Below are 40,775 nucleotides of genomic sequence, written 5' to 3' on the forward strand. Positions count from 1 at the left end.
CGGCGGGCGTCGTGACCCCTGCCTCCGGGCCCGCGCCCTCCCCGGTACGGGAGCCGGCACCCCGGCCGCCGGAACCCTCGCCGGGTGCCGGTCCGGCGGGCGTCGTGACCCCTGCCTCCGGGCCCGCGCCCTCCCCGGTACGGGAGCCGGCACCCCGGCCGCCGGAACCCTCGCCGGGTGCCGGTCCGGTGGGTGCCGGGGGCCGTGCGGCCGGGCCCGCGCCGCCCTCGGTGTGGGTGCCGGTGACGCGGCCGGCCCTCACCGGACCGCTCCGGTGGCGAGTGCGGTGGCCACCTCGTCGGCGGTCGGCATCGCGGAGGAGCACTCCAGGCGGGAGGCGACGATGGCGCCGGCCGCGTTGGCGTGCCGCATGACCGTCTCCAGGTCGTGGCCGGCCAGCAGGCCGTGGCACAGGGAGCCGCCGAAGGCGTCGCCGGCGCCGAGGCCGTTCAGCACGGTGACCGGCAGCGGCGGGATCTCTGCCGTCTCGCCCGCGCGGCCGAGGGCGAGGACGCCCTTGGGTCCCTGCTTGACGACGGCCAGCTCGGCCCCGGCGTCCAGCAGGGCGCGGGCGGCGGCGTGCGGGTCGCGCGTGCCGGTGGCGATCTCCACCTCGTCCAGGTTGCCGACGGCGACGGTGGCGTGGCGCAGGGCCTCGGCGTAGAAGGGGCGGGCGGTGTCGGGATCCGCCCAGAACACGGGGCGCCAGTCCAGGTCGAAGACGGTGATCCCGGCCCTGGCCCGGTGGGCGAGGGCCGCGAGGGTCGCCGTACGGCTCGGCTCCTCGCTCAGTCCGGTGCCGGTGACCCAGAGGATCCGGGCCGCGCGGAGGGCGTCCAGGTCCAGTTCGCGGGTGTGGATCTCCAGGTCGGGGGCCTTGGGGCGGCGGTAGAAGTACAGCGGGAAGTGGTCCGGCGGGAAGATCTCGCAGAAGGTGACCGGGGTGGGCAGGCCGGGCACGGGGGTGACCCAGCGGTCGTCGACGCCGAAGCCGCGCAGCGCCTCGTGGAGGTAGGCGCCGAACGGGTCGTCTCCGGTACGGGTGACCACGGCGGTGCGCCGGCCGAGCCGGGCGGCGGCGACGGCGACGTTGGCCGCGGAGCCGCCGAGGAACTTGCCGAAGGACGACACCCGGGCGAGCGGGACGCCGGCCTGGAGCGGGTAGAGGTCCACCCCGATCCGGCCCATGGTGATCAGGTCGTAGGCCATCGGCTTCCCTTCGTCACGGCTCCCCCCGGCTTTCTAGTCCCGTACCCGGAACCGTGTCAACGTTTTGTCCGGACATATGGACCATCGGCCTCCGGTTCGCCGGTCGCACTCCTCCGCATGCCTGCCCTTTGTGGCGGATTCGTCACAGACTTCTCCCTCCCGTCACACATGTCACGCCCGTGTCGGTTCTCCGTCACGCTCCGGCGACAGGGCCCTCCGATCGGTCACTGACCGTCGCCGACCGGGCACAGGCTGGTGGCCGACGCAGCGCCCGGCCCCCGGGCGGCCGTACCGGTCGCCGCCGTGGCGCGCACAAGGAGGTGCGGCTCATGACCGACCGGCGGCTCTGGTCCTACAAGGAGATCGCGGCGCACATCCGGGTGCAGCCGGAGACCGTACGGTCCTACCGCAAGCACGGACTGCTGCCCCCGCCCGACCGCGTGGAGGGCGGCAGGCCCTACTGGTGCGCCGACACCGTCCGCGCCTGGGTGGCCGCGCGCCCCGGCAACCGCGGGCGCGGCACGGACTGACGGGCCGGGGCGTCAGCTCCAGGGCTCGATGACCGTGACCCCGGCCCCCGGCGCCGCGCCCATCGCCGCGAGCGCCGCCGGGGCCGCGTCGAGCGGGATGGTGCGGGTCACCAGGAGGTCGGGGCGCAGCACGCCGGCGCGGACCAGGCGGAGCATGCCGGGGTAGGCGTGGGCGGCCATGCCGTGGCTGCCGAGCAGTTCCAGCTCCAGGGCGATCGCCCGGGCCAGCGGGACCGCAGTGGTGCCGTCGGCCGAGGGCAGCAGGCCGACCTGGACGTGCCGGCCGCGGCGGCGCAGCCCCTCGACCGAGGCGGCGCAGGTGGCGGGCGAGCCGAGGGCGTCGAGCGAGAGATGGGCGCCGCCGCCGGTCAGCTCCCGTACGGCGGCGGCCGGGTCGGGCACGCCGGTCGCGTCCACGCACGCGGTGGCGCCGAAGCGCCGGGCCAGCTCCAGGGCCCCGGGGGCCACGTCGACCGCCACCACCCGCGCGCCCGAGGCCGCCGCGATCATCACCGCCGACAGGCCGACCCCGCCGCAGCCGTGCACCGCGACCCACTCCCCGGCCGCGACCCGGCCCTGCTGGACCACGGCCCGGAAGGCGGTGGCGAAGCGGCAGCCGAGGGCGGCGGCGGTGGCGTACGCCATGTCGTCGGGGAGCGCGACGAGGTTGACGTCGGCGTGGTCGAGGGCGACGTACTCGGCGAAGGAGCCCCAGTGGTCGAAGCCGGGCTGGGTCTGCCGTTCGCACACCTGCTGGTCGCCCGCCGCGCAGGCGGGGCAGGTGCCGCAGGCGCAGACGAAGGGCACGGTGACCCGGTCGCCGGGCCGCCACCGGGTCACCCGGGCGCCGGCCGCCTCCACCACGCCGGCGAGTTCGTGTCCCGGCACGTGCGGCAGCGTGATGTCCGGGTCGTGCCCCGCCCAGCCGTGCCAGTCGCTGCGGCACAGGCCGGTGGCCTCCACCCGGACGACGACGCCGTGCGCGGCGGGCTCCGGGTCGGGCACCTCCCGGATCCCGGCCGGCTTTCCGTACTCCTCGAAGACCACGGCTCGCATGCACGCTCCTTTCGGGAACCCGGAAGAAGGCTAGACGCTCCGGGGAGTCGCTTGGCGTCATACCCCCTAGGGGTATACAGTGAAGAACGTCGGGGTTCCTCCGGGCGCCCCGCACGCCCCACACACGCCTCGAAGAGGAGTAACGACATGACCGCGCAGACCGGCACCCCGGGCACCGTCACCACCGTCTACAAGGTCACCGGCATGAGCTGTGGCCACTGCGAGGGCTCCGTCTCCGAGGAGATCTCCCGGATCCCGGGCGTCGGCTCGGTGAAGGCCGTCGCGTCGTCCGGCGAGGTGACCGTCGTGTCCGAGGCCCCGCTCGACGAGGAGGCCGTGCGCGCCGCCGTCGACGAGGCCGGCTACGAGCTGGCCGGCCAGGCCTGAGCACCACCCGTCCCTTCCCCGACCGGGCCGTGCCGACCAGCTGATACTGGATCCGTACGGCCCGGTCCGATGTCTGGAGTCCGGACATGACCAGCACCACCGCCAAGCCCGCGGCGACGGCGCCCGGCACCGACGAGGTCGAGCTGCTCATCGGCGGCATGACCTGCGCCTCCTGTGCCGCCCGGGTGGAGAAGAAGCTCAACCGGATGGACGGCGTCAGCGCCACCGTCAACTTCGCCACCGAGAAGGCCAAGGTCACCTTCGCCGACGGCGTCGAGGTCGCCGACCTGATCGCCACCGTCGAGAAGACCGGCTACACCGCCGAGGAACCCCGGCCGCCCGAGCCCGCGCCCGAGGACGCGGCGAGGACCCCGGAACGCGACGCCGAACTCGGCGAGCTGCGGCACCGCCTGCTCGTCTCCGCGCTGCTCGCCGCGCCCGTGGTCCTGCTCGCGATGGTCCCCGCGCTCCAGTTCGCCAACTGGCAGTGGCTCTCGCTCACCCTGGCCGCGCCCGTCGTCGTCTGGGGCGGCGCGCCCTTCCACCGGGCCGCCTGGACCAACCTCCGGCACGGCGCCGCCACCATGGACACCCTCGTCTCGGTCGGCACGCTGGCCGCGTTCGGCTGGTCGCTGTGGGCGCTGTTCCTCGGCGACGCGGGCACGCACGGCATGCACGACGAGTTCCGCCTCACCGTCTCCCGCATGGACGGCGCCTCCACCATCTACCTGGAGGTCGCCTCCGGGGTCGTCGCGCTGATCCTGCTCGGCCGCTATCTGGAGGCCCGCTCCAAGCGCCGCGCCGGCGCCGCCCTGAAGGCCCTGATGGAACTGGGCGCCAAGGACGTGGCCGTGCTGCGCGGGGGACGCGAGGTGCGGGTGCCGGTGTCCGGCCTGGCCGTGGGCGACCGGTTCGTCGTACGGCCCGGCGAGAAGGTCGCCACCGACGGCACGGTGGTGGAGGGCGTCTCCGCCGTGGACGCCTCCATGCTGACCGGCGAGTCGGTGCCGGTCGACGTCGGCCCCGGCGACCGGGTCACCGGCGCCACGGTCAACGCCGGCGGCCGGCTGGTCGTCGAGGCCACCCGGGTCGGCGCGGACACCCAGCTGGCCCGGATGGCCCGGCTGGTGGAGGACGCGCAGAACGGCAAGGCCGAGGTGCAGCGGCTCGCCGACCGGATCTCCGCCGTCTTCGTGCCGGTGGTCATCCTCATCGCGCTCGGCACCTTCGGCGTCTGGCTCGGGGTCACCGGCGACACGGTCGCCGCGTTCACGGCCGCCGTCGCCGTCCTGATCATCGCCTGCCCCTGCGCGCTGGGCCTGGCCACGCCGACCGCGCTGATGGTCGGCACCGGGCGCGGCGCCCAGCTCGGCATCCTGATCAAGGGGCCGGAGGTGCTGGAGTCCACGCGCCGGGTGGACACGGTCGTCCTGGACAAGACGGGCACGGTCACCACCGGCCGGATGAGCCTGCAGGCGGTCCACGTCGCCGACGGCGAGGACGAGAAGGAGCTGCTGCGCCTCGCGGGCGCCCTGGAGCACGCCTCCGAGCACCCGGTGGCCCGCGCCATCGCCGCCGGCGCCGAGGAGCGCGCCGGGGTGCTGCCCGCGGTCGAGCACTTCGAGAACGTGCCGGGGCGGGGCGTACGCGGGCGCGTGAACGGCCGTGAGGTGGCCGTGGGGCGGCTCTACGACGAGTTGCCCGGGGAACTGGCGCGCGCGGCCCGGCAGGCCGAGGAGCAGGGCCGTACGGCCGTCGTGGCCGGCTGGGACGGGCGGGCCCGCGGGGTCCTCGCCGTCGCCGACGCCGTCAAGGAGACCAGCGCCGAGGCCGTCCGCGAGCTGCGCGATCTGGGTCTGACGCCGGTGCTGCTCACCGGGGACAACCGCACGGTCGCCGAGGCGGTCGCGAAGACCGTCGGCATCGACCCGGGGCACGTGTACGCCGAGGTGCTGCCCGAGGACAAGGTGGACGTCGTGCGCCGGCTCCAGGGCGAGGGCCGGGCCGTGGCCATGGTCGGCGACGGCGTGAACGACGCCGCCGCGCTGGCCACCGCGGACCTGGGCCTGGCCATGGGCACCGGCACGGACGCGGCGATCGAGGCCGGCGACCTGACGCTGGTGCGCGGGGACCTGCGGGTGGCCGCGGACGCGATCCGGCTCTCCCGCCGGACGCTGGCCACCATCAAGGGCAACCTGGTGTGGGCCTTCGGCTACAACGTCGCCGCGCTGCCGCTGGCCGCCGCCGGGCTGCTCAACCCGATGATCGCCGGGGCCGCGATGGCCTTTTCCTCGGTGTTCGTGGTGACGAACAGCCTGCGATTGCGGGCCTTCCGGTGAAACCGGGGGCAATCGTCCGGATCGATCCCTTGATCCCCCTGGAGTCAGACGCGCACCTCACATAAGCTCTTCACAAGGCTCGCGCATCTTCCTTACGCAAGAGTCCCGATCGCCGTATCGGGGCTCTTGCGCATTAAAGGGACATATGCAAGAGACGCACATCACAGTGATGCGAACGTAACCATCGAAGGGGTTCGAAGGTCTAAGTTGGCGATGTCAGCCCAGCGTCTTGGGGGGCGCTGACTGACGTCTGGGGATGTCTTGGGGGACTTTCCCAGAAGGGGGTACCTCCCGGCTCACACAAGGTTGAGAGCTTGGGGGAGCGTTGCCGGGGCACGTACACCGGGAAGCTTTGAGCGGCCCTCCCAGCGTGCGCTGTCCCGGCAGACCGCACCGCATCACTGGAGTACGGCGAGTTCGCTCGCACGTGCTCAGACAGCGATTCAGGCGCTGTCCTCTCCGAGCGCCCGGCCGGATCCCGTGGGGGGAATCCGCACCGGGACATGGGAAGGCGCCCTGGTCGTCGGCCCGTGGGGGGACCGGCGTCTCGGGGCGCCTTCCGCTTACCCTCTTGCGCGTCCTTCCCGGCGTCTCCGCCGCCGATCACCCGCGGGTGATCACTCCGGAGCGCCGGACCGGGGCCCGCCCCCGCGGACGGACCCCCTGCCCAGTGCGCTCAGCGCGCCTCGACCGGGACGAAGTCGCGCTCGACCACGCCCGTGTAGATCTGGCGCGGACGGCCGATGCGGGAGCCCGGCTCCTTGATCATCTCGGTCCACTGGGCGATCCAGCCCGGCAGTCGGCCGAGGGCGAACAGGACCGTGAACATCTCGGTCGGGAAGCCCATGGCGCGGTAGATCAGACCCGTGTAGAAGTCCACGTTCGGGTAGAGCTTGCGCTCGGTGAAGTAGTCGTCGGAGAGCGCGTGCTCCTCCAGCTTCAGGGCGATGTCGAGGAGCTCGTCCTCCTTGCCCAGCGCGGAGAGCACGTCGTGCGCGGCGGCCTTGATGATCTTGGCGCGCGGGTCGAAGTTCTTGTAGACCCGGTGGCCGAAGCCCATCAGGCGGACGCCGTCCTCCTTGTTCTTCACCTTGCGGATGAAGGTGTCGACGTCGGAGCCGGAGTCGCGGATGCCCTCCAGCATCTCCAGCACCGACTGGTTGGCGCCGCCGTGCAGCGGGCCCCACAGCGCGTTGATGCCGGCCGAGATCGACGCGAACATGTTGGCCTGCGAGGAGCCGACCAGGCGGACCGTGGAGGTCGAACAGTTCTGCTCGTGGTCGGCGTGCAGGATCAGCAGCTTGTCCAGGGCGGACACCACGACCGGGTCCAGGTCGTACTCCTGCGCGGGGACCGAGAAGGTCATGCGCAGGAAGTTCTCGACGTAGCCGAGGTCGTTGCGCGGGTAGACGAACGGGTGGCCGATCGACTTCTTGTACGCGTACGCGGCGATGGTCGGCAGCTTGGCGAGCAGCCGGATGGTGGAGAGGTCGCGCTGCTTCTCGTCGAACGGGTTGTGGCTGTCCTGGTAGAAGGTGGACAGCGCCGAGACGACCGAGGACAGCATCGCCATCGGGTGGGCGTCGCGCGGGAAGCCCTTGTAGAAGTTCTTGACGTCCTCGTGCAGCAGCGTGTGCCGCGTGATGTCGTTCTTGAACGTCGTCAGCTGGTCGACGGTGGGGAGCTCGCCGTTGATGAGCAGGTACGCCACCTCGAGGAAGGTGGAGCGCTCGGCCAGCTGCTCGATGGGGTAGCCGCGGTAGCGGAGGATGCCCGCCTCGCCGTCGAGGTAGGTGATCGCGGATTTATAGGCGGCCGTGTTGCCGTACCCGCTGTCCAGGGTCACCAGACCGGTCTGGGCGCGGAGCTTCCCGATGTCGAAGCCCTTGTCGCCGACGGTGCTGTCGACCACCGGGTAGGTGTACTCGCCGTCGCCGTACCGCAGTACTACAGAGTTGTCGCTCACGTCTTCCCTCACCGACGTAGTGCCTCATCTTCGAGGTGCCCTGACTGTCTCTACCATCCCCCATTTGGCTCAGGAGAGTGCACTCGGGGTCGACCATTGGGCCTATTGGCGGCACTCAGTGCCGCCAGCCTGCCCATCCTGCCCCCTTCGGGGTGGTTCCGGAAGTGCTCTGTGACCTTCACGACTCATTTGATCGATCATTTCGTGCCGAGCCTGAAGTCCAGGGCCGTACAGCGCCGTCCGGCCGACACCGTGCGCACCGCCTGACCGATCGCCTTGCGTGATCCGACGAGCACGACCAGCCGCCGGGCCCGGGTGACCGCCGTGTACAGCAGGTTCCGCTGGAGCATCATCCATGCCCCCGTCGTGACGGGAATCACCACCGCGGGATACTCGCTGCCCTGCGAACGGTGGATGGTCACCGCGTACGCGTGGGCCAGTTCGTCCAGTTCGTCGAATTCGTACGGCACCTCCTCGTCCTCGTCGGTCAGCACCGTCAGGCGCTGGTCGACCGGATCGAGCGAGGTGACGACCCCCACGGTGCCGTTGAAGACGCCGTTCTTCCCTTTCTCGTAATTGTTGCGGATCTGGGTGACCTTGTCGCCGACGCGGAAGACCCGGCCGCCGAACCGCTTCTCCGGCAGGTCGGGCCGGCCGGGCGTGATGGCCTGCTGGAGCAGTCCGTTGAGCGCGCCGGCGCCGGCCGGGCCGCGGTGCATCGGCGCGAGCACCTGCACGTCCCGGCGCGGGTCCAGCCCGAACTTGGCGGGAATTCGCCGTGCGGCGACGTCCACGGTGAGCCGGCCGGCGGCCTCGGTGTCGTCCTCGACGAAGAGGAAGAAGTCCTTCAGTCCGTCGGTGAGCGGGTGCTGCCCGGCGTTGATGCGGTGCGCGTTGGTGACCACCCCGGACTGCTGGGCCTGCCGGAAGACCCGGGTGAGCCGGACGGCCGGGACGGGGCCGCCCTCGGCGAGCAGGTCCCGCAGCACCTCCCCGGCGCCGACGCTGGGCAGCTGGTCCACGTCCCCGACGAACAGCAGGTGGGCGCCCGGGGGGACGGCCTTGACCAGCTTGTTGGCGAGCAGCAGGTCCAGCATGGACGCCTCGTCCACCACCACCAGGTCGGCGTCCAGCGGGCGGTCGCGGTCATAGGCCGCGTCCCCGCCGGGCTTCAGCTCCAGCAGGCGGTGCACGGTGGACGCCTCGGCGCCGGTCAGCTCCGCCAGCCGTTTGGCGGCGCGGCCGGTCGGGGCGGCCAGCAGCACCTTGGCGCGCCGGGCCCGGGCCAGCTCCACGATCGAGCGGACGGTGAACGACTTGCCGCAGCCCGGGCCGCCGGTGAGGACGGCGACCTTCTCCGTGAGCGCCAGCCTGACGGCCGCCTCCTGCTCGGGCGCGAGGTCGGCGCCGGTGCGGGCCTTCAGCCAGCCGAGCGCCTTCGCCCAGTCGACGTCCCGGAAGCCCGGCATCCGGTCCTCGTCGGTGCGCAGCAGCCGCAGCAGCTGGGCGGACAGGGAGAGTTCGGCGCGGTGGAAGGGCACCAGATAGACGGCGCTGACCGGCTCCTCGTCGCCGTCGGGGCCGGGCACCTTCTCCCGCACGACCCCGGGGTCGGCGCCGTCCTGCGGGGGCCGGGACAGCTCGGCGAGGCACTCGATGACCAGCCCGGTGTCGACCTGGAGGAGTTTGACGGCGTCGGCGATCAGCCGTTCCTCCGGCAGGAAGCAGTGCCCCTGGTCGGCGGACTGCGACAGCGCGTACTGGAGGCCGGCCTTCACGCGCGCGGGGCTGTCGTGCGGGATGCCGACGGACTGGGCGATCTTGTCGGCGGTGAGGAAGCCGATGCCCCAGACGTCGGCGGCGAGCCGGTACGGCTGCTCCTTGACGACGGCGATCGACTCGTCGCCGTACTTCTTGTAGATCCGGACGGCGATGGAGGTGGAGACCTCGACGGTCTGGAGGAAGAGCATGACCTCCTTGATCGCCTTCTGCTCCTCCCAGGCGTCGGCGATCTTCCTGGTCCGCTTCGGCCCGAGGCCCGGCACCTCGATCAGCCGCTTGGGCTCCTCCTCGATGATCCGGAGGGTGTCGAGGCCGAAGTGCTGGGTGATGCGGTCGGCGAAGACCGGGCCGATGCCCTTGACCAGGCCGGATCCGAGATAGCGGCGGATGCCCTGGACGGTGGCCGGCAGCAGGGTCGTGTAGTTCTCGACGTGGAACTGCTTGCCGTACTGCGGGTGCGAGCCCCAGCGGCCCTCCATGCGCAGGGACTCCCCCACCTGGGCACCGAGCAGCGCGCCGACGACCGTGAGCAGATCGCCGGCGCCGCGTCCGGTGTCGACCCGGGCGACCGTGTAGCCGTTCTCCTCATTGGCGTACGTGATGCGTTCCAGCACGCCTTCGAGGACGGCGAGATGCCGTTCGCCGCTGGGGTTCCCCGCCTGGTGAGCCATGGTCCGACGGTACCGGTGGGGTCCGACAGCCGGCTTTCGCGGGCGGTGGTCACCGCGTCGGGACGGTCAGGTGAGCGCGGGATGTGTCCGCTCGCGCTTCAGCCGGCCTTCTTCTCGTCCTTGTCGCCGGACGACAGGAGCGTCTTCAGACGCATGAACAGCGAGGCGCGCGGCTCGTGGGATCCGCTGAGGCTCGCTCGTACGCTCTCGAAATCCACGGAGCGGAGCGCCGTCGCCTTCCGCTTCATGTACTCGGCCGGGTCTCTTTCGAACTCGCGTACCGCCGGGTCCGTGTCTAAGACGACCCCGCTCCACACCTCACTGTGCGCAGTGCTCATGCTCGCGCTCCCCCCCGGGTTCGACTCGGAGGACGGGTGGCTCCCGCCGTTCTGGGTCGGCATGCGCCCTCCAAGCGTTGACGGTACAGTCTCGGCTGATGGCTTGTCAGCGTCAATCCGACGGTATGGCTTACGGATTGACTATCGGCCCGGTTCAAGAGGCTGACATCGTCCCTGAACGAGCCGTCTGCTTCCCGGTCACGGTCCGGACACCTTCCGTCACCGTATTGATACCCAGAGACACGCTCTCCGAAACGACGGAAGCACCCACATGGCCTAACTCTGCGTGTAGGCTCCGTCGCTATGTCCTTGAGTGGATTACGTGTGGGCTGGGGCACGGCGACGATGGGGACGCTGGGTGTCGTCACCTACGTCGCGCCGATCGTCCTCGGTCTTGGCCTGGAACTGCCGATATGGATCGCCATGACGATCATGGGTGTCGGCGTACTGGCCACGGTGGCCACGGTCATCATGTCCCGGCAGGACGCGGTCGCCGCCCGGCGCGACCTGGTCACCGCCGAACAGGCCGCGAAGGTCGCCGCGGAGCGCGCCCGCGGGGCCATGGAAGACGTGCTCACGGTGCTGGTCCACCACATCGGCGAGATCGTCAGCGCGAACAGCAAGAGCGCGCGCAGTCCGCTCCAGCAGCAGATGAAGCTGGCCATCGTCTCCCTCACCGCCCAGCTCATCGGGCCGGAGAACGCGCGCGCCTGTGTGCTGGAGATCGCTCCGGCGCCCCCGGGGACCAGCGTCCGGGAGATGAAGTGCCTGGCCGGCCTCTGGATGGGGCGGGCGGAGGCGCCGCGGACGGTGTTCCGCGAGGACCAGCCGCGCGGGGCGTCCCTGCTCAAGCTGATGGACGACCGCAAGAGCACGTTCGTGGAGAACGTCGACGCGCTCGCGCCGGAGCTGCGGCCGGAGACGGACTCGTACAAGACCTACATCACCGCGACCATCACGGCCGCCGGCAAGGACGCGTTCGGCGTCCTGTGCGTGGACGCGCCGAAACCCGGCGACCTCCGCAAGGAGGACATCCGCCTGGTGGAGGTCCTCGCCCGCCTGCTGGGCGCGGCGCTGGCAGTACGCCGCTGAGTCCCGCCTCCGTCTTTCCAACGGCTCGCGCCCGGGCGCGAGTCGGGCACTTCGTACGGGTGCGCCACCTCTCGGGGCCTGAGTCGTTGATCAGGTCGTACGAAAGGAGAGCTGATGGTCGGCTCGTCGCACGAGGCGCTGCACCGGATCTTCCAGAAGGACCCGGAGCTGCTGACGCGGGCGTTGCAGAGGGTGTTGCACGTGCCGTTTCCCAGGCCCACGGAGATCGCGGCGCTGAACGTGGACCTGACGGAGGTCGAGCCGGTCGAGCGCCGGGTGGACACGTTGCTGCGGGCGGAGACGGACGAGGGCACGTACCTGCTGGTCGTGGAGTCGCAGGGCAAGGCGGACGAGCGGAAGCGCGGGAGCTGGCCGTACTACCTGTCGTACCTGTACGAGAAGTACCGCTGCGAGCCGGTGCTGATCGTGATCACCCAGAGCAGTAACACGGCCAAGTGGGCTTCGCGTCCGATCCGGCTGGGTTTCTCGGGCTGGCACTCGCTGACGGTGCGGCCGTTGGTGCTGGGGCCGGACAACGTACCGGTGATCGCGGACGAGAAGCAGGCGGAGGCGGATCCCCCTCTCGCGGTGCTGTCGGCGATGACACACGGGCGTGGGCCGGAGTCGGTGGCCATACTGGAATCCCTGGCATCCGCCCTGCGGACCATCGATGCCGACAGTGCCGCGGTCTTCGCGCAGTTCGTCGACTCATGCCTGGTCGATCCCCAGGCGAAGCAGATGTGGAGGAAGCTGATGACGGCGATCCAGTACTTCTGGCGACACCCACTGGCCGAGCAGGTGCGGGCGGAAGGGAGGGAACAGGGGCTACAGGAGGGGCTGGAGCAAGGACTGGAGCAAGGGCTGGAGCAAGGACTGGAGCAAGGGCGCCTTCGCACCCAGCGGGAGATGACCCTCCGTGTCCTGGAGTGGCGCGGCATCCCGGTGTCCGACGCGGTCCGAGAGCGGGTGCTGGCCTGCGCGGACCCCGATCAGCTTGAAGTGTGGGCCCGGCGAGCCGTCCATGTCACGGACGCGGCGGAGTTGTTCGCCACCGAGTGAGCGAGCGTCCGGCCGGTCACTTCCCCGGGCCGGCTCGGACACGCAGTTCCGTCGACCGTCGCCCGGCCGGCCCTCTGGCGGTGCCGCAATGGAAGGACCTGACGATGGCGATCCAGTACTTCTGGCGACACCCACTGGCCGAGCAGGTGCGGGCGGAAGGGAGGGAACAGGGGCTACAGGAGGGGCTGGAGCTAGGGCGCCTTCGCGCTCAGCAAGAGATGACCCTCCGTGTGCTGGAGTGGCGCGGGATCCCGGTGTCCGAGGCCGTCCGTGAACGAGTACTCGCCTGCACCGGCATCGATCAACTGGAGGTCTGGGCCCGGCGAGCAGTCCACGCCACCGACGCCGGAGAGTTGTTCGCCGACGAGTGAGCACAGTGCCGTGCCAGCGCGAGACCGTGCCGTCGAGCCGGTCGGGCGTGAAGGACGGGGCCCCGAACGGCCCGGAGCCGGGTCGGGGAGAATCCCGGCATGGTGATGGCACGGCACTGGTACTCCTCGGCCCCGGTCGTGGACGGGCATCCGCTCCTGGACGAACCGGGTTTCTGGCCCGCTTACTTGGCGGACCTGGCCGAGGGGTTCACGCCGGAGGCCTTCGGTGCGGACGCGGGTGACGCGTACGCCGTGCTCGACAGGCTCCACGACCGGTCGGCGTGGCCGGTGTTCACGGTGCCGCTGGCCGGCGGCTTCGCGATCGTCGTGCACTTCGACAGCGGCGAGGAGTTCACGACCAGGCACTACTTCCTCACCCATCCCGACTGGGGGCAGGATCTCGTCCTGGCCGGCGACGATCAGGACCGCATCGGCCCCGGACTGTGCTGGCCCGAGCTCGCCGCCCTGCTGGAGGCACCACCGCGGGCCGCAGGCGTCACCGACCCGCACGCCCGTCTCCTCCTTCTCCTGCCTGTCCTCGGCGACGCGGCGGTTCCGCAGGAGGCCGTGACGGCGGTGGTCGAGGCTCTGGTCGCCCAGGGCGCGCCCGCGGCGAGCGAGGCGCTGGCCACGCGCCTTCTCCAAGGGCACCCCATGTGGGGTGCCGAGCACTGGTGGTTCGACGAGGACGAGCACAGCTGGCTCTGCGAGGGCGAGCACAGCCCGCGCAAGATCCCCCTCGGCGACCACCTGTCCCCGCACCAACGATCCGCCCTCGAAGCCTGCCTCACTCCCCGCTGACCGTCCCGGGCGGCGTCGACAACGGCCTCGGAGAGAGGGGTTCCACGGGGCCGGCCCGGTTGCCCGTGACGGCCGTGCCCCGGGCGCGGAACGGGCACCCGCCGGACGCAACGGGTGCCCGCCGGACGCAATGGGCACCCGCCGGACGCGACGGGTGCCCGCCGGCCCTGTGCGACGCGCGTGCGCGGCTGCCGGCCGCCGCAGTCGCCCCGACGCGCTCGGCACGCCGCCCGGCCGCCTCGTCGTACGGCCGACGTGCGGTGCCCCCGGCCCGGCACGCGGGAGTGGCGCGATGTCATCTGCGGTGGCGCGGTTTCTCCTGGCTCGGGGGGAGGGTCAGGGTGAGCTGGCGGACCAGCTGCTGGAAACACGCCAGGGACGCGACCGCGGGGAGCGCGGCTCCGGCGACGCCGGTGACGGTTCGGTCCGCCTGGGCCACGCAGAGGACCAACGCCACCGAGGAGAACAGCAGGACGACGCACCACGAGTGCACGGCCCGGCGCTGATGCAGGGCATTCCTCAGGATGGAGAGGGAAGCCGCCATCCAGGGGCCGTACACGAGAAGGGGCCACCACGCGATCATTCCGCCGTCCACCCCGGAGGTGGCATTCCGCAGCGGGCCGTACGCCGCCATTCCGCCGAATACGCTGACCATCGCCACCAGGACGGAAACGAACGCGGCGATCACAAAGCTGCCGGCCCGCATCCACTTGACGCGCATTCGGTGCACGCGCCTCTTCCGGTGCCCCGGCCCGGCAGCGGCGGGGGAACGCCGGCCCGGGGAGAACTGCGCGGTGATCTGCGCGATTTTCTCCATCGGGTCGGTGAAGTCGACGCCGGGCGACGGTTCGCCGCGCGGTGGCGGGATCGTCGCCTGCTGCTCCGCCGGGACGGCCTCCTGCAGGAGGAAGGCGAGTTCCTCCGCCGGGTCCCAGTAGGCGTCGGGAGGGACCAGCACGTCCCCCGGGTCCAGGGCGTCGGCCGGGCCGCCGTGCCAGCCGGTGCCCGCCGTGTACGGGGCCGCGTCCGCGTACCACTCTCGGCGCGTGAAGGAGGAGCCCGCATATTCTTGGCTCATAGGAATACCCCCGTCAGAAGCGGTCCAAGCGGCAGTCGGTGTTTTCCTGCGCACTCCACCGCCGGTTGAGTTCCTCCTGCACCGCCTCCAGCAGAACGAGGAATTCGCGAAGCAGTGTCCCGGTATCCGGAGGTTCGGCCCCTTCGTGATCTTCGCGCGCCGAGCGGGTGCCCCCAGGCGGGTGCATTGTTGGACTGAATGTCAGCAAACTGTCCGCCGAGGGGCTATCCTTCCTCGTGTCCCGGTGAAGCAAGCCGTGGAGCCTCGTCGTCGTCATATCGGGGCTAACGCCACCCCCTCTCCTCCAGATGCGCGGCAAATGAGTGAACGCGATGCTGGAAAACATTAGGGAGAGCGTTTTTTCATTTGTGTCATTCCGCCCGCGGGCGCCCGCGTGCCCTCCGGTTCTCCCGCGGGCCGCCGCGGCGCGGCCCGGCGACCGCCCTCCCGACGGCCACGGTCACGATTGGGTTTCGGCCACCCGCACCCCCTTGCCCCCGGCCCGTGTAATCGTTTCCAATCCTCGTACGGCAGGAATGTAATCGATTCCACGAGTCCACGAGGAGGTGGAGCCGGCGATGGCGAGCATCAAGGATGTCGCCGCTTCGGCGGGGGTGTCCGTGGCCACCGTGTCACGCGTGCTGAACGGCCACCCGTCCGTCAGTGCCGACGCCCGCGAGCGGGTGATGGCCGCCGTGGCCGCCCTCGGCTACCGGCCGAACGCCGTCGCGCGGTCCCTGCGCACCGACCAGACCCACACGCTCGGGCTCGTCATCAGTGACGTGCTCAATCCCTACTTCACCGAGCTGGCCCGGTCCGTCGAGGAAGAGGCCCGCGCGCTCGGGTACAGCGTGATCATCGGGAACGCCGACGAGCGGCCCGAACTCCAGGACCACCACGTGCGGAACCTGCTGGACCGGCGGATCGACGGGCTGCTGGTCTCCCCCACCGACGGCGGGTCGCCGCTGATGCTCGACGCCGCCCGGGCGGGGACTCCCATGGTGTTCGTGGACCGGTGGATCCCCGGCGTGGACGTGCCCGTCGTGCGGGCCGACGGGCGGGCGGCGGTGCGGGACCTCGTCGGTCACCTCTGCCGGCTTGGGCACCGGCGGCTCGCCATCATCGCCGGGCCCGCCGCCACCACCACCGGCAGCGAGCGCGTCGAGGCGTTCCGGGCCGCGCTCGCCGAGTACGGGCTCCCGCTGCCCGGCGCCTACACGGGCCAGGGCGACTTCCAGGCCGAGAGCGGGCGGCGGGTGACCGAGGGGTTCCTCGATCTGCCGGAGCCGCCCGACGTGGTCTTCGCGGCCGACAACCTGATGGCGCTCGGCGCGCTGGACGCCGTACGGGCGCGCGGGCTGCGGGTGCCCGACGACATCGCGCTGGCCGCGTTCGACGACATCCCCTGGTTCGTGCACACCGATCCGCCGGTCACCGCGATCGCCCAGCCCACCGGTGAGCTGGGACGGGCCGCCGTACGCGCGCTGGTCGACCGGATCGAGGGGCGCACCCCGCGCTCCGTCACGCTGCCCGCCCGGCTCGTCGTACGCCGCTCGTGCGGTGAGCCTCCCACCCCCTCCCCAGTGCAAAGGAGCACGACGTGAGCAACCCGGACGAGTTGCTGCGCATCGAGGGCATACGCAAGACCTTCCCCGGCGTGGTCGCGCTCGACGGCGTCGACTTCGATCTGCGCCGGGGCGAGGTCCATGTGCTGCTCGGTGAGAACGGGGCCGGCAAGAGCACGCTGATCAAGATGCTCTCCGGTGCCTACACCCCCGACGCCGGCCGGATCCTCGTGGGCGGTGAGGAGGTGCGCGTCCACGGGGCGCAGGACGCCGAACGGCTCGGGATCGCCACGATCTACCAGGAGTTCAACCTGGTGCCCGATCTGACCGTCGCCGAGAACATCTTCCTGGGGCGGCAGCCGCGCCGCTTCGGGATGATCGACCGGAAGCGGATGGAGGCCGGGGCCGCGGCGCTGCTGGAGCGGGTCGGGGTCGACGTGTCGCCCCGGGCGCGGGTGCGGGAACTGGGGATCGCGCGGCTCCAGATGGTCGAGATCGCCAAGGCGCTCAGCCTCGACGCGCGCGTGCTCATCATGGACGAGCCGACCGCCGTGCTCACCTCGGAGGAGGTGGAGAAGCTCTTCGCCATCGTGCGGGGGCTGCGGGCCGACGGGGTGGGGGTCGTCTTCATCACCCATCACCTGGAGGAGATCGCCGCCCTGGGCGACCGGGTCACCGTCATCCGGGACGGGAAGAGCGTCGGGCAGGTGCCCGCCTCCACGCCCGAGGACGAACTCGTGCGGCTGATGGTGGGGCGCTCCATCGAGCAGCAGTACCCGAGGGAGCGGACCGGCACGGGTGATCCGCTGCTGTCCGTCCAGGGGCTGGGCCGGGACGGCGTCTTCCACGACGTGAGCTTCGAGGTGCACGCCGGTGAGGTCGTCGGCATCGCGGGGCTGGTGGGTGCCGGGCGGACCGAGGTCGTGCGGGCCGTGTTCGGCGCCGACCCCTACGACCGCGGGGTCGTCCGGGTGTCCGGCGCGGAGCTGAAGCGGCACGACGTGAACGCCGCGATGGACGCCGGGATCGGGCTCGTGCCGGAGGACCGCAAGGGCCAGGGGCTGGTGCTGGACGCCTCCGTCGAGGAGAACCTCGGGCTGGTGACGCTGCGCGCGGCCACCCGGGCGGGGCTGGTGGACCGCAAGGGCCAGCACGCCGCCGCCGAGCGGATCGCCGGGCAGCTCGGGGTGCGCATGGCGGGCCTCGGGCAGCGCGTGCGGACCCTGTCCGGCGGCAACCAGCAGAAGGTCGTCATCGGCAAGTGGCTGCTGGCCGACACCAAGGTGCTGATCCTCGACGAGCCGACGCGCGGCATCGACGTCGGCGCCAAGGTCGAGATCTACCAGCTGATCAACGAACTGACGGCCGCCGGTGCCGCCGTCCTGATGATCTCCAGCGATCTGCCCGAGGTGCTCGGCATGAGCGACCGGGTGCTGGTGATGGCCCAGGGCCGCATCGCCGGCGAACTCTCCGCCGAAGAGGCGACCCAGGACGCGGTGATGTCCCTCGCCGTCTCCACCCCCACCACCGAGAAGGAGGGCCCCCGTGGCCACTGACACGCTCAAGAGCCGGCCGGGCGCGAGTGGCGCCCCGGGGACCCTGCGCCGGCTGCTGCTCGACAACGGCGCGCTCACCGCGCTGATCGTCCTCGTCATCGCCCTGTCGGCGCTGTCGGGTGACTTCATGACCACGGACAACCTGCTGAACATCGGCGTGCAGGCCGCGGTGACGGCGATCCTCGCCTTCGGTGTGACGTTCGTGATCGTCTCCGCGGGCATCGACCTGTCCGTGGGTTCGGTGGCCGCGCTGTCGGCGACCATGCTGGGCTGGAGCGCCACCTCGCACGGGGTGCCGGTCGCGCTCGCGGTGGTCCTGGCGGTCGCCACGGGCGTCGTCGCCGGCCTGGTGAACGGTTTCCTCATCGCCTACGGCAAGCTGCCGCCGTTCATCGCGACGCTGGCCATGCTGTCGGTGGGCCGTGGTCTGGCCCTGGTGATCTCCCAGGGCTCCCCCATCGCGTTCCCCGGCTCGGTCTCCCACCTCGGCGACACCCTCGGCGGCTGGCTGCCGGTGCCGGTGCTGGTCATGGTGGTGATGGGGCTGATCGCCGCCGTGGTGCTCGGCCGGACCTACATCGGCCGGTCCATGTACGCCATCGGCGGCAACGAGGAGGCCGCCCGGCTGTCCGGCCTCAGGGTCAAGCGGCAGAAGCTCGCCATCTACGCCCTGTCCGGGCTGTTCGCCGCCGTCGCGGGCGTGGTGCTGGCCGCCCGGCTGTCCTCGGCGCAGCCGCAGGCCGCCGACGGCTACGAGCTGGACGCGATCGCCGCCGTCGTCATCGGCGGTGCCTCGCTGGCGGGCGGCACTGGCAAGGCGTCCGGCACGCTGATCGGCGCGCTGATCCTCGCGGTGCTCCGCAACGGGCTGAACCTGCTGTCGGTGTCCGCGTTCTGGCAGCAGGTCGTGATCGGTGTCGTCATCGCGCTGGCGGTGCTGCTGGACACCGTGCGCCGCAAGGCCGGCGCGGTCCCGGCGGCCGCCGGCGCGGGCGGGCCGAAGGGCAGGCAGGCGGTGACGTACGCGCTGGCGGCGGTGGTCACCGTGGCCGTGGTCGGCGCCACCTCGCTGCTGCACGGCGGTTCGTCCTCGTCGGCGAACCCGCGGCTGGGCCTGTCCCTGTCCACCCTCAACAACCCGTTCTTCGTGCAGATCCGGTCCGGCGCGCAGGCCGAGGCGAGGAGGCTGGGCGTGGACCTGAACGTCACCGACGCCCAGAACGACGCCTCCCAGCAGGCCAACCAGCTCCAGAACTTCACCAGTACGAGCCTGGACGGCATCATCGTCAACCCGGTGGACTCGGACGCGGCGAGCAACTCGGTGAAGGCCGCGGGCAAGGCGGACATCCCCGTCGTCGCCGTGGACCGGGGCGTCAACCGGGCGTCCGTGGCCACGCTGGTGGCCTCCGACAACGTCGCCGGCGGTGAGCTGGCCGCGAAGACCGTCGCCGAGAAGCTGGGCGGCAAGGGGAAGATCGTCATCCTCCAGGGGCAGGCGGGCACGTCGGCGGCGCGTGAGCGGGCGGCCGGCTTCGCCAAGGGCCTGAAGGCCTACCCGGGCATCCGGGTGCTGGCCCAGCAGCCCGCCGACTTCGACCGGACCAAGGGCCTGGACGTGATGTCGAACCTGCTCCAGGCCCACCCGGACGTGCAGGGCGTCATCGCCGCCAACGACGAGATGGCCCTCGGCGCGATCAAGGCGCTCGGCTCCAAGGCGGGCAGGTCGGTGCAGGTGGTCGGCTTCGACGGCACCCCGGACGGGCTGACGGCGGTCAAGGGCGGCACGCTGTACGCGTCGGTCGCCCAGCAGCCCTCGCAGCTGGGCCGGATCGCCGTGGACAACGCCCTGAAGGCGGTTCGGGGCGAGAAGGTGGAGCCGACGGTGAAGGTGCCGGTGAAGGTGGTCACGAAGGACAACGTGGCCGGGTTCACCGGCTGACGGACCACGGCAGGGCGGGCGGCCCCGGGCAGCTTCCGGGACCGCCCGCCCCGGGTCATCTCTCAGGGGAGTCAACTCATGTACGACTACGACCTGCTGGTCGTGGGTTCGGCCAACGCGGACCTGGTGATCGGCGTCGAGCGGCGGCCGGCCGCGGGCGAGACGGTGCTCGGCGGCGATCTGGCCGTGCACCCGGGCGGCAAGGGCGCCAACCAGGCGGTCGCGGCGGCCCGCCTCACGGCGCGTACGGCCCTGCTGGCGCGGGTCGGCGACGACGGCCACGGCCGGCTGCTGCTGGACTCCCTGCGCGCGGCCGGGGTGGACACGGCGGGCGTGCTGGTGGGCGGCGCACCGACGGGCGTGGCGCTGATCACCGTGGACCCGGACGGGGACAACAGCATCGTGGTGTCGCCGGGCGCCAACGCGCGGCTGCGGCCCGAGGACGTGCGGGCCGCCGACGGCCTGTTCCGGGCCTCGCGGGTGGTGTCGGCGCAGCTGGAGATCCCGCTGGAGACGGTCGTGGAGGTGGTGCGCGGCCTGGCGCCGGGCAGCCGCTTCGTGCTGAACCCGTCCCCGCCGCGCGAGCTGCCCGCCGAGGTGCTGGCCGCCTGCGATCCGCTGATCGTCAACGAGCACGAGGCCCGGGTGATCCTCGGGGACACGCGGGCCGGCGACGACCCCGCCGACTGGGCGCGGCTGCTGCTGGCCGAGGGGCCGCGCTCCGTGGTGGTCACGCTGGGCGCGCGGGGCGCGCTGGTGTGCGACGGCTCGGGGACGTCCCTGGTGCCGTCGGTGAAGGTGGACGCCGTGGACACCACCGGCGCGGGCGACGCGTTCACCGCCGCGCTGGCCTGGCGGCTGGGCGCGGGCGCGACCCTCGCGGAGGCGGCGGCCTACGCGGCCCGGGTGGGCGCGGCGGCCGTGACGCGGCGGGGCGCGCAGGAGTCGTACCCGACGGCGGCGGAGATCGAGGCGCCGGGCTCCGCCGGTTCTGGGGGTGCGCGGTGAAGAAGGCGGGGATCCTGAACCGTCACCTGGCCGGGGCGCTGGCCGAACTCGGTCACGGCCACGGAGTACTGGTGTGTGACGCGGGGATGCCGATACCCGACGGGCCCCGGGTCGTGGACCTGGCCTTCCGGGCGGGCGTGCCGTCCTTCGCCGACGTCCTGGACGGCCTGCTGGCCGAGCTGGTGGTGGAGGGCGCGACGGCCGCCGAAGAGGTCCGGGAGGCCAACCCGGCGGCGACGGCCCTGCTCACCGGCCGCTTCCCCGACCTGGCCTACGTCCCGCACGAGCGCCTGAAGGACCTCTCGTCCGGCGCCCGGCTGATCGTCCGTACGGGCGAGGCCCGCCCGTACGCGAACGTCCTGCTGCGCTGCGGGGTGTTCTTCTAACCGCCCGGCAGCCGCGCCCCCCTGCTCTCCGCGACCCGTTTGACCTCCCGCAGGGACGCGGTGAGCTGCCGGGCGAGGTAGTGCAGTTCCCGGTCCGTCAGGCGGTGCGCGGTGAGGAGTTCGGCCGCGTGGTCGATCAGCTCGCCGGCCATCCCGAGCTGCACGCTCTCGACCTGGTCCGCGAGCCGGGACACATAGCCCGTGCCGTCGCCCAGCACATAGCAGGGCTTGCCCTCCTCACCGGTCCACGGGAGCAGGCGCCCGTTCGCCGGCGGGTCCTCGTGCGTCCGCTCGTTCATGCGCGGGTCTCCACCAGGGCGAGGTACGGGCGGACGAGCGGGCTGTCCTCACCGCGCAGGGGAGCCTCGCCCCTGCGGTACGCCGTGGGTCCGCCGACGTACGGGCACGAGTACGGGGACACCTCCGGGTACGGCGGGGACGCGACCGGCCTGCGGCGCCGACGCGACGGCCTGACCAACCGGGCCAGGAGACGGGTCATACCGACCTGCTTTCTCACCTGCGGTGACTGCGGTGTGTGCTGATTTCCTCACAGAGTGGGGTCGGTTGTGGCTACGCTGCCAGGGGCGGGGGGTTGACATTGCGCCTGTCACCAAGGGAGTTGGCCGGATGAGCATCGTCCGCAGGCCGAAGACGCCGCGCGAGAAGTACGGGGAGGAACTGAGGCTGCGACGCATCGCGGCCGGCCTCACCCAGGAGCAACTCAGCGAGATCGTGGTCTGCTCCCCCACGTTGATCAGTCACTGGGAGGCGGGAAGGCGGCTCCCCAAGCCGGATGACGCCCGTCGGATCGACCAGGCGTTGGGGACGGGTGGGTTCTTCGAGAGGTGGTTGGAGGATTTGGAGAGTCAGTTCTTCGCCCCTCGCTTCGCTGCCGCCCGCGAGCTGGAACAACACGCGTTACTAATTCAGTTGTTCGCGCTCACACTCGTTCCCGGGCTGCTTCAGACACCGGAGTACGCGCGGGCCGTGTTTGCCGCCTATCACCCCAACTACACAGATGAGGACCTTGACAGGGAAGTTGTCACTCGAACAAGTCGTGCCAAGATTCTGGAGGGACCGTCGGCCCCAGTCATCTGGGCGCTGCTCGACGAGGCCGTGCTGCGTCGCCCGGTGGGTGGTCCTCACACCATGGCGGAACAACTGCACAAGATCGCCAATATGGCCGAGGCACGGCGGATCCGGCTGCATGTCCTTCCATACCGGGTCGGCGCGCACTCACTCATGACGAGCCTGCTCACTCTGATGAGTTTCGATGACTCTGCTCCGGTGGCGTACGTCGACGCGTTCGAAACCGGGCGACTGATCGATGACCCGTCGTCGGTGAGTGCGTGTCAGACGTCTTACGCTCTGGCGCTGAGTGACGCCCTGTCGCAGCAGGAGTCACTGGCCCTCGTCAGAGCCGCAGCGAAGGAACACGCACATGGTCAGCAGTGAGCGCACGGTCTCGGACTCGTCCAGCCTCACCGGTTGGCACAAGTCCAGCTACAGCGACGGCAGCCAATCGGAATGCCTCGAAGTCGCCCGTGACCACGCCGACGTACCCGTGCGCGACAGCAAGACCGTCCCCGGCCCCGCCGTCCTCTTCTCCGCGGACGGCTGGGCCTCGTTCGTGTCCGCCGTCAAGGAAGGACGGTTGGGCTGACGTCAGGACGGGCCGGCCGCCAGGCCGAACGCCTCCGTCACCGCGCGGGTGTACGCCTTGGACGTCCGGGGCCGCAGCGGGGCCAGGTACCCGACCATGCGGGCCACTTGGTCAGGGTCGGCCAGGCGGTGCGGTTGCTTCTCCGCCACGGCGTGGGTGAGGAGTCGCTCCAGCAGGACCACCTCGGTCAGGTCGTACAGGCCGGGGTGCATGCCGAACCGGAGGACGTGGTCCTCGTACGGATGGCGCAGGGTCATGTGCAGGTAGCCGGAGGCGTGGCCCTTCCAGGGGCCCGGCACGACGTTGCGCAGGCCCGTCCCGTGGTCCCTGCGCGGGTACTTCGAGCCCAGGGTGACGCGCACGCCCAGCATGATCCTGGACCACGGGACCAGCAGGCCCCCGGTGTCCGGTTCGTGCTGGTGGAGTCCCTCCTCGCGGAACTCCACCCACGTGCCGTCCGGCCGCCGGGTGTCGCCGAGGACCCAGCGGCCGCCGATCCGTTCCAGTGGACCCAGCGTGTCGCTCATGCCCCTTATCAGATCACATGTGCGAGGAAACGTTCGACGGTTTCGGCCAGTACCTCCCGCCCGTCCCGCGCCCACAACTCCTCGTTGAACAGCTCCACTTCGATGGGGCCCGTGTAGCCGGCCGCCTCCACGCGGCCCCTCCACTCGCGCATGTCGATCGCGCCGTCGCCGATCTGGCCCCGGCCGTTGAGGACGCCCTCGGGCAGGGGGGTGGTCCAGTCGGCGAGCTGGAAGGTGTGGATGCGGCCCGCCGCGCCCGCGCGGGCGATCTGGGCGGGGGCCCGGTCGTCCCACCAGACGTGGTACGTGTCCACGGCGACGCCCACCTGCTCCGCGGGGAAGCGTTCGGCCAGGTCCAGGGCCTGGGCGAGCGTGGAGACCACGCAGCGGTCGGCCGCGTACATGGGGTGCAGGGGCTCGATGGCGAGGCGCACGCCGCGTTCGGCCGCGTAGGGCGCGAGGACGGCCAGGGCGTCGGCGACGCGTTCGCGGGCGCCGTGCAGGTCCTTGCTGAACAGCGGGAGGCCGCCGGAGACCAGGACCAGGGTGTCCGTGCCGAGCGCGGCGGCCTCCTCGATGGCCGCGTGGTTGTCGCCCAGCGCCTCGGCCCGCTCGACGGGATCGATGGCCGTGAGGAAGCCGCCCCGGCACAGGGTGGTCACCGTCAGGCCCGCGTCGCGGACCAGCTTGGCGGCCGCCTCCACGCCGTACGCCTGGACCGGCTCCCGCCACAGGCCCACCTGGGTGATGCCCAGGCGGGCGCAGGCGTCGGCCAGTTCGGGCAGCGACAGTTGCCTGACCGTCATCTGGTTGACGGAGAAGCGGGCGAGGCCGGGGTTCATCGGGTCACTCCGTACAGCGACAGCAGGGTCCTCATGCGTTCCCCGGCCAGTTCGGGGTCGGGGAACAGGCCCAGGGAGTCGGCGAGTTCGTAGGCGCGGGCCAGGTGCGGGAGGGAGCGGGCCGACTGGAGGCCGCCGACCATCGCGAAGTGGTCCTGGTGACCCGCGAGCCAGGCGAGGAGGACCACGCCCGTCTTGTAGAAGCGGGTCGGGGGCTGGAAGAGGTGCCGGGACAGTTCCACCGTGGGGTCCAGGAGGGCGCGGAAGCCCGGCACGTCGCCGGTGTCCAGGACGCGTACCGCCTGGGCCGCCAGCGGGCCCAGCGGGTCGAAGACGCCGAGCAGGGCGTGGCTGAAGCCCTTCTCGTCGCCCGCGATCAGCTCCGGGTAGTGGAAGTCGTCGCCGGTGTAGCAGCGCACGCCCTGCGGGAGACGGCGCCTGAGGTCGACCTCGCGCCGGGCGTCGAGGAGCGAGATCTTGACGCCGTCGACCTTGTCCGGGTGGGCGGCGATCACCTCCAGGAAGGTGCCGGTGGCCGCGTCCAGGTCGGACGAGCCCCAGTAGCCCTCCAGGGCCGGGTCGAACATCGGGCCCAGCCAGTGCAGGATCACCGGCTCGGCGGCCTGGCGCAGCAGGTGGCCGTAGATCTCCAGGTAGTCCTCGGGGCCGCGGGCGGTGGCGGCCAGGGCGCGGGAGGCCATGACGACGGCCTGGGCGCCGGCCTCCTCGACCACGGCGAGCTGTTCCTCGTAGGCCGCGCGGACCTCGGCGAGGGTGCCGGCGGCGAGCTGGTCGGTGCCGGCGCCGCAGGCGATCCGGCCGCCCACGGCGCGGGCCTCGGCCGCGCTGCGCCGGATCAGTTCGGCCGCGCCCGCCCAGTCCAGGCCCATGCCGCGCTGGGCGGTGTCCATCGCCTCGGCGACGCCGAGCCCGTGGGACCACAGGTGGCGGCGGAAGGCGAGGGTGGCGTCCCAGTCGACGGCGGCGGGCGAGTCGGGCGTGACGTCGGCGAAGGGGTCGGCGACGACGTGGGCCGCCGAGAAGACCGTACGGGAGGTGAAGGGCGTGCCGGGGGTGAAGGCGAGCGGCTCGGGGCGGGGCTCGTACGCCCGCAGGGTGCCGTCGGCGGCGGGGAGGCGGAGGGTCACAGCGAGATCTCCGGGACGTCGACGCGGCGGCCCTCGGCGGAGGACCTCAGGCCCAGTTCGGCGAGCTGGACGCCGCGGGCGCCGGCCAGCAGGTCCCAGTGGTAGGGGGCGTCGGCGTAGACGTGCTTGAGGAACAGCTCCCACTGGGCCTTGAAGCCGTTGTCGAACTCGGTGTTGTCGGGGACCTCCTGCCACTGGTCGCGGAAGACCTCGGTGGCGGGGACGTCCGGGTTCCACACCGGCTTGGGGGTGGCGCCGCGGTGCTGGACGCGGCAGGTGCGCAGCCCGGCCACGGCCGAGCCCTCCGTGCCGTCGACCTGGAACTCCACCAGTTCGTCGCGGTGGACGCGCACGGCCCAGGAGGAGTTGATCTGGGCGACGATGCCGCCCTCCAGCTCGAAGACGCCGTAGGCGGCGTCGTCGGCGGTGGCGTCGTAGGGCTTGCCCTGCTCGTCCCAGCGCTGCGGGATGTGGGTGGTGGCCAGGGCCTGCACGGACTTCACCCGGCCGAACAGCTCGTGCAGCACGTACTCCCAGTGCGGGAACATGTCGACGACGATGCCGCCGCCGTCCTCGGCGCGGTAGTTCCAGGAGGGGCGCTGCGCGGCCTGCCAGTCGCCCTCGAAGACCCAGTAGCCGAACTCGCCGCGCACGGAGAGGATCCGGCCGAAGAAGCCGCCGTCGACGAGGCGCTTCAGCTTCAGCAGGCCCGGCAGGAAGATCTTGTCCTGGACGACGCCGTGCCGGACGCCCTTGTCGTGGGCGAGTCGGGCCAGCCGGAGCGCGCCGTCCAGGCCGGTGGCGGTGGGCTTCTCGGTGTAGACGTGCTTCCCGGCCCCGATCGCCTTGGCGAGGGCCTCCTCGCGGGCGGAGGTGACCTGGGAGTCGAAGTAGACGTCGACGGACGGGTCGGTGAGGACGGCGTCCAGGTCGGTGGAGACGTGGTCGAGGCCGTGGCGGTCGGCGATCTCCCGCAGGGCGTGCTCACGGCGGCCGAGCAGGATCGGCTCGGGCCACAGCACGGTGCCGTCGCCGAGGTCGAGGCCGCCCTGCTCGCGCAGGGCGAGGATGGACCGGACGAGGTGCTGGCGGTAGCCCATGCGCCCGGTCACGCCGTTCATGGCGATTCGCACCGTCTTGCGTGTCACGTGAGTCCCTTTCGCGGTCCGGTGTAGCAAGCGCTTTCTATCTGGTGAGAAGCTAGCCTCTGCACGTGGTCTGGACAAGACCGTGTTCCCCGCCGAGTTGTTCGAGCGGGCGAACAACTCGGGTGCCGGGGCCTTAAGGTCAGGTCGGGGCCAGGACACCGTCCTGGCCGTTCCACGAGGGCGTACGACACGACGCGTGACCGGAGGACGACGAGATGACCGTGACCCTGGCGGACGTGGCGGCCCGCGCCCAGGTCTCCCCCGCGACGGTGTCGCGCGTGCTGAACGGCAACTACCCGGTCGCCGCCGCCACCCGGGAACGGGTGCTGCGGGCGGTGGACGAACTGGACTACGTCCTCAACGGCCCGGCCAGCGCGCTCGCCGCGGCCACCTCCGACCTGGTGGGCATCCTCGTCAACGACATCGCCGACCCCTTCTTCGGGATCATGGCGAGCGCGATCCAGGGCGAGATCGGCGGGCCCGGCGGGCGCGCCGGCGGGGAGCGGCTGGCGGTCGTCTGCAACACCGGGGGGTCGGCCGAGCGGGAGCTGACCTATCTGACGCTGCTCCAGCGGCAGCGGGCGGCGGCCGTGGTGCTGACCGGCGGGGCCGTGGAGGACGTGCCGCACGCGGCGGCGGTGGCGGCGAAGCTGCGCAAGCTCGCGGACGCCGGGACGCGGGTGGTGCTGTGCGGGCGGCCCCCGGCGCCGGACACCGACGCCATCGCGCTCACCTTCGACAACCGGGGCGGCGCCCGCGCGCTGACCGCCCACCTCCTCGGCCTCGGCCACCGCCGGCTGGGCTACATCGCCGGGCCCGGGGACCGGACGACCACCCGGCACCGCCTGGAGGGCCACCGCGCCGCGCTCGCGGCGGCCGGCGTCGAGGACGACCCGCGCCGGACGGTGTACGGCCGCTACGACCGCCGATCCGGCTACGAGGCCACGCTGGAACTGCTGCGCCGCGATCCGTCCCTGACGGGGATCGTGGCCGCGAACGACTCCGTCGCCCTCGGCGCGTGCGCCGCGCTGCGCGAGTCCGGGCTGCGCATCCCCGAGGACGTCTCGGTCGCCGGCTTCGACGACCTCCCCTTCAGCCTCGACGCGGTCCCCTCCCTGACCACGGTCCGCCTGCCCCTGGCGGAAGCGGGCGCGAGGGCGGGCCGCGTCGCCATGGGCCGCGAGGAGCCCCCGCCGGGCGGTATCGCCTCGATACGCGGGGAGTTGATGGTGCGGGGGTCCACGGGCGTGCCCCGGACGACCTGAGGGCGGTGCATGACACCGGCGGTCGGCGGGTACGCGACGACCTCATGAAGCTGGCGTTCTCCACCCTCGGTGTCCCCGGGCTGCCCCTCCCGGACGTTCTCTCGCTCGCGACCGCGCACGGGTACCACGGCGTCGAGCTGCGGGCCCATCCCGAGGAACCGGTGCATCCGGGACTCGGTCCCGCCGAGCGCGCGGAGGCCGCCGCGCTGTTCCGGGGGGCCGGGGTGGAGGTGGTGGGGCTGGCCGGGTACGCCCGGGTGGCCGCGCCGGGCGAGGACGGGCCCGTGCTGGCGGAGATCCGGGAGCTGCTGGGGCTGGCGCACGACCTCGGGGCGCCCTTCGTGCGGGTCTTCCCGGGTGCCGACGCCGACCGGCCCCGCAAGGAGTCCGACGCGATCGCCGCGCGGCGGCTCGGCGCCGCCGCCGAGGACGCCGCCGCGCTCGGCGTGCGGATCCTGCTGGAGACCCACGACTCGCACCGCACCGGCGCCGACGCGATCCGGATCCTCGGCCCGGTCGGGCACCGGCACGTGGGCGCGCTGTGGGACGTGCTGCACACCTGGCGGGGCGGCGAGCAGCCGGCCGACAGCTACGCGGCCCTCGCCCCGCACCTCGGCTACGTCCAGGTCAAGGACGTCGCCTCGGCCGGGGACACCACCCCGCTGCCGCTCGGCGCCGGGGTGCTGCCGCTCGCCGAGTGCGTGGAGGTGCTGTCCCGGCGGGACTGGGACGGCTGGCTGTGCTGGGAGTACGAGAAGCGCTGGCACGAGTCGGCCGCGCCGCTGGAGGAGCTGCTCGGCGACGGGCGGGAGCACCTGGCGCGGCTGCTGGGGGAGGCCGCCTGAGCGGCGATATTCGCTGGCGGGCACCGGGGGGCGCGGCTAGCCTCCCCCGGTGACACCGCTGCCGGGGCCGTGCGCCCGCCTCCGCTCATGAGCCTCGCCCGCTCCCTCGTCGACATACGGCCGCTGCGCACCTCGCCCGTCTTCCGGCGGCTGCTGTTCGGGCGGTCCGTGTCCGTGCTCGGCGGGTTCATGACCATGGTGACGGTCATGTACCAGGTGTGGGACCAGACCCACAGCACCGCCTGGACCGGCGCCGTGGGACTCGCCCAGGCGCTTCCGCTGGCCGGGTTCGGGCTGTTCGCCGGGGCGTGGGCGGACCGGGCCGACCGGCGGCGGGTGTACCTCGCGGCCACCGTCGGCCAGGCGGTCTGCTCCCTCGCGCTCGCCGCGCAGGGCTTCACCGGGCACGTGCCGGTGGCCGGGGTGCTGCTGCTGGTCGCCGCGCAGTCCGCGTTCGGCGCGCTCGGCGCCCCGGCCGCCGGGGTGTTCCTGCCCCGGCTGCTGCCCAAGGACCAGGTGGCCGCCGGGCTCGCGCTGCAACAGGTCACCTGGCAGTCGATGATGCTGATCGGGCCCGCGCTGGCCGGGGTGCTGCTCGGCTGGTTCGGCATGGGCGTCTGCTACCTGCTGGACGCCCTGAGCTTCGGGCTCGCCTTCTACGGCGCCTTCGGGCTGCCCCCGCTGCCGCCCGAGGGGGCGCCCGCCCGGCCGGGGCTGCGCGGCGCACTGGACGGGCTGCGGTTCCTGGCCGGGCACCGGGTGGTGCGCGGTGCGCTGATCACCGACCTGGCCGCCACCGTGCTGTCGTTCCCGGGCAGCCTCTTCCCGCTGGTCAACGCCGAACGGTTCGGCGACGACCCGCGCACCCTCGGGCTGTTCCTGTCGGCGCTGGCGGTCGGCGGGGTCGCGGCGGCCGCGCTGTCCGGCTCGCTGACCCGACTCGCCCGGCCGGGCCCGGTGATGCTGTGCGCGTCCGCCACCTGGGGCGCGTCCCTGGTCCTGTTCGGCCTGTCCACCAACCCCTGGCTGGGCCTCGCGCTGCTGGTGCTGGCCGGGGCGGCGGACGCCACGGCGGTGGTCTCCCGGTCCACGATCGTGCAGACCCGCACCCCGGACGCGCTGCTCGGCCGGGTCACCGCGGCGGAGCAGATCGTCGGCCAGGCGGGCCCGAGCCTCGGCAACGCGCGCGGCGGCCTGCTCGCCGGCTGGACCTCCGGCACCACCGCGCTGGTGACCGGCGGGGTGCTGTGCGTGCTGGCGGTCGCCGGGGTCGCCACGGCCACCCCCGAACTGCGCGACCGCGAGGCGCCCGCGGCGGACCCGGCCGTACCGTGAGCGGCCCGGTGCCGGCGGCCGGCCGCCGTCAGCCGGCGGCGGGCAGCGCCGCGAACGCCTCGTGGAAACCGGGGAACGTCTTGCGCACGCAGCCGGGGTCGTCGTACGTCAGGCCGGGCGCGCGCAGGGCGGTCACGGCGAAGGACATCACGATGCGGTGGTCGCCGAAGGTCTTGATCTCCACCCCGGGCGCCGGGGCACCGGGCCGGACCTCGATCCAGTCCGGTCCGGTCGCCACCCCGACGCCGAGCCGCCGCAGGTTGTCCGCGCACGCCTGAAGGCGGTCGCACTCCTTCACCCGGGTGTTGCCGACGTCCTCGATGCGCACCGGGCCCGAGGCGAACGGCGCGATCGCGGCCAGCGTCGGCATCGTGTCGGAGACGTCCCGCATGTTCACGGTGAGCCCGCGCAGTTCCCCGGTGCCGCGCACGGTCGTGCGGTCCCCGGCGACCTCCACGTCGGCACCCATCCGGCGCAGCACCTCCACGAAGCGCAGGTCGCCCTGGAGGGCGCCGGTGCCGAGACCGGGCACGGTGACCTCGCGGCCCGGGGTGAGCGCGGCGGCGGCGAAGAAGTAGCTCGCGGTGGAGGCGTCCGGCTCGACGGCGTAGGTGGTGGCGCGGTAGCCGCCGGGCGGCACGTCGTACACCGGGCCGTCGCGGGTCACGTCCACGCCGAACGCCCGCATCATCGCGAGGGTGATCTCCACGTACGGCGCGGACACCAGGTCGGTGACCCGGATGCGCAGTCCGGTGCGGGTGAGCGGGCCGAGCAGCAGCAGCGCGGTCAGGTACTGGGAGGACTGGCCGGCGTCCAGCACGACCTCGCCGCCCTCGACGCCCGCGGCGTGCACGGTGAGCGGGTGGTGGCCCTCGGCGTCCTCGTGCCGCAGGTCCACGCCGAGGCCGCGCAGGGCGCGGGTGAGCGGGCCGAGGGGGCGGCGGCGCATCTGCGGGGAGGCGTCGAAGCGGTAGGTGCCGCGGCCGGCGGCGGCCAGGGTGGGCAGGAAGCGGGCGGTGGTGGCGCCGTCGCGGCAGTAGACGTCGGCCTCCGGCACGGCGGGGCCCTGCGGGCGGCCCTCGATCCGCCACGCCCCCGGGGCGTGAGCGACCCGGTAGCCGAGCCGGGTCAGGCCCTCGGCGAAGCCCTCGGTGTCGTCGGAGCGCAGGGGCCGCAGCAGGGTGCTGACGCCGTCGGCCGCGGCGGCGAGGAAGAGCGCGCGGGCGGTGATGGACTTGGAACCGGGAATCTCGACTGCGGGCATGGCCGCATGATGACGGCTCGTCCGGCGCGCGGCCCGGGCCGTCCAGGGGCTGGACGCGCCCCGGGAATCCCCGGCCGGCGGCCCTTTCCTGGTTACTGTGCAGTCCCTTGACGGAAAGAAACTTCCCGGATATTCGTGACTCCTCGGAAGTTTCCTTCAGCGGTTCTCCTCTGGAAGGAGCGCACGTGCCCGACACCAGCACGGGAAGCGACACCGGCACGGGAAGCACGCGAAGAAACGCCGTACGGCCGTCCCGGCGCGCCGTCCTCGCCGCGACCGCGGGCCTCACCGCCGCGCTGACGGTCCCGGCGGCCGCCCAGGCCGCCGACGACCGCCGGCTGCGCGCCCTGATCTCCCGCATGACGCTTCAGGAGAAGGTCGGCCAGCTGTTCGTGACGCGGGTCTACGGCCACTCCGCCACCGACCCCGACCAGGCCGACGCCGACACCAACCTGAAGGAGCTGGGCGCCCGCACCGCCGCCGAGCTGATCGCCAAGTACCGGGTCGGCGGCATCATCTACTTCACCTGGGCGCACAACACCCGCGACCCGCACCAGATCGCCGCCCTGTCCGACGGCATCCAGCGGGCCGCGCTCGACCAGCCGCGCGGGCTGCCCGTGCTCGTCGCCACCGACCAGGAGCACGGCGCGGTGTGCCGGATCGGCAGGCCCGCCACGCTGCTGCCGGGCGCGATGGCGATCGGCGCGGGCCGCTCCCGCTCCGACGCCCGGACCCTCGGCCGGATCTCCGGCACCGAACTGCGCGCGCTCGGCATCCACCAGGACTACTCCCCCGACGCCGACGTGAACGTCAACCCGGCCAACCCGGTCATCGGGGTGCGCTCCTTCGGCGCCGACCCGGACGCGGTCGCCGCGCTGGTCGCCGCCGAGGTGCGGGGGTACCGGTCGGCCGGGGTCGCGACGAGCGCCAAGCACTTCCCGGGCCACGGGGACACCTCCGTCGACAGCCACTACGGCTTCCCGGTCATCACGCACAGCCGCGAGCTGTGGGAGGAGCTGGACGCCGTGCCGTTCCGGGCCGCGATCCGGGCGGGCGTCGACACGGTCATGACCGGGCACATCCAGTTCCCGGCCCTGGACGGCTCCGGCGACCCGGCCACCCTGTCCCGGCCCGTCCTGACCGGCATCCTGCGCGAGGAACTCGGCTACGACGGGGTCGTCGTCACCGACTCCCTCGGCATGCAGGGCGTGCGCGCCAAGTACGGCGACGACCGGGTGGTGGTGCTCGCCCTGAAGGCCGGCGTGGACCAGCTGCTCAACCCGCCGTCGCTGGACGTGGCCTGGAACGCGGTGCTGACGGCCGTGCGCGAGGGCGAGCTGACCGAGGACCGGCTCGACGAATCGGTCCTGCGCATCCTGCGGCTGAAGGCCCGGTACGGACTGTTCGACCATCCCTGGTCGCACGCGGACCGCATCGAGGGCACGGTGGGCACCGGGACCCACCTGGCCGCCGCCGACCGGATCGCCGAGCGCACCACCACGCTGCTGGTCAACGAGGACGGCACGCTGCCCTTCGACCGGCGCCGGGAACACCGGGTGCTGGTCGTCGGCGCCGACCCGGCCTCCCCCTCCGGCACCACCGGCCCGCCCACCGGTGTGCTGGCCGCCGCCCTCACCGAGCTGGGCTTCGCCGCCACCGCCCTGTCCACCGGCACCGCGCCCTCCCCGGCGAGCACCGACAAGGCGGTCGCGGCGGCCGGGGACGCGGACGCGGTGGTGGTGGCCACCTACAACGTGACGGCGGGCAGCTCCCAGCGGACCCTGGTGGACCGCCTGCTGGCCACCGGCAAGCCGGTGGCCGTGGTGGCGATCCGCAACCCGTACGACATCGCGCAGCTGCCCGCCGTCCGGGCCTGCCTGGCCACGTACTGCTGGACGGACGTCGAACTGCGCGCCGCCGCACGGGTGCTGGCCGGCCGGGTGGCCCCGCGCGGGCGGCTTCCCGTGCCGGTGCAGCGGGCCGACGACCCGGCACGGGTGCTGTACCCGGTCGGGCACGGGCTGCGGTACTAGCCGGCCGCCCGGGGCCGCAGGGCGGGCTCCCGCTCCGGGTCCCGGGCGTCCAGCCGCGCGTCGTAGCGGGCCAGCGGCTTCGCCTGGTCCACGGCGGCCGGCGGGAGGCCCGCCCAGGCCAGGATGCGGGCGGTGGCGAGGCTCTTCTCCCCCTCGACCAGGCTCGCCACGTTCGCGCCGTGGTTCATGCCGGGCGCGGTGAGGACGTAGGAGTCACGGGCGCCCGCGCCGAGCCGGAAGCGCTCCGAGCCCCACGGGTCGTTCTGGCCGTAGACGAAGAGCATGTGCGTGGCGTGGTGCCGGACCCAGGTGTCCACGTCGCGCATCGCCCGCGGCTGGAACCGCATCGGGATGGAGCGGGGGACGTAGTTGCGGGGCGGCTGGTAGCCGTAGCGGATCAGACGCCGGTCGATGCCGGGGAAGTGGATGACGGGGGCGCCCAGCTGGGTGCCGGCCTGGTAGTAGTACGGGGTGTAGGGGTCCAGTCCCTGGTCGGTGTAGGCGTCGAAGCCGGAGACGGTGTCCAGCGAGGTCCAGAGCGCGTCGTCGGTCGCCGTGGCGGCGTCCGCCGGGACCGTGTCGCAGTCGTCGAGCAGGCTGTACTGCCAAAAGCCCCACGCGTAGTCCAGCACCACCGCCTCGTAGGCCCGGTCCAGGCCGCCGATGGTGTCGAAGGTGAGGCCCTTGCCGGCGGCGTACGCGGCGTACTTCTCCTCCAGCCGCTCGCGGCGCACCAGCGCCTCGCGCTGCACGGCGGTCAGCCGGTCCCGGCACTCCTTGGTGCCGACGCGGGCGAAGAAGCGGTCGTAGGCCGAGTCCTCGTCGTTCACGACGTCGTTCGGGGCGACGTAGGCGACGACGCCGTCCATGTCGTCCGGGTAGAACCGCTCGTAGTAGGTGGCCGTCATGCCGCCCTTGGAGGCGCCGGTGGCCAGCCAGTTGGCGGGGTAGACGGCCTTCAGCGCCCGGAACACCCGGTGCTGGTCGCTCGCGGCCTGCCAGATGTCGAGCTTGGACCAGTCGGCCGGCTCGGGGCGGGAGGGGGTGAAGTAGCGGTACTCCAGGGAGACCTGGTTGCCGTCCACGATCCGGGTGGGCTCGCGGCGCGAGGGGCTGGTGGAGACGTGGTAGCCGCCGGTGTAGAAGACGGTGGGGCGGCTCGCGTCCTTGTGCAGCACGGTGATCCGCTGCTGGAAGGTGCCCCGGTCCGGGTGGCGGTGGTCGACCGGCTGGGTGTAGGTCAGGACGAAGTAGCGGTAGCCGGGGTAGGGCTTCTCCTCCGTCAGGCTCATGCCGGGTATCGACAGGAGTTCGTCCTTGATGTCGGTGGGCTCGTCTGCGGCGGCGGTGGCCGCCTGGACCGTCGTGCCCAGTGTGCCGATGAGCACCGTGAGCGCGAGCAGCCATCTGAGCGCCTTGCGCATGCGCACTCTCCCCTGTGAGAAGGATGTGCGCCGGAAACTATCCCAGCGGGTTCCGCCCCACCAGAGGACGTTGCGCTGTCCGCCGGCCGGCCGCCGGTCAGCGGCTCAGCACAGGATCCAGCCGGAGCTGACGGAGTAGCGGCCCACCGCGCCCTTGATCCACACGCAGCGGTGCCCGGCGTGCACGGTCACCGGGCCGGCGTGGTGGGTGTAGCGGCCCTTGTCGACGACCGGCCGGTTGCCGCGCGCCTGCACGCTGACCGACATGGTCTGGGCGGGGCCCGGCTTCCGGGCGACGGTCACCGCGCAGACGTAGCCGGCGCTCTTGTAGACGTGGGTGATGCCGGTCTTGAACGGCAGGGTCCGCACCTCACGCCCGGCGCAGCCGCCGGACGCGGCCTCGGCGGTCCCCGTCGCCGTCAGCGCGAGCGCCCCGGACGCGGCCAGCACGGCCGCACCGACCGCCAGTCGCCGGCGTATCCCACCACTGCCCACTTCGTCCTCCCCGTACCCGGTCACACTCCCCCGTCTCCGTACTGATGTACGGACGCACGCGTGTGCCGGATGGTTGCACGACCGTCAGCGGAACGCTTCGGCGGGGGGCCTCAACGGGCCGCGCCGACCGGTTCCTCCGGCTCGGACCGGCCGACGAAGGTCCGCCACAGCTCGGCGTACCGGCCGCCGCGGGCCAGCAGCTCCTCGTGGGTGCCGTCCTCGGCGACCCGGCCGTGGTCCATCACCACGACCCGGTCGGCCCGGGCGGCGGTGGTCAGCCGGTGCGCCACCACCAGCGTGGTACGACGGCCCGCCAGCCGGTCGGTGGCCCGGTTGACCTGCGCCTCGGTGGCCAGGTCCAGGGCGGCCGTGGCCTCGTCCAGCAGCAGCACGTCCGGGTCGACGAGTTCGGCGCGGGCGAGGGCGATCAGCTGGCGCTGGCCCGCCGAGAGGTTCCGGCCGCGCTCGGCCACCTCGTGCAGATAGCCGCCCGGCAGCCGGGCGATCATCTCGTGCGCGCCGACCGACCGGGCCGCCGCCTCCACCTCGGCGTCGGTGGCGTCGGGCCGGCCGTAGGCGATGGCGTCGCGGACGGTGCCCGGGAAGAGGTACGCCTCCTGCGGGACCACGCCGAGCCGGTGCCGGTAGGAGGTGAGGTCCAGGTCGCGCAGGTCCGTGCCGTCGGCCGTGACCCGCCCGCCGGTCGGGTCGTAGAACCGCGCGACCAGCTTGACCAGCGTGGACTTGCCCGCGCCCGTCTCGCCGACGAAGGCGACCGTCTGCCCGGCCGGGATCGTCAGGTCGATGCCGGTGAGGGCCTCCTCCTCGTCGCCGTAGGCGAACCGCACGTCCTCGAAGGCGATGTCCCCGCGCAGCGACAGGACCTCCAGCGGGGCGTCCGCGGTCCCGGTGGACGTCGGCTCGCGCAGCAGCTCCTGGATGCGGCCCAGCGAGACGGTGGCCTGCTGGTAGCCGTCGAAGACCTGGGAGAGCTGCTGGACGGGCGCGAAGAACAGGTCGATGTAGAGCAGGTAGGCCACCAGGGCGCCGGTGGTGAGGGTGGCCGCCTCGACCCGGTGCGCGCCCGCGATCAGTACGCAGGCCACCGCGACCGAGGACAGCAGCTGGACGAACGGGAAGTACACCGATATCAGCCGCTGGCCGCGCACCCGGGCGCGCCGGTAGCCGTCGCTGCGCTCGGCGAAGCGCCGGCCGCCGTCCCGCTCCCGGCGGAACGCCTGCACGATGCGCAGCCCGGCCACGGTCTCCTGGAGGTCGGCGTTGACCCCCGAGACCCGCTCGCGGGCCAGCTCGTACGCCTTCACGCTGGCCCGGCGGAAGAAGAAGGTGGCCACGGCCAGCGGGGGCAGGGTGGCGAACACGACGAGGGCGAGCCGCACGTCGAGGACCAGCAGGGCGCCCATGATGCCGAAGAAGGTGACGACCGAGACGAACGCGGTGACCAGGCCCGTCTGGAGGAAGGTCGACAGGGCGTCGACGTCCGTGGTCATCCTCGTCATGATCCGGCCGGTCAGCTCGCGCTCGTAGTAGTCCAGGCCGAGCCGCTGGAGCTGCGCGAAGATCTTCAGCCGCAGGGTGTAGAGCACGCGTTCGCCGGTGCGCCCGGTCATCCGGGTCTCGGCGATCTGCGCGGCCCACTGCACCAGCACGGTCAGCAGGGCGAGCAGGGAGGCCGCCCACACCGCGCCGATCGCCATCCGGGTCACGCCCGAGTCGATGCCGTGCCGGATCAGCACCGGCAGCAGCAGGCCCGCGCCCGCGTCCACGGCGACCAGGGCCAGGCTGACCAGCAGCGGCGGCCAGAAGCCGCGCAGCAGGCGGCGCAGGCCGTAGGAGTCCTCGGGCAGCGTCGCGCGGCCCTCGTCGATGTCCGGGGTGTCGGTGGCCGGGGGCAGCGCCTCGACCTGGGCGAGCAGTTCGGGGGTGGCCGGGGTGCCGGCGAGCGCCAGGTCCTTGCGCTCGCGGTCGCCGGTCCACAGCCGGGGGGTGACGCCCCGCTCGGCGTCGAACTCGGCGTCCAGCTCGTCGCGGACGGTGGTGTCGTCGGCGGGCGCGGCCGGGCGGGCGTGGCCCGGGGAGACACCGCCCAGCTCGTCCGGGTCGGTGAGCAGCCGGCGGTACAGGGCCGAGCGTTCCTGGAGCTCGTCGTGGGTGCCGAGGTCGGCGAGCCGGCCGCCGTCCAGGACGGCGATGCGGTCGGCGAGGTTCAGGGTGGAGCGGCGGTGGGCGATGAGCAGGGTGGTGCGGCCCCGCATCACGTGCTTCAGCGCCTCGTGGATCTCGTGCTCCACGCGCGCGTCGACGGCCGAGGTGGCGTCGTCCAGGACCAGCAGGCGGGGGTCGGTGAGCAGGGCGCGGGCGAGCGCGACGCGCTGGCGCTGGCCGCCGGAGAGGGTCAGGCCGTGTTCGCCGACCTTGGTGGCGTAGCCGTCGGGCAGCTCGGCGATGAAACGATCCGCCTGGGCGGCGCGGGCGGCTGCCTCGATCTCCTCGTCGGTGGCGTCCGGGCGGCCGTAGGCGATGTTGGCGCGGACGGTGTCGGAGAAGAGAAACGAATCCTCGGGGACGAGTCCGATGGCGGCCCGCAGCGAGTCCAGGGTCAGTTCGCGCACGTCGTGGCCGCCGACCAGGACGGCGCCCCGGTGGACGTCGTAGAAGCGCGGCAGGAGCAGCGAGAGGGTGGACTTGCCGGAGCCGGAGGAGCCGACGACGGCGAGGGTCTCGCCGGGCCGGATCTCGAAGCTGATGCCCTTCAGGACCGGGCGCCCGTCGTCGTAGCCGAAGGTCACGTCGTCGAACTCGACGGTCGCGGGCGCGTCGGCGGGCAGTTCCCTGGTGCCGTCGGTCAGGGTCGGCTCGGTGTCGATCAGCTCCAGCACGCGTTCGGTGCCGGCCCGGGCCTGCTGGCCGACCGTGAGCACCATCGCGAGCATCCGGACCGGGCCGACGAGCTGGGCCAGGTAGGTGGAGAAGGCCACGAAGGTGCCGAGCGTGATGTGGCCGTGCACGGCGAGCCAGCCGCCGAGGGCCAGCATGGCGACCTGGCCGAGCGCCGGGACGGCCTGGAGCGCCGGGGTGTAGCGGCTGTTCAGGCGGATCGTGCGCAGCCGGCCCGCGAACAGCCGGCGGCCGACCTCGCGGAGCTTGTTGGTCTCCTGCTCCTCCTGCCCGAAGCCCTTGACCACGCGCACGCCGCTGACCGCGCCGTCGACCACGCCGGCCACGGCGGCGGCCTGCGCCTGGGCGTACCAGGTGGCCGGGTGCAGCTTGGTGCGGCTGCGCCGGGCGATCCAGCCGAGGGCGGGGGCGACGGCGAGGGCGACCAGGGTCAGCGGCAGCGACAGCGACGCCATGATCCCCAGGGAGATCAGGAAGAGCAGGACGTTCCCGATGGTCATCGGGAGCATGAACAGCAGGCCCTGGATCAGCTGGAGGTCGCTGGTGGCGCGGCCGACGACCTGCCCGGTGGACAGCTCGTCCTGGCGGCGGCCGTCCAGCCTGGTGATCGTCCGGTACATCTCGGTCCGCAGGTCGTGCTGGACGTCCAGGGCGAGCCGGCCGCCGTAGAAGCGGCGGACGTAGGTGAGGACGTAGACGAGGACGGCGGCGCCTATGAGGGCGCCGGCCCAGGGGGCCATGGCACGGCTGTGGTCGCCGATCACGTCGTCGATGATCACCTTGGTGATCAGGGGGACGACGGCCATCACCGCCATGCCGGCGAGGGAGGAGCCGAGGGCCAGGACGACGTCCTTCGGATACCGCCAGGCGTATCCCGCGAGCCGCCGTGCCCATCCCCGTTGCGCTGCCACGCCGGTGCCTTCCGTTCGTCCTGCCCTGCCGCAACACACCAACGCGGGCCGATGCGGATTTCATCCCTCCGCAACAATTCCGCGGGCGGGCCGGCGCGCGGGGGGAAGCGGCGGGCGGGCCCGCGACCGGTACCTCCGGGGCCGGGCGCGCACCCGGCGCCCCCAGGGCGGCGCCCCCGACCGCTGCCTCCGGGGCCGGGCCCCCGACCGCTGCCTTCGGGGCCGGGTCCGCGACCGCAGGCGGGCGCGCCGGTCCACGGCCCGTGCTCGGCCGCGGCGGACGACGGGCCGGACGCTTCCGCACGACGGCCCAGGCGCTCCGCACGACGGCCCTCGGCCGGGCGCCGGCCCATGGCCAGGTGCCGGGCCACGACCGGAGTACGGCTGACGGCCCCTCCCTTCGGGCGGCCCGCGGCCGGGCGCCGCCCCGCGACCGGATGGCTGGCGGGCCCCCGACCGCTGCCTCCGGAGCCGAGCCCCCGCCCGGAGGCGGGCGCGCCGGCCCACGGCCCGTGCACGGCCGCGGCGGACGACCGGCCGGACGCTTCCGCACGACGGCCCACGGCCGGGTGCCGGGCCGCGACCGGATAGCGGGCGGGCCCCCGACCGCTGCCTCCGGGGCCGGGACCGCGACCGGAGGCGGGCGCGCCGGTTCACGGCCCGTGCTCGGCCGCGGCGGACGACGGGCCGGACGCTTCCGCATGGCGGATCACAGCCGTGAGCGGGCGGCGGGTGGTTCGTCGCGGGGCTTCCGTCAGGTGCGTACCCGCAGGTAGTAGAAACGGGTCGTCTGGGCCGGGTTCTGGTTGTCGTCGCTGACCAGGAGGACCTTCAGGCGGCCCCTGGCGTCGCGGCCGGTGATCGTCATGCCCTCGATGTTGTCCAGCAGGGGGTTGGGCTGGGGCTGCCTGGCCGTGGCGCCGAGGCTCGGGCAGGCCGCGATGTCGGCCAGCAGGGTCTTCTCGACGAGCCGGACTCCGCTCTGGCCCGTCAGGTTCTCGATGCCGGCGGTGTTCGTCGCGCGCCGGGGGTCGGCGAGGTAGAGGCGGACGGTGTTGCCGACGCCGGCGGTGAAGCCGCGCTCCAGGACGAGGAGGCGGCCGTCGGGGGTGGCCTGGACCTCCGGGACGCCGAGGCCGGGGTCGGTGCGGTAGGCGTACTGGGCGGCGGGCGTGAAGCGTCCCCGGTGGCGCTGCCAGGTCTGGAAGCGGACGATGCCGGCGGAGTCGCCCGCTATCGCGTACTCCATGGAGGCCAGCAGGGTGCGGCCGCCGGGCAGCAGGGTCAGGCCCTCGAAGGTCTGGTTGGCGGTGGCCCGGCCGGCCGGGGCCACCCGGAGGGCGGCGGGCACCGGGAGCCGGTCCAGGATCTCGCCGCCGGGGCTGTAGCGGCGCACGGACGGTTCGGTCTCGGAGGACACCAGCCGGGTGCCGTCGCGGTCCACGACCAGGCCCTCGGAGTCGAGGTCGGCGCCCTTCTCGTCGGCGAGGCGGACGACCGCCTCCGGCCGGAGGGTACGGGCGTCGAGCCGGAAGAGGGACGAGCGGTCCCCGAGGGCCGCGAGCGAGCCGTCCCGGTCCACGGCGAGGGCGGACAGGTTGCCGGTGTACGTGCCCTCGTACGTCGTCTTGTCGAGCGCGTCGGAGAAGCGGTCGAGGACGGCGTACGGCGAACAGGCGTGGGTGCCCGGCGAGTGGGCGGCGGCGGGCCCGGCGGGGGGGGGGGGGGGGGAAACCCCACAAGCCGGGGGGGGGGAGGGGAAAGGAGGTCCCTGGCGCACGGGCGGTAACACCGGGGAAGGCGGGGAGGTCCTGGAAGGCCCC

35 protein-coding genes are annotated in these 40,775 nt (G+C 72.8%); 18 read left to right on the plus strand and 17 right to left on the minus strand.

The genetic code is table 11. From position 1 onward, the window contains the following. Positions 1 to 258: 258 nt before the first annotated feature. Positions 259 to 1,209 carry a 5-dehydro-2-deoxygluconokinase gene (gene iolC / locus ACZ63H_RS08690; RefSeq protein WP_469863084.1) on the minus strand — a complete coding sequence of 317 codons (951 nt, stop codon included), beginning with the start codon at positions 1,207 to 1,209 and terminating at the stop codon, positions 259 to 261. Between the two features lie 329 nt (positions 1,210 to 1,538). Between iolC and ACZ63H_RS08695 the strand changes: the two genes are divergently transcribed. After that, entirely contained in the window at positions 1,539 to 1,739 is a 201-nt protein-coding gene (locus ACZ63H_RS08695; protein ID WP_469863085.1) for a helix-turn-helix transcriptional regulator, read from the plus strand. 12 nt (positions 1,740 to 1,751) lie between these two features. Here the strand turns inward: ACZ63H_RS08695 and ACZ63H_RS08700 are convergent, their stop codons facing one another. Next, positions 1,752 to 2,795: a zinc-dependent alcohol dehydrogenase family protein gene (locus ACZ63H_RS08700; protein ID WP_469863086.1), complete on the minus strand. Its 1,044-nt coding sequence runs from the start codon at positions 2,793 to 2,795 to the stop codon at positions 1,752 to 1,754. A gap of 147 nt (positions 2,796 to 2,942) precedes the next feature. Here ACZ63H_RS08700 and ACZ63H_RS08705 point away from each other — a divergent pair, with 147 nt between their 5' ends. Together ACZ63H_RS08705 and ACZ63H_RS08710 are read left to right on the plus strand one after the other, a co-directional pair. Further along, positions 2,943 to 3,182 carry a heavy-metal-associated domain-containing protein gene (locus tag ACZ63H_RS08705; RefSeq protein ID WP_469863087.1) on the plus strand — a complete coding sequence of 80 codons (240 nt, stop codon included), beginning with the start codon at positions 2,943 to 2,945 and terminating at the stop codon, positions 3,180 to 3,182. A gap of 86 nt (positions 3,183 to 3,268) precedes the next feature. Further along, positions 3,269 to 5,521: a heavy metal translocating P-type ATPase gene (locus ACZ63H_RS08710; protein WP_469863088.1), complete on the plus strand. Its 2,253-nt coding sequence runs from the start codon at positions 3,269 to 3,271 to the stop codon at positions 5,519 to 5,521. A gap of 676 nt (positions 5,522 to 6,197) precedes the next feature. Here ACZ63H_RS08710 and ACZ63H_RS08715 read toward each other — a convergent pair. The 3 genes from ACZ63H_RS08715 to ACZ63H_RS08725 form a co-directional block, all read right to left on the minus strand. After that, on the minus strand, positions 6,198 to 7,487 hold the full coding sequence (locus tag ACZ63H_RS08715; protein ID WP_469863089.1) for a citrate synthase: 1,290 nt from the start codon (positions 7,485 to 7,487) through the stop codon (positions 6,198 to 6,200). A gap of 197 nt (positions 7,488 to 7,684) precedes the next feature. Then, positions 7,685 to 9,940 carry an SF1B family DNA helicase RecD2 gene (recD2, locus tag ACZ63H_RS08720; RefSeq protein ID WP_469863090.1) on the minus strand — a complete coding sequence of 752 codons (2,256 nt, stop codon included), beginning with the start codon at positions 9,938 to 9,940 and terminating at the stop codon, positions 7,685 to 7,687. A gap of 98 nt (positions 9,941 to 10,038) precedes the next feature. Then, positions 10,039 to 10,278 (minus strand): hypothetical protein, encoded by a 240-nt coding sequence (locus ACZ63H_RS08725; RefSeq protein WP_469863091.1) that lies wholly within the window; start codon positions 10,276 to 10,278, stop codon positions 10,039 to 10,041. Between the two features lie 309 nt (positions 10,279 to 10,587). Between ACZ63H_RS08725 and ACZ63H_RS08730 the strand changes: the two genes are divergently transcribed. The 4 genes from ACZ63H_RS08730 to ACZ63H_RS08745 all read left to right on the plus strand — a co-directional run bounded on the left by ACZ63H_RS08730 (position 10,588) and on the right by ACZ63H_RS08745 (position 13,601). After that, entirely contained in the window at positions 10,588 to 11,370 is a 783-nt protein-coding gene (locus ACZ63H_RS08730; protein ID WP_469863092.1) for a GAF domain-containing protein, read from the plus strand. 114 nt (positions 11,371 to 11,484) lie between these two features. Then, a complete protein-coding gene (locus tag ACZ63H_RS08735) occupies positions 11,485 to 12,429 on the plus strand; it encodes an RpnC/YadD family protein (protein ID WP_469863093.1) in 945 nt (314 codons plus the stop codon). Between the two features lie 104 nt (positions 12,430 to 12,533). Next, positions 12,534 to 12,800: a hypothetical protein gene (locus tag ACZ63H_RS08740; protein ID WP_469863094.1), complete on the plus strand. Its 267-nt coding sequence runs from the start codon at positions 12,534 to 12,536 to the stop codon at positions 12,798 to 12,800. A gap of 99 nt (positions 12,801 to 12,899) precedes the next feature. Beyond that, positions 12,900 to 13,601 carry a hypothetical protein gene (locus ACZ63H_RS08745; RefSeq protein ID WP_469863095.1) on the plus strand — a complete coding sequence of 234 codons (702 nt, stop codon included), beginning with the start codon at positions 12,900 to 12,902 and terminating at the stop codon, positions 13,599 to 13,601. A 295-nt stretch (positions 13,602 to 13,896) separates the two neighbouring features. Here the strand turns inward: ACZ63H_RS08745 and ACZ63H_RS08750 are convergent, their stop codons facing one another. Beyond that, the gene (locus tag ACZ63H_RS08750; RefSeq protein ID WP_469863096.1) at positions 13,897 to 14,679 is read right to left on the minus strand and encodes a DUF2637 domain-containing protein; all 783 of its coding nucleotides are present in this window, start codon (positions 14,677 to 14,679) and stop codon (positions 13,897 to 13,899) included. Positions 14,680 to 15,257: 578 nt separating this feature from the next. Between ACZ63H_RS08750 and ACZ63H_RS08755 the strand changes: the two genes are divergently transcribed. From ACZ63H_RS08755 to rbsD, 5 genes are all read left to right on the plus strand, one after another. Next, on the plus strand, positions 15,258 to 16,283 hold the full coding sequence (locus ACZ63H_RS08755; RefSeq protein WP_469863097.1) for a LacI family DNA-binding transcriptional regulator: 1,026 nt from the start codon (positions 15,258 to 15,260) through the stop codon (positions 16,281 to 16,283). Further along, on the plus strand, positions 16,280 to 17,800 hold the full coding sequence (locus ACZ63H_RS08760; RefSeq protein WP_469863098.1) for a sugar ABC transporter ATP-binding protein: 1,521 nt from the start codon (positions 16,280 to 16,282) through the stop codon (positions 17,798 to 17,800). The genes ACZ63H_RS08755 and ACZ63H_RS08760 overlap by 4 nt, the downstream gene beginning before the upstream one ends. After that, entirely contained in the window at positions 17,790 to 19,739 is a 1,950-nt protein-coding gene (locus tag ACZ63H_RS08765; protein WP_469863099.1) for an ABC transporter permease/substrate-binding protein, read from the plus strand. Before ACZ63H_RS08760 ends, ACZ63H_RS08765 begins: the two co-directional genes overlap by 11 nt. A 78-nt stretch (positions 19,740 to 19,817) precedes the next feature. Further along, positions 19,818 to 20,747, plus strand: a complete 930-nt coding sequence (locus ACZ63H_RS08770) for a ribokinase (RefSeq protein WP_469863100.1) — start codon at positions 19,818 to 19,820, stop codon at positions 20,745 to 20,747. Further along, a complete protein-coding gene (gene rbsD / locus ACZ63H_RS08775; RefSeq protein WP_469863101.1) occupies positions 20,744 to 21,133 on the plus strand; it encodes a D-ribose pyranase in 390 nt (129 codons plus the stop codon). The genes ACZ63H_RS08770 and rbsD overlap by 4 nt, the downstream gene beginning before the upstream one ends. Here the strand turns inward: rbsD and ACZ63H_RS08780 are convergent. Next, positions 21,130 to 21,432, minus strand: a complete 303-nt coding sequence (locus tag ACZ63H_RS08780; RefSeq protein ID WP_469863102.1) for a hypothetical protein — start codon at positions 21,430 to 21,432, stop codon at positions 21,130 to 21,132. The two genes, rbsD and ACZ63H_RS08780, sit on opposite strands and share 4 nt — an antisense overlap. Then, positions 21,429 to 21,632 carry a hypothetical protein gene (locus ACZ63H_RS08785; RefSeq protein WP_469863103.1) on the minus strand — a complete coding sequence of 68 codons (204 nt, stop codon included), beginning with the start codon at positions 21,630 to 21,632 and terminating at the stop codon, positions 21,429 to 21,431. The genes ACZ63H_RS08780 and ACZ63H_RS08785 overlap by 4 nt, the downstream gene beginning before the upstream one ends. 128 nt (positions 21,633 to 21,760) lie before the next feature. Here ACZ63H_RS08785 and ACZ63H_RS08790 point away from each other — a divergent pair, with 128 nt between their 5' ends. Both ACZ63H_RS08790 and ACZ63H_RS08795 read left to right on the plus strand, forming a co-directional pair. After that, on the plus strand, positions 21,761 to 22,588 hold the full coding sequence (locus tag ACZ63H_RS08790) for a helix-turn-helix domain-containing protein (RefSeq protein WP_469863104.1): 828 nt from the start codon (positions 21,761 to 21,763) through the stop codon (positions 22,586 to 22,588). Beyond that, positions 22,575 to 22,796, plus strand: a complete 222-nt coding sequence (locus ACZ63H_RS08795; protein ID WP_469863105.1) for a DUF397 domain-containing protein — start codon at positions 22,575 to 22,577, stop codon at positions 22,794 to 22,796. Before ACZ63H_RS08790 ends, ACZ63H_RS08795 begins: the two co-directional genes overlap by 14 nt. A gap of 2 nt (positions 22,797 to 22,798) precedes the next feature. Here the strand turns inward: ACZ63H_RS08795 and ACZ63H_RS08800 are convergent, their stop codons facing one another. Genes ACZ63H_RS08800 through ACZ63H_RS08815 form a run of 4 tightly spaced genes read right to left on the minus strand, consistent with a single transcriptional unit; the run spans position 22,799 to position 26,461 of the window. Beyond that, complete coding sequence (locus ACZ63H_RS08800; protein ID WP_469863106.1) at positions 22,799 to 23,323, minus strand: hypothetical protein; 525 nt, start codon at positions 23,321 to 23,323, stop codon at positions 22,799 to 22,801. A gap of 8 nt (positions 23,324 to 23,331) precedes the next feature. Further along, complete coding sequence (locus ACZ63H_RS08805) at positions 23,332 to 24,165, minus strand: sugar phosphate isomerase/epimerase family protein (RefSeq protein WP_469863107.1); 834 nt, start codon at positions 24,163 to 24,165, stop codon at positions 23,332 to 23,334. Further along, positions 24,162 to 25,313: a dihydrodipicolinate synthase family protein gene (locus ACZ63H_RS08810; protein WP_469863108.1), complete on the minus strand. Its 1,152-nt coding sequence runs from the start codon at positions 25,311 to 25,313 to the stop codon at positions 24,162 to 24,164. Before ACZ63H_RS08810 ends, ACZ63H_RS08805 begins: the two co-directional genes overlap by 4 nt. Then, positions 25,310 to 26,461, minus strand: a complete 1,152-nt coding sequence (locus ACZ63H_RS08815) for a Gfo/Idh/MocA family protein (RefSeq protein WP_469863109.1) — start codon at positions 26,459 to 26,461, stop codon at positions 25,310 to 25,312. Before ACZ63H_RS08815 ends, ACZ63H_RS08810 begins: the two co-directional genes overlap by 4 nt. Before the next feature lie 215 nt (positions 26,462 to 26,676). On the opposite strand from ACZ63H_RS08815, the gene ACZ63H_RS08820 reads away from it, so the two are divergent. The 3 genes from ACZ63H_RS08820 (at position 26,677) to ACZ63H_RS08830 (ending at position 29,906) form a co-directional block, all read left to right on the plus strand. Next, positions 26,677 to 27,726 carry a LacI family DNA-binding transcriptional regulator gene (locus tag ACZ63H_RS08820; RefSeq protein ID WP_469863110.1) on the plus strand — a complete coding sequence of 350 codons (1,050 nt, stop codon included), beginning with the start codon at positions 26,677 to 26,679 and terminating at the stop codon, positions 27,724 to 27,726. A gap of 44 nt (positions 27,727 to 27,770) precedes the next feature. After that, positions 27,771 to 28,571 carry a sugar phosphate isomerase/epimerase family protein gene (locus ACZ63H_RS08825; RefSeq protein ID WP_469863111.1) on the plus strand — a complete coding sequence of 267 codons (801 nt, stop codon included), beginning with the start codon at positions 27,771 to 27,773 and terminating at the stop codon, positions 28,569 to 28,571. Between the two features lie 87 nt (positions 28,572 to 28,658). Next, a complete protein-coding gene (locus ACZ63H_RS08830) occupies positions 28,659 to 29,906 on the plus strand; it encodes an MFS transporter (protein WP_469863112.1) in 1,248 nt (415 codons plus the stop codon). A gap of 28 nt (positions 29,907 to 29,934) precedes the next feature. Here the strand turns inward: ACZ63H_RS08830 and aroA are convergent, their stop codons facing one another. Continuing rightward, complete coding sequence (aroA, locus tag ACZ63H_RS08835; RefSeq protein WP_469863113.1) at positions 29,935 to 31,170, minus strand: 3-phosphoshikimate 1-carboxyvinyltransferase; 1,236 nt, start codon at positions 31,168 to 31,170, stop codon at positions 29,935 to 29,937. Between the two features lie 185 nt (positions 31,171 to 31,355). On the opposite strand from aroA, the gene ACZ63H_RS08840 reads away from it, so the two are divergent. After that, positions 31,356 to 33,203 carry a glycoside hydrolase family 3 protein gene (locus ACZ63H_RS08840; RefSeq protein WP_469863114.1) on the plus strand — a complete coding sequence of 616 codons (1,848 nt, stop codon included), beginning with the start codon at positions 31,356 to 31,358 and terminating at the stop codon, positions 33,201 to 33,203. Here ACZ63H_RS08840 and ACZ63H_RS08845 read toward each other — a convergent pair. The 4 genes from ACZ63H_RS08845 to ACZ63H_RS08860 all read right to left on the minus strand — a co-directional run bounded on the left by ACZ63H_RS08845 (position 33,200) and on the right by ACZ63H_RS08860 (position 40,732). Further along, a complete protein-coding gene (locus tag ACZ63H_RS08845) occupies positions 33,200 to 34,627 on the minus strand; it encodes a S28 family serine protease (RefSeq protein WP_469863115.1) in 1,428 nt (475 codons plus the stop codon). The genes ACZ63H_RS08840 and ACZ63H_RS08845 overlap by 4 nt on opposite strands. 105 nt (positions 34,628 to 34,732) lie before the next feature. Further along, positions 34,733 to 35,122: a hypothetical protein gene (locus ACZ63H_RS08850; protein WP_469863239.1), complete on the minus strand. Its 390-nt coding sequence runs from the start codon at positions 35,120 to 35,122 to the stop codon at positions 34,733 to 34,735. 110 nt (positions 35,123 to 35,232) lie between these two features. Next, complete coding sequence (locus ACZ63H_RS08855) at positions 35,233 to 38,952, minus strand: ABC transporter ATP-binding protein (RefSeq protein ID WP_469863116.1); 3,720 nt, start codon at positions 38,950 to 38,952, stop codon at positions 35,233 to 35,235. Between the two features lie 754 nt (positions 38,953 to 39,706). Further along, complete coding sequence (locus ACZ63H_RS08860; RefSeq protein WP_469863117.1) at positions 39,707 to 40,732, minus strand: esterase-like activity of phytase family protein; 1,026 nt, start codon at positions 40,730 to 40,732, stop codon at positions 39,707 to 39,709. Positions 40,733 to 40,775 lie beyond the last annotated feature (43 nt).

The sequence above is a fragment of the Streptomyces sp. NPDC104831 genome (assembly GCF_055583025.1).

Bases quoted from the DNA above. Each gene is read 5' to 3' on its own strand.
- ACZ63H_RS08795 (WP_469863105.1), top strand. From the start codon at position 22,575: ATGGTCAGCAGTGAGCGCACGGTCTCGGACTCGTCCAGCCTCACCGGT.
- ACZ63H_RS08800 (WP_469863106.1), bottom strand. From the start codon at position 23,323: ATGAGCGACACGCTGGGTCCACTGGAACGGATCGGCGGCCGCTGGGTC.
- ACZ63H_RS08825 (WP_469863111.1), top strand. From the start codon at position 27,771: ATGAAGCTGGCGTTCTCCACCCTCGGTGTCCCCGGGCTGCCCCTCCCG.
- ACZ63H_RS08785 (WP_469863103.1), bottom strand. From the start codon at position 21,632: ATGACCCGTCTCCTGGCCCGGTTGGTCAGGCCGTCGCGTCGGCGCCGC.
- ACZ63H_RS08790 (WP_469863104.1), top strand. From the start codon at position 21,761: ATGAGCATCGTCCGCAGGCCGAAGACGCCGCGCGAGAAGTACGGGGAG.
- ACZ63H_RS08735 (WP_469863093.1), top strand. From the start codon at position 11,485: ATGGTCGGCTCGTCGCACGAGGCGCTGCACCGGATCTTCCAGAAGGAC.
- ACZ63H_RS08845 (WP_469863115.1), bottom strand. From the start codon at position 34,627: ATGCGCAAGGCGCTCAGATGGCTGCTCGCGCTCACGGTGCTCATCGGC.
- ACZ63H_RS08725 (WP_469863091.1), bottom strand. From the start codon at position 10,278: ATGAGCACTGCGCACAGTGAGGTGTGGAGCGGGGTCGTCTTAGACACG.
- ACZ63H_RS08705 (WP_469863087.1), top strand. From the start codon at position 2,943: ATGACCGCGCAGACCGGCACCCCGGGCACCGTCACCACCGTCTACAAG.
- ACZ63H_RS08780 (WP_469863102.1), bottom strand. From the start codon at position 21,432: ATGAACGAGCGGACGCACGAGGACCCGCCGGCGAACGGGCGCCTGCTC.
- ACZ63H_RS08745 (WP_469863095.1), top strand. From the start codon at position 12,900: ATGGTGATGGCACGGCACTGGTACTCCTCGGCCCCGGTCGTGGACGGG.
- ACZ63H_RS08770 (WP_469863100.1), top strand. From the start codon at position 19,818: ATGTACGACTACGACCTGCTGGTCGTGGGTTCGGCCAACGCGGACCTG.
- ACZ63H_RS08750 (WP_469863096.1), bottom strand. From the start codon at position 14,679: ATGAGCCAAGAATATGCGGGCTCCTCCTTCACGCGCCGAGAGTGGTAC.
- recD2 (WP_469863090.1), bottom strand. From the start codon at position 9,940: ATGGCTCACCAGGCGGGGAACCCCAGCGGCGAACGGCATCTCGCCGTC.
- ACZ63H_RS08830 (WP_469863112.1), top strand. From the start codon at position 28,659: ATGAGCCTCGCCCGCTCCCTCGTCGACATACGGCCGCTGCGCACCTCG.
- ACZ63H_RS08695 (WP_469863085.1), top strand. From the start codon at position 1,539: ATGACCGACCGGCGGCTCTGGTCCTACAAGGAGATCGCGGCGCACATC.
- ACZ63H_RS08820 (WP_469863110.1), top strand. From the start codon at position 26,677: ATGACCGTGACCCTGGCGGACGTGGCGGCCCGCGCCCAGGTCTCCCCC.
- ACZ63H_RS08740 (WP_469863094.1), top strand. From the start codon at position 12,534: ATGGCGATCCAGTACTTCTGGCGACACCCACTGGCCGAGCAGGTGCGG.
- ACZ63H_RS08755 (WP_469863097.1), top strand. From the start codon at position 15,258: ATGGCGAGCATCAAGGATGTCGCCGCTTCGGCGGGGGTGTCCGTGGCC.
- ACZ63H_RS08805 (WP_469863107.1), bottom strand. From the start codon at position 24,165: ATGAACCCCGGCCTCGCCCGCTTCTCCGTCAACCAGATGACGGTCAGG.
- aroA (WP_469863113.1), bottom strand. From the start codon at position 31,170: ATGCCCGCAGTCGAGATTCCCGGTTCCAAGTCCATCACCGCCCGCGCG.
- ACZ63H_RS08710 (WP_469863088.1), top strand. From the start codon at position 3,269: ATGACCAGCACCACCGCCAAGCCCGCGGCGACGGCGCCCGGCACCGAC.
- iolC (WP_469863084.1), bottom strand. From the start codon at position 1,209: ATGGCCTACGACCTGATCACCATGGGCCGGATCGGGGTGGACCTCTAC.
- ACZ63H_RS08700 (WP_469863086.1), bottom strand. From the start codon at position 2,795: ATGCGAGCCGTGGTCTTCGAGGAGTACGGAAAGCCGGCCGGGATCCGG.